A 52,113-nucleotide genomic window follows, 5' to 3' on the forward strand; every position below is an offset into this window, starting at 1 on the left:
CTCCCTATGGACGGGAGAGAAACGCCGGTCCGGCGACGCGCCGCCTGTCCAGGGACGGGGGTCGCCGTCCCGGATGGAGCCGGCCCCCGCCCGCGTTCCACGACCCGAGGAACGCGCCCTTGCATCGGCGGGAGCGAGGGAGAGATAGGAATATTTTCAGGATGTGTCAAGGGGCCGACGGTGGGGAGATTCGCCTTCTGACCCAAAGGGGACGTTCGCGGAAGCTGGGCGACTTTGGACCGAAGCTGTGTTCTTTCGCACGTATCTTTTGCACGACCCAACCCGTTGAAAATTTGGGTGTGCGGCGACCGTGCAAAAGTCTTGATTTCTACGACAGGCGAAGAGCAGCTTCGAGCCATAGCGGAAATCCGCGTCAGGAACGCGGATTGCTAAAGCAGTCGCTCAAACGCGCGCTTCATTGGCAAGACTCGGAAGAGCAACCAGCTCGGCAAGCTTGGCCGCGACGTTTGCCATCGACTCTTCTTCAGTGCTCAAGCCGCTTCGCGAGCCGAGCAGCGGGCTGACGTCACGGAGAGCCTCATACGTCGTGTTGTGCACGATGGGAACGAGCAGGTCGCGCGCTAGGAGTGCCGAAAGCTCTTTGTCGGCGATGCCCTCTCCTTGTACGCGGCGCAATAGCGCAGGAGTTACCAGCACGATCCCGACCCGCGACTTCGCCAGTCCCTTGTCGATTTCGCGGAGCAATGGCGCGCCGAGGAGAACGTCCTTCTCGCTGAACCAAACCGAGACACCGCGCGACTCAAGTAGATCGTGCAGCTCCTTGGCGGCACCTCCTCGGTCGTCCCACGCGTGGCAGAGAAAGACGTCCCGAAGGTCAGGCAGGGACGCTCGCTTTTCGACGCTTTCGCGGATCGGTGTAAGCGCCCGCACCTCGGCAGGCGTGTATGCCACGGACGAACCAGCTCGGGACCATCTCGGCCTTACGCTGCTGCCAGACCCGCCGCCGCTGCTCCGGCCGCCTCCGATGCTCGCCGACGAGGAGTATGACGGGAGCGAGTACGACGACCCGTAGCCGCTGTAGCGGCCAAAGCCGCCACGGCATGCAGGGCAGTTCGCTGCAGCACTTGCTGAGCGATGGCCCTCTACTGGTGCTGTGCATCTAGCCAAGTGATCTCCTTTCATCTGACTTCGCCAATATGAAAACTGCCGCTCGATGAGCCGGCCAATTCAGACGGCTTTAGCGCCGCTCACCGCTTGCGCCACTTATCGGGGCTGCCGTTCTTCGTCTCGCGCACGCGCTCGACCAGCGGCGTCGCCTTCGGGTTCAATTCTTTGGCCCGCTGAATCGCTTTCGCCTGCGTCGGTTCAACCGCGCTCGCGCGCTGTGAGTTCGGCTTACGCACCGCGTAATCGCCCTCGGGTCTCCGCTCAACGAAAAGCTGATTTTTGTCGACCATATCCATCTCCACGAAGAGGGTCGCCACTACTAATGGAACGCAAGAGGCGGCATTGCCGCGATATGTGGGAGGCCAAGCTCCACCTTCAAGATGTGGCCGGCAAGAAAACTATGACGTGAGACGACGTTTTCGCTGCATCTGCGAAACCGTCGAGAAGGAAAGTGATCTTGCAGTCGCATAACCCGCCACTAGGGAACCGCGCGCGCGAATACCCCCTTCTGGCGCCTCTCAAATTTCTAAATCGCAGCGCCGCCGTCGCGCGGGCGCGCATTGTCCCCTATAATTCGCCCCCATGCGGATCATCCCCGTCATCGACCTCAAAGGCGGCCATGTCGTGCGCGCCTTTCGCGGCGAGCGCGCCGCCTATGCGCCGATCGTCACGCCGCTCGCCGCCGGCAGCGCGCCGGAGGCGATCGTCGCCGGCTTTCTGCGGCTCTTTGCTTTCGACACGATCTATATTGCCGATCTCGACGCCATAGAGCGATGCGGCGATCATGGCGCGGCGATCGAGGCGCTGGCGCGGCGCTTTCCGCAAATCTGTTTCTGGGTCGATAATGGCGCCGAAAGCGAGCCTGAAGGCTCGCGATCCGATGCGGCCCGTGGACCGCGAGCCTTCGGGCTCGCCAATCTTTATCCCGTCATCGGCAGCGAGAGTCTCGCGCAGGATCGCGCCCCGGATCTCTCGCGGGAGGCGCGCGCCATTCTCTCGCTCGATTTTCGCGGCGACGGCTTTCTCGGGCCGCGCGCGCTCCTCGACAATCCGCAATTCTGGCCGCCGCGCGTCATCGTCATGACTCTGGCGCGCGTCGGCGCCTTCGCCGGACCGGACCTCGCGCTTTTGTCGTCGCTGGCGCGCCGCGCGCAGGGCAGGGAGATCTACGCCGCCGGCGGATTGCGCGACGCGCGCGATCTCGAGGCGCTAGCGCGCATCGGCGTCGCCGGCGTGCTCGTCGCCTCGGCGCTGCATGACGGGCGGCTGTCGGCGCAGGAGCTGCGTCGCGCCATGTAAGGTGTTTTCGTCCGATCGCTCGCGCGGCGTCGCGGCTTCCCTCTCCCCGCTCGCGGCTATTCGAATGCCACATCCTCGTCTCCCCACGGCGTCCTGGCCGGGCTTGTCCCGGCCATCCACGCCAGCGCGCGCCGAGGCGTCGTAGAAGTTTGGCGTGACGCCGAAGCTCCGGCGGCGTCCGACATGGGATAGAGTCCGTCGATGGCGGGCGCTTTCCTTTGGTTTCTCAGCTGCTTGGCGTGGATGGCCGGGACAAGCCCGGCCATGACGGCCGCAGGGTTTCGCGCCATGTGAAGCCGATAGCCGCTCGCGGGGAGAGGGGGAGCGCGCCGAGCCGAACAACGGGAACCGTATGAAGGCGCCGTGCGGAAATGAGCGCCGCCAAAAAAGAAAGAGGAGCCGCGGCGGCGGCTCCTCTTTGCAGCCGGGAAACGATCCGCGCCTTACTCGGCGGCGGCGAAGGGGTGCTTGGCGGTCACGCGCTCGGAGAGCACGCGGGAGGCGCTCGGATCGCCCTTCAGCGCGCGGGCGATCGCTTCCTTCGTGGCGCGATAGTTGAAGTCCTGGATCTTCTGATCGTCATTGGCTTCCCAATGAATGAACACGCCGACCGAGATGAAGAGGTCGTCGGCCTGCTCGATCGGGATGATCCCTTCGGCGACGCTGTCGGCGACCGCCTTGGCGACGCCATATTGCGCCGGGCCGAACATCTGCACGGCCTGCTTGGCGTTCTTGATCGTCACCTTGTTGAACAGGATCGTGTAGGGCTTCACCAGGAGATTCGGCGCGACGACGGCGAGCAGGGTGGTGAAGCCGTCCTTGTTGTTGACGAGCGCATTGGCGAAAGCCGTCTCGGCGGAGCTGCCGCGCGGGCCCATCAGCAGGTCGATATGCGCGACCTCATTGCCCTCGCCGACGAGCGACTCGCCGACCAGCAGCTTCGGCGTCGAGCCGCCGACGCCGGCCTTCGGAAAGAGAGCGCCCAAGATCTTATCGATTATCGAAGCCATGTTCGATTTCCTTTCGGTCTGTTCGTCACGCCTTGGCGGCGTTGTTCTCGGCCTGCGCGAGGCCCCCCCAATCTCGCTGCAACTTCCGTCAGGAAGCCGACTGGTGACGCGCCGACCGCGGATCGATTCGCTTCAATTCGAGTCGACGAAGAGGAGCCGCGGGCGGCTCCTCGAAAATCGCGGCGGCGGGCGCCGCATCGCAGCGAAGCGGCGGCGCGCGAGATGCGCGCCGTCGCTCGCCGGCCGACCGATGAGCTCAGTTGGCGCCGAAAGGATGCTTGACGTCGTTGCGCTTGGCGACGACCTCGGCGGCCTTCGGCTCGCCCTTGACGGCGCGCGCGATGGCTTCCTTCGTGGCCTGATAGTTGTACTCCTGGATCTTCTTGTCGTCGTTGGCTTCCCAGTGGATGAACACGCCGACCGAGATGAAGAGGTCATCGGCCTCGGCGAGCGGGATCACGCCTTCGGCGACCGAATCGGCGACGGCCTTGGCGACGCCGGCCTGGGCCGGTCCGAACATCTGAACGGCCTGCTTGGCGTTCTTGATGGTGACCTTGTTGAAGAGGATCGTGTTCGGCTTGGCCAGCAGATTCGGCGCAACGACGGCGAGCAGCGTGGTGAAGCCGTCCTTGTTGTTGACGAGCGCATTGGCGAAGGCGGTCTCGGCCGCGCTGCCGCGCGGTCCGATCAGGAGGTCGATGTGAGCGACTTCATTGCCTTCGCCGACGAGCGACTCGCCGACCAGGAGCTTGTTGATCAGGGCCATGTTTCTTCCTTTCGATAAACTCGACTTGTCGCCCACGCGGCTGCCAGCGCGGGCGCCTCCCTCTGTCTCTCCGGCGTCAGGCCGAAATGCGGCCGAGCCGGTCGAGCCGGTCGCGAGACCATCTCGCGCGGCGCGAACTCAACCATTTTTGTGGACGTTCGGCAAGATGGCGAGCAGATAATCGACAAAAAGCGCGGCGACCGTCAGGTCCGCGCAGGCCCCCGGATTATAGCCGCTTTTCTTCAGAGAGCGATCCAGTTCCAGGGCGATCCGGAACATGGAGTCTCTCTCGTCGACGGCGTCGAGAAGTGAAGCCGCTTCTCGAAAATCCGTCAAGGCGTCGAGAGCGACTTTTTCGCCGAATTTCCGCTGGATATGCGTATCGGGAAATTGTCGCGCATAACTCATGAAGAGCTGGAGCGTCGTCATCTCCCTGTCGTGGCCGCGCGCGCTCGAACGCAGCATCGCCGCGCGGCCGGCGCCGAAAACGTCCGCAAAACCATTCGCATATTGCCTCGCGACGAGATCGCGATCGGCGGCGAGCGCCATGGCTTCGAGCAGAGAGATTCGCGCGGGCTCGGCCACGTCGTGCTGCGGCGCGGCGCCGAGGCCGGCGGGCGAGGCCCGCAGAATCGCGCGAAAGGCGAGATCGGCGTCGGTCGAATCGAGCGCGCCCAGCGTCGTCGCGAGCTTTTCGGCGAGTCCGCCGGGCCCCTCCTGCATCGCCGCATGAGCGAGCGGCGCGCAGAGCAGCACGATGCCGAGATTGGTGTTGCAGCCGACGCGCGTCCAGGTCGCCTCCACCGCGCCCAGAATGCGCTCGCCGACGCGCGCGCCCGGCGCCGCGAGAAAAGGCGCGGCGGCATTGGCGCTGGCGACGAAATCCGCCGCCTCCATGCCATGGCCCGGCGCATATATATGGACATTGCCCGGCTTGGGGGCGGCGAGCTCGTCCTCGCAGGCGGCGACGAAGGCGCGAGCGATTTTTTCGGCGAGGGAATCAGCCATGGGCGCGGCGCGCGGCGCCGATCGCCGCCAAAATGTCGCCGGCGACGCGCTCGGCGATCTGGAAAGGGGTGACGCTCTGCAGCCCGCTCCAGCCGGCCATGCTGTTGACCTCGAGCACCATGGGCAGGCCGTCGGCGCCGCTGATGACATCGACGCCGGCGAAATCGGCGCCGAGGGCGGCGGTCGCGCGCAAGGCCAATTCGCGCTCGCGCGCGGTCGGCTCGCAGGGCGTCGGCCGCGCCCCCTGGCGCACATTGGTGATCCAGCGCCGCGAGCGCCGCCGCATCGCGCCGACGATCTCGCCATGCGAGACGAGCAAGCGCATATCCTCGTATTCCGGGCCCTTGGGCGCGACGAAGCGTTGCAGATAGAAGACGCCGCGCGCCTCCTCCTCCGTCGGCAGGTCTTCCTCGCGGCGGATGAGCTTCAACCCCCAGCCCTGCGCGCCGAACAGCGGCTTCAGCACCAGCGGCCCCGATCCGCATTCGCTGCGGATGATGCGCAGCGCCTCGGCGCGCGAGCCGGTCACGAAAGTCGCGGGCGTCGGAATGCGCGCGGCCGCGAGCAGGAAGCTCGCCGCGGATTTGTCGGTGCAGCGCTCGATCGCGCGCGCGCTGTTGACGAGCGGCACGCCGAGCGCGCCGAGCGCATGCAGCACGCCGAGCCGCAGCGTGATCGTCTCCAGCGAGCCGTCGCCGATCGCGCGCACGACGCAGGCGTCCGGCAGCGCGCCGTGAAAGCCCGGAATGGCGAGCGCCTGCGGTCGCGTCGTGTCGATCTTGCAGGCCGACAGGCGCACGGGGACGGCCCGCGCGCCGTGACGCGCGAAGCCTTTGATGAGCCGCTCGACATGCCAGTCGAGCTCGTCGGTGAAGATCGCAATGCGCGGCGCCCCCTCGCGGGGGCGCGCGGGCTCAGCCGAAAGAGGCGTCGAGCAGTTTTTCGTCGATGGCTCCGCCACGGAATGTCTCGCCGGTCTCGACCGCCGTCACGATCGCCTCGGCGGGCGAAAACAGGCTCGGGTCGATCTTGTAGAAGTCGCCCTTATACGCTTTGAAAATTTCCGCGAAAGGCCGTCCGTAGTCGCGCGAGGTCGAGCTCGGCAGTTTCTCGGCGAGCTCCTTGGCCGCCGAAGCCGGCCCGCGCACGAAGAGATGGGCGCGGCCCGAGTAGATGATCGCGTCATTGGTGCGGCCCATGGCCGTGACGAAATCGGGATGCGGCGGCGACAGCGGCGCGGTGGCGATGCCGTCGACAATGTGCTCGAGCGGGAATTTCAGCTCATGCGCCTTGTGCAGCGCCACCTCGAGCACGCGGCCGACGACCTGCACGCTGCCGGCCAGACTCTGCGTCGGCGCATAAATGAAGGCGAGCTTCTCCGGCGACACGCCGCAGTCATTGGCGACCTTGGCGACGACCGCCTCCGGCGGCGGCGCGCCGGCCTCCAGCACGATGGTCGCGCGATCGGCCGAGTCCTTATAGGGAAGCTCCGTGAACAGGGCTTCCTTGCGCGCCAGCGAGCGGCCGGGGCCGGAGCCGAGCGCGAAGAATTTCTCATGGGAGAGGCTCCAGCCGGCATATTGGCTGGCGAGACAGGCGACGACCGGGTCGTTGCTGGAGACGGTGAGCCAGAACGGCCAGTTCTTCTGGCCCGACGCCGGCGAGAGCGTGACCTTGCCGAGGCCCCCGAGGCAGATCTCGGTGAGAAGCAGGCCGGCGTCTATGCCGCCTGCGACCTTTGCGCCCGAGTCGATCAACAGCTCGCCCAGGCTTCCCCGCGAAACGGCGAGACGATAGCGCTCCGCCCCCGCGACGAGCCTGTCGACGATCTCGCCCGCCAGCGCATTGACGCTCGCCGTGGCGCGCCCGCTCGTATCCGATGTCCCTGTCACGTCTTTCGTCCTCGACTTTGGCCCGGCTCCGCGCGCCGGCCGGAATGCGGGCGGGACTTTACTAAGCTTTCGTCCCCGGCGAAAGCCACGCCGGGCGAAAGGGCCGCGCGCGGGCTGTCACTCCCCCGTCAAGAGACTCTCACGAGAGCATTACACGTCCCTGCTAGAGGAGCGGGCGTGATGCGGTGTCGAGGGCGATTCCTTTTCGAGGAGAAGCGCAAATGGCCGACAATATCGCGGAGAAGACCGGCGAGGCCGGCAAGAAAGACAAGGACACGGGCAAGCTGATCGCCGGCGGCGTCGCGGCGGTCATCGGCGCCGTGGTGGGCTATGGCCTCATGGGCGGCCCGGCCATCATCGCGAGCGCGGTGGTTTTCGGTTTGATCGGAGCGGCGCTGGGCTCCGTTTTCGATTGAACGCGTGGGTGGCGTGTGGCGTTGCGAGTCGCCGCTTCTCGGCGGCGGAGCGGAATTTATAGGGCGTAGTGATTGACCTGTCCCGTCGCGGCCCCGCTTTGCGGGGCCGCTTTTTTTCAGGCTGCCGCCAGCTCGGCGATCTCGCGCCGCGCCGCGGCCAGCGCCTCGTTTTTCTGCGCCTCGCCGAGGCCGACGCCCTCGGCGCGGACGAAGGCGAAATCGGTGACGCCGAGATTGCCGAAGGTCGTGCGCAGATAGGCCTCCTGATGGTCCTGCGCCGATCGCGCGGCGTCCCCGGCGTAGAAATTGCCGCGCGTCGAGACGACGATGACGCGCTTGCCGGAAACGAGCCCCTGAACGCCCGCCGGCGTGTAGGCGAAGGTCTTGCCGGGAACCACCAGATGGTCGATCCAGCCGCGCAATTGCGTGGGAACCGAGAAATTATACATGGGCGCGCCGATGACGATGATATCGGCCGCCAGAAATTCGTCGAGCAGCTCGCGGCCGCGGGCGAGATCGGCGCTGAGGGCCGAGTCTTCGGGCTCGGCGCCGCCGGCGCGGGCGAAGAACAAGGGGCCGGAGAGGATCGGCGGCGCCTCTGCGGCCACGTCGCGATAGGCGACCTCGAGGCCGGGAATGTCGGCCTGCAGCTTTTCGACGAGCTCGGCGGTGAGGCGCCGGCTCAGCGATTTGTCGCCGAGAATGCTCGAATCGACTTGCAATAGGCGGGTCATGCGGCTCGCTCCTGGTATAAAGTGGTAACCTAGGCTAGGATGCTCCCTGCCATCGGCGCGCGCAAGGAGGCACATTTTTGGAACGGGGTCACATGCATGTTCCCGCCCAATGCGGGCGCATTGCGGCGATACTGTCGCGGATCGGCGACAAATGGACCGTCCTCGTCGTCGAATCTCTCGGCTCCGGGCCCTTGCGATTCAACGAGCTGCGGCGGCGCATCGGCGGAATCTCGCAACGTATGCTGACGCTGACGCTACGCGCGGCGGAGCGCGACGGCTTCGTCACGCGCACCGTCTATCCGACCATTCCGCCTCGCGTCGATTATGAGCTCACGCCGCTCGGCCGCTCGCTGCGCGAGCCTCTGCATCGGCTCGGCGACTGGGCGCTCGAGAATGTCGAGACGATAGAGGAGTCACGACGCCGCTTCGACGCCGAGGCCGAAAAGCAGGCCGCCGGGCCCCGGCCGCAGCGCGCCGTCGGCGCCTGAACCCGACGTCATTTGCGCAGATTGCGAAATCATGCGCAATGCGGCGCGATCGAGATTCGTCGGAGTGAGACGCAAGTGAGCGAGCGACGGCAATTATCCCAGTCCTATGGCGCGGCGGCGCTCGTCTTCTTGGCTGCTTCCGTCATCCTCGCTTTTCCTTGGGCGTCGGGCCGGGTCACCGTCCCCTGGGACGCCAAGGCGCATTTCCAGCCGCAATTCGCTTTCCTCGCCCATGCGCTGCATTCCGGCCAGTCGCCCTTCTGGACTCCCAATGTCTTCGCCGGCTCGCCGCAGCTGGCCGATCCGCAATCGCTGATCTTCTCGCCCTTCTTCCTTCTCGCCGCCTGGCTTTTTCCCGAGCCCTCCTTCGCGCTCGAGGACGGAATCGTCTTCGCCATGCTGGCGATGGGCGGCCTCGCCTTCATCGCCTATTTCCGCGACCGCAAATTCTCGGCGGAAGGCGCGCTCCTTTGCGCGCTCGCTTTCGCCTTCGGCGGCTCGGCCGCTTGGCGCATCCAGCATACGGGCCAGGTGATGAGCCTCGCCTGGTTTCCCGTGACGCTCTTCCTGCTCGCCCGCGCGCTCGATCGCCGTTCGGCCCTCTGGGGCGCCTATGCGGGCGTTTCGGCCGCCTTTCTCGTGCTCGGGCGCGATCAGGTCGCCTTTCTCGAAGTCTTCGTGCTCTCGGCCTATGCGATCTTCCGCGTTTTTTCCGACGACGCCAAAATTTCGACCGCGGTCGCGCCGCTGCTAGCGGGCGCGGTCTGCGGGCTGGCCATCGTCGCCGCGCCGCTGGCTTTGACGATGGAGCTCGCGGCGCAATCCAACCGGCCGGCCATCGATCTCGAAGGCGCATTGCGCGGCTCGCTGCATCCGGCCTCGCTGCTCACTCTGGTTTCCGCCAATCTCTTCGGGACGGATGGGCCGCTGAAGGATTTCTGGGGACCGCCCGCGGCGAGCTTCGGCTCGCCTGATCTCTTCCTCGCCCGCAACATGTGCGACATCTATATGGGCGCGCTGCCGCTCGTCTCGCTCATCGCTCTGGCGCGGCATGGTCTGCCGTCGACGCGGGAGATCGCCTTCTTCTCGGCGGCGGCGGCGGTTCTGCTGCTTTATGCGCTCGGCCGTTTCACCCCGGCCTTCGCGCTGATGTTCCATGTTCCGGGCGTCGATCTCTTCCGCCGACCGGCCGACGCCACTTTCCCGCTCGGCGCGATCCTCTCCATTCTCGCAGGCTTCGGCCTTCATATCGCCGCCCATGCGCCGACGAGGCCGCCGCTGCGTTTTCTCGCCGCGGCGCTCTTCGCGCTCTTCGCGCTCGCCGCGCTCGTCGCCTGGAGCAAGGATCATCTCACCGCCGCGCTCTTGCCGCTCGCAGAGAGCGCCGGTTTCGCGGCGCTGGCCTTTCTCCTCTTCGCCTTTGCGCCTCGGCTCGCGGCGCGCCGCTATGCGCTCATCGCCGCCGTCGGCGCGACGATGACGCTCGATCTCGCCTTCAACAATGGCCCGAACGAATCGACCGCGCTGCCGCCGGAGCAATTCGACGTGCTGCGCGCCGACACGCAAAACGACACGATCGCTCTGCTGCGGGCGCGGCTCGCCGCGACCGCGGCGCCGGATCGGCGCGACCGCGTCGAGCTCGCCGGCATAGATTTCCATTGGCCGAACGCTTCGCTCATCCACGGCTTCGATCAGGAGTTCGGCTATAATCCGGTGCGGCTGCGCCTGCTGGAAGAAGCGACGGGCGCCGGCGATCATCTCGCTCTGCCCGAGCAGCGCGTCTTCTCCAAGCTCTATCCCTCCTATCGCTCCACTCTCGCCGATCTCTTAGGGCTGCGCTTCATCGCGACAGGCGTTCCGATCGAGGAGATCGACAAGAATTTGAAGCCCGGCGACGTGGAATTCATCGCGCGCACCAAGGACGCTTATGTCTATGAGAACAAGCGGGCGCTGCCGCGCGTGCTGCTCGCCACCTGCGCCTCGCGCGTCGATTTCGCGCAGATGATCGAGGACGGCGTCTGGCCGGATCTCGACTATCGCGCCAGCGTGCTGCTGGAGGAGCCGCCCGTCTGCCGCCATTCGCATCCCGAGCCGGACGCAGCGAGCGGCGCGCGCATCCGCTCCTATACGAATACGGAAGTGGTGATCGACGCCGATGTTCCGCGGGGCGGCGGCTATGTGGTGCTGAACGACGTCTTCCATCCGTCCTGGACGGCGGAGGTGGACGGCGAGCGGGCGGAAATTCTGCCCGCCAATGTGATGTTCCGCGCCGTCGCCGCGCCGCAGGGCAGGCATGAGGTGCGCTTCGTCTATCGGCCGTTCGAGGGGCTGTGGCGGCGGGTGACGGGGCGGTAGGGCATTAGGGAATGGGCAGTCGGCAGTGGGCATTAGGCACTAGCGCATTGCCTACTGCCTACCGCCGACTGCCCATCCCGACAATTCCCGCCGCGCGATCGTCTCGAGCGCGCGCAGCCCGTCCTCGCTGTCATTGAGACAATCGAGCCGCGCGAATTTCTCGCCGCCGCTCGTGAGAAAGGAATGGCGCAGCTCGACGCCGATCTCCTCCAATGTCTCGAGGCAATCGGCGACGAAGCCCGGCGTCAGCACGGCGACGCGCTTTGCGCCGCTCTGCGCCAGCTCTCGCAGCACAGTCGCCGTATAGGGGCCGGTCCATTGCGTGCGGCCGAAGCGCGATTGAAAGGCGAGGCGCAAACGCTCCGCCGGCATGTCGAGCGCCACGCGCAAAAGGTCGAGCGTCGCCTCGCAATGGCGGCGATAGGGATCGCCGCGATCGATCTGCGCTTGCGGCAGTCCATGAAAGGAGGCGATCAAAACCTCTGGCTCGAAATCCAGCGCCGCGAGCTGCGCGCGCGTCGAAGCGGCGAGCGCGTCTATATAGGCGGGATCGTCATAAAAAGGCGGGACGAAGCGCAATGTCGGCTGCACGCGCAGCCGCGCGAGGGCGCGCGCGGCCTCGTCGACGACGGAGGCGGTGGTCGATGCGGCATATTGCGGATAGAGCGGAAACAGCAGAATGCGCTCGCAGCCCTTCGCGCCGAGCGCGTCGATCTTCTCGCCGATCGAAGGCCCGGCGTAGCGCATGGCGAAATCGACGATGACGCCGTCGGCGGAAAAGCGCGGCGCGAGCCGCTCCGCCTGCGCGCGCGTGATCGTCTTCAGCGGGCCTTCGTCGCGCTCGACATTCCACACCGAGCGGTAGGCGCGGGCCGAGCGGCGCGGGCGAAAGGTGAGCACGAAGCTCTCGAGAATGGGACGCCACAGCAGCGGCGGAAGATCGACGACGCGGCGATCCGACAGAAACTCGCGCAGATAACGCCGCACCGACCGATAATCGGCGCCGCTCGGCGTGCCCAGATTGACGAGCAGAAAGCCGATGGGCGAAGCGCTCATGCGATGGTTTTCTCGAAGGCCGCGAGCTCCGCCGACTCCATGGAGAAGCCATTCTCCTCGGCCGGGAAGCGCCCCTCACGCACATCGCGCGCATAAGCCGCCACCGCGTCGCGCAGCGCCGCGCCGAGCTCCACATAGCGGCGATTGTGCTTGAAGTCGCGCGTTCCCAATGCGGCGAGATCATGCACGACGAGCACTTGCGCGTCGCAGGCGGCGCCCGCGCCTATGCCGATCGTCGGCGCGCGCAGGCGCTTGGTGATCTCGGCGGCGAGCTCGCGCGGGATGAGCTCGAGAACGATGAAATCCATTCCTGCGGCGTCCAGCGCCAGCGCGTCGGCGAGGAGCGCCGCCGCCGCTTCGGCCGTCCGGCCCTGGCGGCGCTTGCCTTGCTGATGCTGCGATTCGAGGCCGATGTGGCAGCACACGTCATAGCCTTCGCGCTTCAGCGCGGCGACGATCTGCGGCCGCGCACCCTCGAATTTCACGCAATCGGCGCCGGCGCGCGCGAGCCGCGCGGCGCTTTCCAGCGCTTGCGCTTCGGTCTCATAGGTCGCATAGGGAAGATCGCCGATGATATAGACGCTCGCCGCGCCGCGGCGCACGGCGGCGATGTGATGCGCCATATCGTCCAGCGTCACCTCGCGCTCGCTGGCGTAGCCCAGCACATTGGTGCCGACGCTGTCGCCGACCATGACGATATCGACGCCGGCCTCGACCTCGAGCCGCGCGGTCGGCGCGTCATAGGCGGTCAGCACGACGAATTTCTCGCCGCGCTTTTTCATGTTCGAAAATTCGGCCGCACGCGACGACATTGGCTCACCCAGGTCTCTCTTCGTGTTCTTCGTGTCCTTGTGGTGAAAAGAACCACAAGGACACGAAGAACACGAAGACGGTCCGCCTATACCCCAAACAGCCGCTCAGCGCGAGCAGGCGTGCGGCAGGGGAAGGCGGATGTCCTGGATGTCATGGCTGCATTTGTCGCAGCCGGCGAGCAGCGCATAGGCGAAGACGAGGCCCGCCAGAATCCCGAATTTGCGCATGACCGTCTTCCTCGAAACTCTGACGAACAACGATAAGGACACGGAGTTAATAGCTCGAGAAGAGCCGCGCTGTCATTTCAGCACCACCACGCGGGTCCCGACCTTGACCCTGTCGTAGAGGTCGACGACGTCGCGATTGGTCATGCGGATGCAGCCGGAGGAGACGGCCTCGCCGATCGTGTCGCCCTCATTGGAGCCATGGATGCGATAATCGCTGGAGCCGAGATAGAGCGCGCGGGCGCCCAGGGGATTGTCCTGGCCGCCCTCCATATGGCGGGGCAGGTCCGGCCGGCGCTTGAGCATGGCCGCCGGCGGGCGCCAGTCCGGCCATTCCTTCTTCGCGGTGATGGTCTTCACGCCCGACCAGGTGAAGCCCTCGCGGCCGACGCCGACGCCATATTCGATCGCTCGGGTAGGCCCCAGCACATAATAGAGCCGCCGCTCTTTCGTCGAGACGACGATCGTGCCCTTCTTATATTCGGGATGGCGCCAGGCGACGGTCTGGCTCTGGATGGACTGAAGGCGGAAATTGTTGACGAAATCCGCGACCGGGCCGCGATCCAGGAAATTGGCCGCCTGCGCCCCTCCCGCGAGGACGAGGCCGAAAAAGAGAGCTAGAGCCGAATACGCCTTGGTCCGAACCATTCCTTTCGGCCTCCCTGCCGTTTACGTCCGAGTCGTTTGTCGGGAGGAAATGCGGCCGAAATGGGAAGGCGCGCCGTCCGCCGTAACGGGTCGCGGACGCTCGGCCGACGAATCTCACGGGCGCGATAAATCGAGACTCGACGAATTCGCGGGAGTCGTGGTTTAATTTTACATTCGACTACCGTCTTCGCGGGCGCGAAGGACGAGAGTTGCGAGGAGGCCGCTTCGAAGCGCCCCTCGAAGATTGTTTGCAAGGGCGCTGATCCGAGACGAAATCGATAATGAGGCGACAACGCCCAGAATGCGAGGCGCGCCATGGATGTGAAGAAGATCGCGGCCTCCGCCGCTCCCGCCGCGCTCGGCGAATATCTCGCGCGCGAGGCGGCGAAGACGCCCCATCATGTGCATGGCGCCGGCGACCATGGCGTGGAGACCGTCCGCGAGCAGGTCCATGATGGGCACAAAATCGTGATCCGCACGCGCTATGAGATCGAGGTGGACGGCAAGCCGCTGGCCGCGCCGATCGGCGTCGACGACCAAGGCCAGGTCCATTGCCATTCGCTGCCGAATTATCAGACGCTCTCGGCGGTCGATATGGTGAAGGCGCTCATCGACAATTTCCCCGATGATTTTCCCAAACGGGCGCCGCGGACCAAATCCGGCGCCGCGAAAAAACCGGCCGCAACGTCGAAGAAATCGTCCACGCCCAAGCATCATCACTGATTTTCATCGACGCGGGAGAGCCCGATGGCCGTCACGCGAAAGAATATTCTGACCGATCACGCTGTCCGCGACAAATTCATCCAGGGCGTTCTGGCGCTGAAACAGGAGCCTTCCGGACGCACGACCGCCGATTTCGGCATTCCCGGGCGCGCGCAATCGGTCAACACTTACGATCTGTTTGTCGTCTGGCACCACACCGCGATGATGCGATTGACGCCCGCGGGCAACGCCGCGGGCCGCAACGCCGCGCATAGGGGGCCGATCTTCTGCCCGTGGCATCGCGTCATGCTCCTCTTGCTCGAGCAGAATTTCCAGCGCGTGCTCGGCGACGCGACATTCGGCCTTCCCTATTGGGACTGGGGCAAGGACGGCGACCTTCCTGCCGCGCGTCAGATCGCGGCGGATGTTTGGAAGGCGGATTGTCTCGGCGGGCAGGGGAGTCCGGTGGCGACGGGCCCTTTCGCCTATAAGGCCAGCGACCCCAAATCCTTTCGCGTCCGTGTCGTCGCCAATGTGTCCGGCGCGCTGACCGCGGTGAGTCGCGGTTTGAGGCGCCGCTTTGCGAGCTCCGACGCGCCGCTGCTGCCGACGAGCGTCCAGGTCGCCAACGCCCTCGCGCTCCCGACTTTCGACGCGCCGAGCTGGGACCCGTCGTCAGCGGGCTTCCGCAACCGGCTCGAGGGCTGGTCGGCCGACGCCGGCGCGCGATCGCCCTGGCTCCACAATCGCGTTCATGTCTGGGTCGGCGGCGACATGTCGCCCTCCACCTCGCCCAATGATCCGGTCTTCTACCTCAACCATTGCAATGTGGATCGCCTCTGGGAGGCTTGGCTCGCCCATTACGGCCGCGCCTATGTTCCGGACCAGACGGCGCCCGCCTCGCTCGAGGGCCACCGCATCGACGATCCCATCGCCTCGCCGCTCGGCGCCAGCATGACGCCCCGCCAAGTGCTCGACCTTCGCGCGATCTATATCTACGACCGGCTCCCGCAGCCGGCCGGAACGGTGTGAGCCCGACTTGCATCCTGCGCCCACGCCGCTATAAAGCGCGCTTCGCGACGCTTCCGGCCGGGGGCTGAACGGAAGGCCTCCTCACAGAGGCGAGGGCTCGCCCGTCTTCCCGTGTCTCCGCCTTCGAACTCCCTGTTCGAGCCTTTCCCAAGAGGCTCGGAGGGCTCTGCGCCGAGAGCGGCTCGCGTGAACAGGAAAGGCAAGAGAATGGCTCTCTACGAGCATATCTATCTTGCGCGTCAGGACGTCTCGCCCCAGCAGGTGGAAGCGCTGACGACGCAGTTCAAGGGCATCATCACCTCGCTCGGCGGCAAGGTGTCCAAGACCGAATATTGGGGCGTCAAGTCCCTCGCCTATCGGATCAAGAAGAACCGCAAGGCGCATTTCACCCTGCTCAACATCGACGCCCCGCCGGCGGCCATCGCCGAGGTCGAGCGTCAGGAAGGCCTGAGCGAGGATATTCTGCGCTTCCTCACCCTGCGCGTCGACGCGCTGGAGGAGGGCCCCTCCGCGCAGCTTCGCAAGCGCGACGACGATGATCGCGGCGACCGCCGCGGCCCCGGCGGCCCGCGCCCCGACCGTGGCGATAGAGGCGACAGGGGCGACCGCCGCCCGCGCCGTGACGAAGCCCGCGCCGAAGGAGAGACTTTCTAAATGAGCGCCGCAGCCCGCCGCCCCTTTTTCCGCCGCCGCAAGTCCTGCCCCTTCTCCGGAGCCAACGCTCCGAAGATCGACTATAAGGACACGCGCCTGCTCTCGCGCTACATCTCCGAGCGCGGCAAGATCGTGCCTTCGCGCATCACGGCCGTCTCGGCCAAGAAGCAGCGCGAGCTGGCCCAGGCCATCAAGCGCGCCCGCTTCCTCGGCCTTCTGCCCTATGTGATCCGCTGATCCCTCGTCTCGGACGAGGGGGTTTCGAACGGCCGCGCCTCGCGCGGCCGTTTTTATTTGTTGCCTTCATTGTCGGGCAAAGCTCCCGGCCGCGCCGAGGAGAATCGCCGAAGCTGTTTCGCGCGCCTTGGAATTAGAGCGTTTCCAGCGGAAGCGGACTTCAATTCGGCGTTGGAAACGCGTCAAAACAAAAGCCGAGAGTCTTTCCATGTTTCAATGAAACAGGGAAAGACTCTAGCGTCTCCGCCGCCATGACAATAAGGAGACGAAGGGTGGAAATTCTTCTCATCGGCGCTGCGGCCTGCATCGTCGCTCTCATCGCCAGCGCATGGCTCATGACGCTCGCGAAATGGTTTCCGATCGGCGCCGTCGACGCATTCGTCATCGACTACAAGACGCTCATTCGCGCGCATATCGACTATGCGCTGATGGCCGCCCTCGCCGTCGCCTTCTACGGCTCCGGAGTCGAGCTGCCGATCGGCGCCTGCTGGTGCGTGGCGATCGGCGGCTTCACCAATCCGACCGTCTTCACCGTCGCCGCTTTCGATCCGACCTTCTGGGAGAAGGCGATCTGGAAAATCTACACGGCCCTCACTTTCGTCGCGACGTCCGTCGGCTTTCTCTGGATCGCCTACGCCTTTGTTCTTCACGCGCTGGCGCGCTGGCCCGGCGCGGCCTAGAGCGCATTCGAACAAATCATGTCCGAATGCGCTCTAGAGTTATTTGGATTCGCATGTTCTTTTCCGAAAACCGCTTCGCACTTTTCGGGAACATGCTCTAAAGCGCTTTCCGATCGAACGGAATCGTTCGAGCGATCAGAATTCGCTCCAAGCAAAAAAGCGAGACCGGAGTCCGGTCCAGTCGGATCGGATTTCAATCTCGCGGCTCAGCGCGTCGCGACGCGATCGACCGATCCGGAGGGGCAGCCGATGCGGGTCGTCGGGGCGGCGGCGATCAGCTCGGCGAGAGAGGGCGTGTCGCCGATCTCGCCGACGAGGCCGATCGTCATCTCCACGATCGCGCGGCGCGAGCCCCGACACGACACTTGCACACGATCTCCGGCGCCGACGCCGAAGCTCTCGTCGAAGGCCTGCTTGATCTGTTCGGCGGTGATCGTGCCGCCGATATTTTCCGCGAACAGATCGCGCACGCGCGACGCGTTCAATTGCGAGACCAGCGCGACCGCACGCGCAAAATAGGCCTCCTGCGTCTGCGCGCCCCGGAAACAGCTTCCATGCCTGACCCATTCATGGCGCTCGAGATGGGACATGGTTCCGGGCATCACGCGGGAGAGAGAGGCGAGCGTCGCCGCGGAGAGGGCGACCGGCGGCAGCCGATCCCATTCGCCGTTCTTGTCGAGCTCGATGTAGGAGGACGCCACATTGCAATATTCCACGCGCCGCGGCTGCGGCCAGAGCCCATGCAAGGTGAGATTCGTGGCGTCGAAGCGGTTCGGCGTCTGCGACGCGCATTCCGTCTTGCTCTGATGTTCCTCGCAGAAGGCCGGCTGCCAGCTCACCGCCAGCAGATTGAACGCGTCGCGCAGCGAGGACCGGCTTTTGCCGTCCGTCGTCCCCGCTCCGTCGATCGAGCCGCAATCGGCGGCGATCCAGCGACGCAGCGGGTCCGCCCCCTCGACCTCGATCAGATAATGAGTCGCCTCCGGCTTGTTCTTGCCGACCAGCGTATAGGATTTGCCCGGCGCGACTGCGGCGTCATCGGCGCTCGGCCCGCCGTGGATCGATCTCGTGGCCGCGCAGGCCTCTCGCGCGAGAAAGGTTCCGCTCGCCGGCGTCTGCGCCAGCGCGCTGGAGGCGGCGATGAGGGAAAACAAAGTCGAGGCGGCAAAAGCTGCATAATTCATTTCGTGCTCTCCATTCGACGAACGAATGTCGCCGAGACTATCGAATGACGATGACAGAATATCATTGCTCGGATCGCGGCGTTCCCGCCGCCGTTCCGGCTGATCCGCAGAAGCCGTTTTCGAATCTCCGACGGCCGATCGCTCTGGAGTCGCCTGGCGTCGACAAGAATAGTACAGGGAGAGCAAAATTCGGATAAATTTGAATCTAAATGTCATATATAGCTCCCAGATATTGGTTGGCCGGCCGAAGTTTGGCTGGAAATCGAGCGGGCGCTCCGAGATTCTTCTTTACCTCGGCGGGGGCTCGGGTCAGTATCGCGGGGGGAGACTGTGTCCGGCGAGACGAAAGCTCGGCAATGCGCGCGGAGCAACCGCGCTGCGGCCGGACGCCATTCGAGGAGGGAGAATGTCGGAGGCCGCGACGGCCGACGATTGGCGTCGACTCGTGTTCGATGAAACAGTCGCGGGACTGCTGCTCATCGACCGGCTCGGCCAGATCCTCGGCGCCAACGCCCGCGCGCGCGGCATGTTCGGCTTCGTCGAGGCGGAGATCGTCGGCCAGCCCCTTTCCCGTCTCTTGCCCGAGGTCTCGCCGCCTCTGGGAGCCGCCGCCGCCTTCGGCCTCAGAGCGGTGCGGCGCGACGGCGCGCAATTCCGCGTCGAGGCGCGCTTCACCTCTATCGAGCGAGACGGCGAGTCGATCACTCTGGCCACGATCCTCGACCTTTCCGAAATGCGCCCCGACGAGGCCGAGCTCTTTGCTCGCGCGGACGAGCTCGAGCGCGTCAACGAGCGCCTCGCGCGGTTTGCTTTCGTCGCTTCGCAGGATCTTCAGGAGCCGCTGCGCAAGATCGCCCTCTTCGGCGATCTGATGGAGGAGGCGATCTCGCGCGGAAACGACGCCGAGATCGTTCTCGCGAACACGGTCATGCGCTCGTCCGCGCTGCGCGCCCGCGCCTTGGTGAATGATCTTCTGTCCTTTTCGCGCATCGTCAATGACGAGCTCGAGCTCGCGGCGCTCGATTTGCGTGAAGCCATAGAGCTCTCGCTGGCCGCCCTCTCGTCGACCATCGCCGAGACGCGCACGCAGGTGAAGATCGATCTGCCGGTGGTCGCGATCGAGGCCGACGCCACGCAGTTCCAGCGGCTCTTGCAGAATATTCTCGCCAACGCCATCAAATACAGAAAGCCTGACCGGCCGGCGATGATCGACATAAAGGGCTTTCGCGACGAGACGTCGCTCTGCCTCGCCATCGCCGATGAGGGCATAGGCTTCGAAGCGCAATATGCGCAGAAGATATTCGAGCCGCTGAAGCAATTGCACAGCAAGGTCGATTATCCGGGCTCGGGCGTCGGCCTCGCCATCTGCAAGGCGATCGCCGATCGCCATGGCTGGCGCCTCACTGTCGAAGCGCAGCCCGGCGTCGGCGCGACCTTCTTCATCGTGCTGCCGATCCGCGAAGCGGGCGCGTAGCGGTTCGGAAATCTCTCATACGGTTTCCGTGAGCGTCGTCATCGCGAGGAGCGAAGCGACGACGCGATCCAGGGGCCGCCCTACGGCTCTGGATCGCTTCGCTCCGCTCGCGATGACGGCCGTGGCCGACGTCGTTTCCGGGCGCGAATCCTGTCAGCCGTCGAGCCGCTTGCCGAGCCTGCCCGCGAGGTCCTGGACATATTGCCAGGCCACTCGCCCCGACCGCGCGCCGCGCGTGATGGACCATTCGAGCGCCTCGCGCTCGATCGTCTCCTTCGGCGCGTCGAGCCCGTGATGGCGCGCATAGCCGAACACCATGGCGAGATAGTCGTCCTGCGCGCAATTGTGGAAGCCGAGCCAGAGGCCGAAGCGGTCGGACAGCGAGACCTTCTCCTCCACCGCCTCGCCGGGATTTATGGCGGAGGAGCGCTCGTTCTCCATCATGTCGCGCGGCAGCAGATGGCGGCGGTTGGAGGTGGCGTAGAAGAGCACATTGCGCGGCCGTCCCTCGACGCCGCCCTCGAGCACGGACTTCAAGGACTTGTAGCTCGTCTCCGCGGCGTCGAAGGAGAGGTCGTCGCAAAAGAGCAGAAAGCCGAAAGCCTTGTCGCGCAGCGTCGAGAGCAGGCCCGGCAGGCTCTCAATGTCCTCGCGATGGATTTCGACGAGCTTCAGCGGCCGCTCGTTCTGCGCCTCGCGCGCGACCGCCGCATGGACGGCCTTGACGAGCGCGGATTTGCCCATGCCGCGCGCGCCCCACAGCAGCGCATTATTGGCCGGCAGGCCGCGCGCGAAGCGGCGCGTGTTGGCGAGCAGCTGATCGCGCTGCCGGCCGATCCCCTCGAGCAGAGCGAGATCGACGCGATTGACGTCGACGACGGGCGAGAATTCGCCGCGCGCGCGCCAGACGAAGGCCTCGGCGCCGGCGAAGTCCGGCGCGCGCGGCGGCGGCGGGGCGAGCCGCTCGAGCGCGGCGGCGATGCGCTCGAGCAGAGCCTCATGATTCTTGTCCGACATCTGGGGCTCCTCGGCCGAGCGGGAAGGGCGGAGCGCTTATAGCAGAAACGGCGCTCTCGCAGACGAAAGCGCCTCGCGCTTGCGGCGCGAGGCGCCGAATTTCGCGTGGCTGTCGTCGCGGACCCGCGCTCTTTTAGAGTCTTTCCGTGTTTATTGAACCACGGAAAGACTCTAAGCTTTTGTTTTGACGCGTTTTTATCGCCGAGCCGGCGTCCGCTTCGGCTGGAAACGCTCTAGCGTTTCCGTGTGATCGCTTCGCTCGAAGAAGCGATGGCCGCCCCGTCCGTCATTGCGAGCGAAGCGAAGCAATCCAGAGCCGCCCCACGGCTCTGGATTGCTTCGTCGCTTTCGCTCCTCGCAATGACGACCATGCGGAATGCGAGGCATTCACATGGAAACCGTGTCATATCAGAGCGCGGAGACCTTCGCCTTGCCGGCCGGCTTCGTCTCCGGCTTGGCGGGGATTTTGGCGTTCTCCCAGCCGCCGGGCGGCGGCGGCGCGTCATTGGCGGCGCTGTCCGGCTGCTTGGGATGAAAGGCGTCGACGAGCGCTTTTGCGGCGGCGAGGTCCTTCGAGTCGAGGCGGGCGCGCACTTCCTCGCGTTTTTTGCTGGCGTCCTCGTCGCCCTGCGCGGCGGCGGCCGAGAACCACAGATAGGACTGCGTCATATTCTGCGGAACGCCGAGCCCGCGCGCGTAGAGAATGGCCAGATTGAACTGGCTGTCGCGCACGCCATATTCCGCCGCCTTGCGGAACCATTGCGCCGCCTGCTCATAGTCCGGCTTGCCGTCGCCGCCGCCGGCGTAGAGCACGGCGAGATTATGCATGGCGCGGGCGTTGCCCGCATCCGCGGCGCGCCTGTACCAGGAGTGCGCCTGCCCATAGTCGCGCTCGACGCCCATCCCTTTCTCATAGATGGAGCCGAGCCGATATTGGGCCGGAGCAGAGCCTTTGTTGGCCGCCTTCTCGAACCATTGGAAAGCGGTCTTCGGGTCGCGCGGCGCGCCGCCGCGGCCTTCGGCGTAGCGCGAGCCGAGCTCATATTGCGCGTTGACGTCGCCGGCGGCGGCGATCTCCTTGATCGTCGCGAGAACGTCCTGCCGCGCCGCGGCGGGAGCGTTCGCCGCGGGCGTTCCGATCGCGCCGACGGGCATGGGATCGACCGATTGGACGCCGAAACGTCCAGGGGCCGGCGGCTGCGCATTGGGAAAGAAAGCGCCGACGCCGGAGGCGCCGGGGGCCAGCGTCGGAGCGCCGAGCGGTTTCGGCGCGGCGGCCGGGACAGGGGCTCCGGCCGCGGGCTCCGCGGCGGGGGCGGGCGCGGCCGCGCTCTGGTCGGCGGGGGCCGCGTCCTTGGCGGCCGGCCCGGCGGCGTTGGCGGAAGTATCCGTCGCCGGCTTGTCCGCGGAGGCGGAAGCCTCGCTCGGCTCGGTCTGGACTGCGGAGGCCTGCGGCGCCGGAGAGTCGAGCGTGACGCGGGCGATCTGATAGGCGCCATAGAGCAGGACCAGCACGCCGACGCCGAGCAGCAGCGGCCGGCGACGCGATTGCAGAGCCGCTCCGACGGCGGCGACGCCGCCGCCGGTCGCGACGGCGCGTTCCGGCTCCGGCTTTTTCGCCCGTTCGGCGGTCCTTTTCGCCGCCTTGCCCTGCGCTGCGGCGGTCTCGGCGTCGACCGCGGCCTGCTGGGCGGCGCGGCGGGCGGCGGCGATGAAATCCGCCTGCACCGAGCCCGCGCGATCGTCCTCGCGGGAGATCGTCGGCTCGCGGCGCGGGCGGCGGTCGCCCGGCTCGAGCAGAATATCCTCGACGTCGCCGACCGGCGTCGCCGGTTTGACGCGCGCGGCGCGGCGCGGCTCGGCGCCATTCACATGTTGCGGCTCGGCGATCGGCTTTGCGGCGGCCGGCTTGGCCTTGCGCAGATCGGTGAGCTCGTCCTCGAACATGGACAGGCGCTCGACGACGCGCTGCAGCGTCTCATGGACGGCGGCGAGCGTCTGATTGGTGCGATGGCCCGCCGCGTCCTGGAAGCTGCGAAGCTCGGCGAGCTCCTTCTCCAGCGCGTCCTGCAGGCCGTCATGCGCCGCCGCGTCGCGCACCGCCTCCTGCGCCGCCTCGCGGGCGGCGATTTCCGCGACGCGGACCGTCGAGCTGCGGGTCTCCTCGACCTTCGTCGCCAGCGCGCCCAGAGCGCGTTCTATGGCGGTGAAGGAATCGGCGTTCATGTCGGAGCGGTCGAGCCGCTCGGCGAGCCGGCCGATCTGCTGCTCGAGCGCGGCGAAGGCCGCGCGATCGGCTTCCGGATCGAGCGCGGCGTCCATCTTCCGCGCGAGCTGTCCGACGAGTTCCGCCAATTGCAGATTGGCGTCGTCGGAGCGCCGGCGCGCGCTCGCCTCTATGCGCGAGGCGAGCTCGGCGTGGACATGGTCGATGCGCTGGGCGAGATCGCGCAATTGTTCCGAGCCCGCCGATTTCTGCGCGCTCGCCGCGACCGGCTGGAGCCGCTGCTCCAGCTTCTCGATCTTGCGGCCGAGCTCGTCGAAGCCGGGATGGACGGTTTTCGCGTCCGTCGCCGCGTCGATCTTCCTGGCGAGCGAGGCGAAGAGCCCCTCGAACTGGTTCGAGTCGGCGCCGGCGCCGCCGCGCTCCTTGCCCGCGAACTCCGAACGCAGCGCGTCCATGCTCTCGGCGATCTCGCGCAGCTGCTCGGAATCGGCGGATTTCAGCGCATTGGCGGCGGGCTGGAGCCGCTGCTCGAGCTTTTCGATCTTGCGTCCGAGCTCGCCGACGGGATCGACGATCTTGGATTGCGCGGCGGCGTCGATCTTCTTGGCGAGGGAGGCGAAGAGCTGCTTCACCTGATCGACGTCGACGCCCGCGCCGCTGCGGTCGATGCGTGCGGCGAGCGATTTATGGACCTGCTCGATGCGCTCGTGAATCTCGTCGAAACGCTTGGCGCCGCCGGATTTGGTCGAGACGGAGTCGAGCTTGGCGGCGAATTCCTCCAGCCGGCGCTCGAGCGCGGCGAAAGAGCCGCCGATCTCGGACGAGACGATCGAGCGGACGCTATGGACGAGCTCGCTCACGTCTTTCGCCGTGGCGACATTCGCGCCGGCGGCGCTCAGCTCGTCGACTTGCGTCGTCAGAGCGGCGAGGCCGGCCTCGAGCTTCTCGATCGGCAGCGGACGCCGGGCGACCGCCTTCAACAGCTCGTGAATCTCGCGCGTCTCGCCGGCGATCTCGTCGAGCGCGGCGCGATCCGCGCCGCCTTCGCCGTGATGCTGCGAGAGCTTGTCGCCGAGCGCGCGCACCTCATCATAGAGTGTGGCGACGATGCGGCTCGGATCGAGATCGCGCAGGATCGAGCGCAGATCGGCGGCGAGCCGCTCGACCGGCGCCAGCACCCTGTCCTCGACGCCATAGAGACGCTGCGTCTCGACGCGCTCGGAAAGCTCGCGCAGCGCCGTCTCGACGGCGGCGACCGAGGCGCGCGGGGCGAGATCGGCGAGCGCGCGGGAGAGCGCTTCGAGGTCGCAGCGCAAGCGGTCGATGTGGGCGACGACCGCCGCCTGCCGCTCGCCGTGGATGTTCTGCTCGGCGCGGGACTCCGCGATCTGTCGCGAGAGCGATTCGATCGATTCCGCCAGTCCGTCGAAGGTCGCCGGTCTCGCCTCGAACGCCGGTCTCGCTTCGAACGTCTTGGCGGCGCCGAATTCGCCGTCGCGGCCGCTGGCCTGCTCCTCCAGCGCGCGCTGGCGCTCGGTGATCTCCGCCACCGCGTCGGCGAGCGGCCGCCGCGCCACGGTCCGGCGCTCTCGCTCCGGCTGTGCTTCGCGTTCCTGTCGCCCCCGCGACCCTGCGGCGCGACGCTCTTCGGCCTCTTCGTCCAGCCGCGCCGCGAGATCGGCGAGCCGCTGGTCGAGCGCGCCGAGCGCAGTCTCGAACTCATAGGGGCGATCGTCGCTCGACAGGCCGTCGATGCGCGCCTCGAGCCGCGCCAGCGCATTGCGGATCGGCCGCGCGCTCTCCTCGGGGCGGCGCGCGATTCGCTCCTCGATCCGGCCGAGCCGCTCCATGACGGCGCCGAGACCGTCGCCGAGGCGGGCCCGGCTCGAATGATTGCGATCGATCAGCTCGGCGAGGCCGGAGAGCGCACTCGCGGTCTTGCGCTCGCTCGCGGCGGCGCGCCTCTCGAAGAGGGCGACGGCGTCGTCGACGATGGATTTGGCGTCGCCGTCGACGCGGCCGCGCGTGGTCGCGAGGCGGTAATCGTCATCCGCCTCCTCGTCGCGAAAGTCGCGCCTCGGCGAGGCGTCGCGGCGCAGACGGCCGCGGTCGGCGCGCCCATAGAGACGCGAGCGCATGGCGCGCCGACGCGCCGAGGCGGCAGGCTCCTCCTCGTCATCGGCGGGGCGGCGGTCGGTATTGGCTTTTTCTTGGATCACATCGTCGAGCCAAGCGGAAAGGCTCTTGCCCGACCGTCTCGCCGCGGCGCGCGCGACATCGCGGGTCTCGTGATGTATACCTTTGAAACTAAATGGAAATGCCTCTGTCATCGGATATCCGGCGGGCTCGCCCCTGCGGGCGTGAGGAAACTGGACGAGCGACGACGCAAAGGCGCGCGAATCGCGCCGGAACGCTTGGATGGCGAGGGGGCCGCCGCCGGGCACTTTCCGTCGAACGAAGTTAATAACGGGTAAATCCTTGCGTGGAGCCGACCGGCGCGGGGGCTATTGCGCGAGAGCGGCCGGCTCTCTACCTATTGCTGCGCAGAGCGCGTTCTCCGAACTGTGATTCATACGTCGAATGAAGGATTTGCCCATGACGCCGGAATTCGGCCGGGTTGCGATTTCGTAACCACGAAAGCGCATAGTCCTCGTCCCGTCGGCCGTCGAAGGGGAAAACGCCTATATCGAAAGAATACCTAGATGGCTGCGTCGGCTCATTTAGAAGGAGTGTCATTCCCGACGCTCGCGTGAGCCGAGCGATAGGAAATCCAGAGCAGCAGGCAAAGGTGTCGTGTCGTTGGTCTGGTTCCCGATTGGCCTGCCGGGAATGACAACGGCTTTTCAGTTCAGGTGACGCAGCCCTTTAAGAGCGTTTCCAACCGAAGTGGACGCCGGTTCGGCTGGGAGCGCATCAAAACAAAAGCCGTGAGTCTTTCCATGTTTCGATGAAACATGGAAAGACTCACGCAGACACAGACGATCCGCGCAGGGAGAGCCGCTCATGCCGATCTACAAAGCCCCTGTGGACGACACATTGTTTCTGTTGAACGACGTTTTGCATCTGGAACGTTATGGCAATCTGCCCGGCTTCGCCGAGGTCGCGCCGGACGTGCTGGCGCAGATCGTCGGCGAGGCGGGGAAAATCTGCGAGGAGCGGCTGCAGCCGCTGAACCGCAAGGGCGACGAGGAAGGGTGCCGCCGCGACGAGGCGGGCGATGTCGCGACTCCCGCGGGCTTCAAGGCGGCCTATGACGAATTCGTCGCCGGCGGCTGGGTCGGGCTGGCGGTCCCGCCGGAATATGACGGGCAGGGCCTGCCCTATACGCTCGCCGTGGTGATGAATGAGTTCGCCTCGGCGGCCAATATGGCTTTCGCCATGTATCCGGGGCTGACGCAGGGCGCGCTGGCCGCGCTGCTGCGCCACGGGAGCGAGGAGCAGAAGCGCCTCTTCGCCCCGCCCATGGCCGCTGGCCGCTGGACCGGCACGATGAATCTCACAGAGCCGCAATGCGGCACCGACCTCGGTCTTCTCACCACGAAGGCCGTCCCGCGCGAGGACGGCTCGTACGCTATTACCGGACAGAAGATTTTCATTTCCGCCGGCGAGCACGATCTCGCCGAGAACATCATTCATCTCGTGCTCGCGCGCATAGAGGGCGCGCCGGCGGGGGTGAAGGGCATATCGCTTTTCATCGTGCCGAAATTCGAGGTGGAGCCGGACGGCTCGCTCGGCGCGCGCAATGGGGTGCGCTGCGGCGCGCTCGAGCATAAGATGGGCATTCACGGCAACGCCACATGCGTGATGAATTTCGACGGCGCCAGGGGCTTTCTGGTCGGCGAGCCCAACCGGGGCCTCAATGCGATGTTCGTGATGATGAACGAGGCGCGGCTCGGCGTCGCCGTGCAGGGCCTCGCGCAATCCGAGGTCGCCTATCAGAACGCGCTTTCCTACGCCAAGGAGCGGCTGCAGGGCCGCGCGCTCTCCGGCGCCGTGAATGCGCGCGGCGCGGCCGATCCGATCATCGTTCATCCCGACGTGCGGCGGGCGCTGATGGAGATGAAGGCATTCAACGAAGCGGCGCGCGGCCTCGCCCTCGCCACGGCGCTCGACAGCGACATCGCCCATCGCTCGGAGGACGCGAAGGCGCGCCAGGCCGCCGAGGATCGCCTCGGCCTGCTGACGCCGGTGCTGAAGGGCGCGCTCACCGATCTCGGCTTCGAGAATGCGGTGAAGGCGCAGCAAATCTGGGGCGGCCACGGCTATATCGACGAGAATGGCGCCGAGCAATTCGTGCGCGACGCGCGCATCACCATGATCTATGAGGGCGCGAACGGCATTCAGGCGCTCGATCTCGTCGGCCGCAAGCTGCCCAAGGACAATGGCCGCGCCGCCATGGCCTATTTCGCCGAGGTGAATGAATTTGCGAGCCGCGAGAGCGCCGAGGAGATGAAGCCCTATGTGGAGCCGCTGAAAGCCGCGCTCGGCGATCTGCAAAAGGCGACGGTCTGGCTGATGCAGAATGCGCTCGCCAAGCCCGACAACGGCGCCGGAGTCTCTTACGACTATATGCATCTCTTCGGCCGCGTCGCGCTCGGCTATATGTGGGCGCGCATCGCCCGCGCGGCGCTCGACAAGAAGAGGGAGCTTTCCGGCGACGGCGCCTGGCTCGACGCCAAGCTGACGACGGGGAAGTTCTATATGGAGAAGATGCTGCCCGAGACGGGCTTTCGTCTCGCGCGGATCGCGGCGGGCGCCGATACGATGATGGGCCTGCCGGCGGAGATGTTTTGAAAAAGCGTGAGGTAGTGAGTGGTGAGTAGCGCGCTCACCACTCACCACTCACCACTCACTCACCACGAGCGGAGCGACCAATGCCCGAAGCCTATATCTACGACGCCGTGCGCACGCCGCGCGGCCGCGGCAAGCCGGACGGCTCGCTGCATGAGGTGTCGAGCCTCGGCCTCGCCGTCACCGCTCTCGCCGCGCTGAAGGAGAGGAACGGGCTCGACGGCGCCGGAGTCGACGATGTGATCCTCGGCTGCGTCGATCCCGTCGGCGAGGCGGGCGGCGACATCGCCCGCGCCGCGGCGATCTCCGCCGGCTACGGCTACGAGGTGCCCGGCGTGCAGATCAATCGCTTCTGCGCCTCCGGCCTCGACTCGGTGAATTTCGCCGCCGCGCAGATCATGTCCGGCCAGCATGAGCTCACCATCGGCGGCGGCGTCGAGAGCATGAGCCGCGTCGGCATCGGCGCCTCGGGGGGCGCCTGGCCGGTCGATCCGGCCATCGCCATTCCCTCCTATTTCATGCCGCAGGGCGTCTCCGCCGATCTCATCGCGACGAAATACGGCTTCTCGCGCGACGATGTCGACGCCTATGCCGTGCAGTCGCAGCAGCGCGCCGCCCGCGCCTGGGAGGAGAAGCGCTTTGCAAAATCCATCGTGCCGGTGAAGGACGTCAACGGCCTCACTATTCTCGATCGCGACGAGCATATGCGGCCTTCGACCGACATGCAGTCGCTCGCCGCGCTCAAGCCCTCCTTCGCCTTTCTCGCGGAGCAGGCGGGTTTCGACGCGGTCGCGATACAGGCGCATCCGGATGTCGAGAAATTGAGCCATGTGCATCACGCCGGCAATTCGTCGGGCATCGTCGACGGCGCCGCCGCCGTGCTGCTCGGCTCGAGGGAAGTGGGCGAGCGCCACGGCCTGAAGCCGCGCGCCCGCGTGCGGGCTTTCGCCAATATCGGCTCCGAGCCGGCGCTGATGCTGACCGGGCCGGTCGATGTGACGAAGAAGCTGCTGACGAAAGCCGGCATGAGCCTCTCGGACATCGATCTCATCGAGGTGAACGAAGCCTTCGCCGCCGTGGTGCTGCGCTTCATGCAGGCTTTCGGCATCGACGATGGACGCGTGAATGTGAATGGCGGCGCCATTGCGCTCGGCCATCCGCTCGGCGCGACCGGCGCGATGCTGATCGGAACGGCGATCGACGAATTGGAGCGCAGCGGGAAGGCGACCGCGCTGGTGACGCTCTGCATCGGCGCCGGAATGGGAACCGCGACGATCATCGAGCGCGTGTGATCATGCAAAGCCGCGCCGTCATTGCGAGCGAAGCGAAGCAATCCAGGAGCCGCCCCGCTGCTCTGGATTGCTTCGTCGCTTCGCTCCTCGCAATGACGGGGCTCGTCTAGAGCGTTTCCAGCCGAAGTGGACGCCGGTTCGGCGTCCGGAAACGCGTCAAAACAAAAGCCTAGGGTCTTTCCGTGTTTCAATGAAACGCGGAAAGACCCTAGATTTCAGGGAGCCACCCATGAACCTCGTCAATTTCCGTTTCGAGACCGGCGCCGACGGCGTCGCTCTGCTCACCTGGGACATGCCCGACCGCTCGATGAATGTCATCACCTTCGAGGTGATGGACGAGCTGGAGAAAGTCATCGACGAGGTCGCGCGCAATCCCGAGATCAAGGGCTGCGTGATCGCATCGGGCAAGGCCGCTTTCTCGGGCGGCGCCGATCTCTCCATGCTGCAGAAGAGCGCGGTGGAATATGCCAAAGCCGTGCGCGAGCAGGGCGAGGAGGCTGCGATGAAGCAGTTCTTCGAAGGCGCGCGCAAGCTGTCGCTGCTCTATCGCAAGCTCGAGACCAACGGCAAGCCCTTCGCCATCGCCATTCGCGGAACTTGTCTCGGCGGCGCTTTCGAGCTCGCGCTCGCCTGCCATTATCGCGTGCTCGCCGATACGGAGAAGACGAAGGTCGGTCTGCCGGAGATCAAAGTGGGGCTCTTCCCCGGCGCCGGCGGCACGCAGCGCGTCGCGCGGCTGATGCAGACGGGCGAGGCGCTGCAATTGCTGTTCAAGGGCGAGCAGCTGAAGCCCGCGAAAGCGAAGTCCGCCGGCCTCGTGCACGAGCTCGCGCCGGAGAATGAGATCGTCGATCGCGCGCGCGCGTTCATCGTCAATGGCGGCAAGGGCAAGGCGCCTTGGGATGTCGAAGGCTTCAAGCCGCCGTCGGGCCGCGTCTATTCGCCGGGCGGCATGATGGTGTGGCCGGCCGCCAACGCCATTTATCGCCGCGAGACCTTCGACAATTATCCCGCCGCCAAGGCCATATTGCACAGCGTGTTCGAGGGGCTGCAATTGCCCTTCGATCTCGGCCTGCGCGTCGAGGCGCGCTGGTTCGCGCATATTCTGCGCTCCCGCCAGGCGGCGGCGATGATCCGCTCGCTGTTCCTCTCCAAGAACGAGCTGGAGAAGGGCGCGCATCGGCCCAAGGAGATTCCGCCGGCGAAATTCGCCAAGATCGGCGTGCTCGGCGCCGGCTTCATGGGCGCGGGCGTCGCTTATGTGAGCGCGCTCGCCGGGATCGAGGTGGTGCTCATCGATCGCGATCAGGAGAGCGCCGACAAAGGCAAGGCCGTCATCGACAAGCTCGTCTCCGGCCAAGTGTCGCGCGGTCGCGCCACCGCCGCCGATAAGGAGGCGCTGCTCGCGCGCGTCACCGCGACCGCCGATTACGACAAGCTCGCCGGCGCCGATCTCATCGTCGAAGCCGTGTTCGAGGAGCGCGGCGTGAAGGCGGAGGTGACGAAGAAAGCGCAAGAAGTCGTCGGGCCCGATGTGATCTTCGCGTCCAACACCTCGACGCTGCCCATCACCTCGCTCGCCGAGACCTCGCTGAAGCCCGAAAATTTCGTCGGCATTCATTTCTTCTCGCCGGTGGAGAAAATGCTGCTGGTCGAAGTGATCCGCGGCAAGAAGACGAGCGACCGCGCCGTGGCGACGGCGCTGGATTTCGTGCGCGTGTTGAAGAAAACGCCGATCGTCGTCAACGACACGCGCGGCTTCTACGCCAATCGCTGCGTGCTCAATTTCGTGCGCGAGGGGCATATCATGCTGACCGAAGGCGTGCCGCCGGCGATGATCGAGACGGCCGCGCGCATGGCCGGAATGCCGGTCGGCCCGCTCTCTCTCAATGACGAGATCGCGCTCGATCTCGCCTGGAAGATCCATCTCGCGACGAAGAAGGATCTCGGCGAAGCCGCCGTCGATCCGACGCAGGAGCGCGTGCTGCATTTCATGGTGGAGCAGGAAGGGCGGCTCGGCCGCAAGAACGGCAAGGGCTTCTATGATTATCCGGCGACCGGCAAGAAGAGCTTGTGGCCGGGGCTCTCCGCTCTCGCCGACAAGACGCTCGATCCGGACGAGATCGACGTCGAGGAGCTGAAGCAGCGCTTCCTCGTCGTGCAGGCGGCGGAGGCGGCGCGCACTTTGTTCGAGGGCGTCGTCACCGATCCGCGCGAGGCGGATGTCGGCTCCATTCTCGGCTTCGGCTTCGCGCCCTTCACCGGCGGCACGCTCTCCTATATCGACGGGATCGGAACCGCGGCCTTTGTCGCGATTTGCGACGCGCTCGCGCAGAAATATGGCGAGCGCTTCGCCGCGCCGGCGCAATTGCGCGAGATGGCGAAGAAGGGCGAGAGCTTCTACGGCAGATATGGCGCGCAGGCGAAGGCGGCGTGATTTCGCTCGCGCTTCGAGACGCGCGCAGCCTTCAAGTCCCCTCGTCCCGAGCAGGCGGCGCAGCCGCCGTCTCGAAGGGCGAGGGGCCGCCCGGCCCTCGACGTTCTTTCTTTCCGCGCGGCGCGGCGAGCGGCGTCGGCGTCGCCGAGCGATTTGGTTTCGCCCCCTACGATCGCTGACCGTGATCGCGCCTTCGCCTGCGTCGCCGCCATTCGCCGCGGTAGAGCTGGGGCTCGCGCGCCGTTCGAGGCGAAATGATGCGGTCATGACAGACGCGCCATCGCGCGCTAAGCTCGCGGCCTCTCGCTGCAACCGTGAGTCGCCATGCCTATTCTCGCGCTTCCCTTTCCGGTGATCGACCCGGTTCTCGTCGAGATCGGGCCGCTGCCCATCCGCTGGTATGCGCTCGCCTATATCGCCGGGCTCGCGCTCGGCTGGCTCTATGCGCGTCGTCTGGCGTCCCGCGACTATTTGTGGGGAAAGACTCCGCATCCCTCGCGAGAGAGTCTCGACGATCTGCTCGTCTATGTCGCGCTCGGCGTCATCATCGGCGGCAGGCTCGGCCATGTGCTCTTTTATGAGCGCGCCTTCTATTTCGCCCATCCGGAAGAGATCGTGAAGACCTGGAAGGGCGGCATGGCCTTTCACGGCGGGCTCATCGGCGCCATTGTCGGCATGACCTTCTTCGCCTGGCGTGAGAAAATCCTCGCGCTCACCATCAGCGACATTTGCGCGAGTGTCGCGCCGATCGGCATTTTCTTCGGCCGCCTCGCCAATTTCATCAAGCCGGAGATGTGGGGCCGCGAGAGCGACGTCCCCTGGGCCATGGTGTTTCCCGGCGCCGGCGACGCGCCGCGCCATCCGAGCCAGCTCTATGAGGCGGGCCTCGAGGGTCTCGCGCTCTATATTCTGCTGGCCATCGCCGTGCAGCGCGGCGCGCTGAAGCGTCCGGGCCTCGCCACCGGCCTCTTCGGCGCGGGCTATGGCGTCGCGCGCATCGTCAGCGAATTCTTCCGCGAGCCCGATCATTCGGAGGCGCTGGACAATGGCCTCACAATGGGCATGGCGCTGTCGGCGCCCATGGTCCTCGTCGGCGCGGCGCTGATCCTCTACGCGCTGCGTCCGCAGAGAGTCGAAGCATGAGCGCATTGCGCGAAGATATCGCCGAGCTCGTCGCGCAGGAGGGGCCGATCACGCTCGAGCGTTACATGACGCTCGCCCTGTCGCATCCGACCAAGGGCTATTACATGACGCGCGATCCCTTCGGCGCAAGCGGCGATTTCATCACCGCGCCGGAGATCAGCCAGATGTTCGGCGAGCTCGTCGGCCTGTGGGCGCAGGAGGCCTGGCGCGCGGCCGGCTCGCCGGCGCCGCTGCGCCTCGTCGAGCTCGGGCCGGGGCGCGGCACGCTGATGTCCGACGCTCTGCGCGTCGCGCGCATCGCGCCGGATTTTCTCAGCGCCTTGGACGTGCATCTCGTGGAGACGAGTCCGCTGCTCGAGGCGCGGCAGCGACAAACGCTCGCCGCGGCCGAGGCGCCCGTCTCCTGGAGCGCGAATGTCTCACAGGTTCCGGACGGGCCGGCGATCGTCATCGCCAATGAATTTTTCGACGCGCTGCCAGTGCGGCATTTCGTGCAGACAGAGCGCGGCTGGAGCGAGCGGCTCGTCGGCCTGGACGAGAGCGGCGCTCTCGCCTTCGGCGTCGGCGAGCGCATAGAGGCCGATCTCACCGTGGCGGCGCCGGAAGGCTCGATCATCGAGATCGGCGCGATCGGCGCGCGGATCATGCGCGACATCGCCGCGCGTCTCGTCGCGCAGGGCGGGGCGATGCTCGTCGTCGATTACGGCTACACGCAGACGGCGCTGGGCGAGACATTGCAGGCCGTCGCGCATCACGCCTATGTCGATCCGCTGGAGGCGCCGGGAGAAGCCGATCTTACCTCCCATGTCGATTTCGCCGCGCTCGCGCGCGCGGCGACGGCGGCCGGCGCGAAAGTGTTGGGGCCAACGACGCAAGGCGATTTCTTGAAGCAGCTCGGCGTTATCGAGCGCGCCGATGCTTTGAAGAAACGCGCGACGCCGGAGCAGCGCGGCGAGATCGACGTCGCGCTCGAGCGCTTGACCGGCGCCGGCGATCCAAAGCGCAATATGGGCGAATTGTTCAAGGTCATCGCCGTGACTCATCCCGACATGCCGCCGCTTCCGGGTTTTTTCCAATGACCGACGCGCTCGTCGCGCTCGCCGCCGGCAATCTCGCTCTGCCCGGCGTGCGTCACGCATTCTTCACGCGCGCTGGCGGTGTGTCGGAGGGCGTCTACGCCTCGCTCAATGGCGGCGTCGGCTCCAGCGACGAGTCCGCGCGCGTCGCCGAGAATCGCGCCCGCATGGCGCGGAGCCTCGGCGCGGAGATGCATCGGCTGCTCGTTCCCTATCAGATCCATTCGCGCGACGCGCTCTATGTCGCCGCGCCTTGGGGCGAGGCCGAGCGGCCGCGCTGCGACGGGCTCGTCACCGATGTCGAAGGGCTCGCGCTCGGCGTCACCGGCGCCGATTGCGGCATGCTGCTCTTTGCCGACGCAAGCGCCGGGGTTGTCGGCGCCTGCCACGCGGGATGGAAGGGCGCGCTCTTTGGCATGGTCGAGGCGACGGTTGAGGTCATGGAGGCGCGCGGCGCGCGGCGCGCGGATATTCATGTCGCGCTGGGGCCGGCGATCGGGCGTGAGAGCTACGAGGTAGGCGGAGAGTTCGTCGAGCGATTCCTCACGGAGGACGCCGGTTTCGCGCCTTTCTTCGCGCCCTCGACGCGCGAGGGTCATTCCATGTTCGATCTGCCGGGCTTCATCGCGCGGCGCGTCGAAGCGGCAAATGTCGCCTCTTTCGAGAATTTGCGCATCGACACTTATGTGGATGAGACGCGCTGCTTCAGCTATCGCCGCAGCGTGCATCGCAGGGAGCAAGATTACGGGCGGCTGGTGTCGGCGATCGCGCTGGGGTGAGGCGGGTGACCGCGAGCTTGACGGCGATAAGATCGAATGCTTGCATGTTAACACGTTTCGTGTACACAATTGAGCATCATCGAAATGGAATTCGAGTGGGACGAGTCCAAACGTCAGTCGAACATTCGCAAGCATGGCGTGGATTTTCTGGACGTCGCCGCGATTTTCGCGAATGACACGTTCGAAATCATGGACGATAGCGAGGACTATGGCGAGGAACGCTGGATCGCGATCGGACATGCCGACGGCGCCGTCTATCGAGTGGTCTACACGATGCGTGTCGATGTGATCCGCATCATCAGCGCGCAGAAAGCTAGCCGCCGTGACAGGGAACGCTTCTATCAAGAGATTCTCTCTCGCCGAGATTGAGGCCGCGCGGGCGAAAGGCTTGTCGAAAACGAGAGCCGACGCGCCCGAGGCCGGCGAGCTCGGCGAGGAGTTCTGGGCGCGCGCGACGCGCGTGCGGCCTCGGGAGCGCAAGGCGTCGGTGCATTTGCGCATCGACGCCGACGTGCTCGACTGGTTCAAGGCGCAGGGAGCCGGTCATCTGACCCGCATGAATGCGGTGCTGCGCGCCTATTACGAGGCGATGTCGCGCAAGGAGAAATGAGGCGCGCGGCTCACGCCCGCGCCTTCTCCATCATGTCGACGAAGCGCGCGAAGAGATAATGGCTGTCCTGCGGGCCGGGCGATGCCTCCGGGTGGTGCTGCACCGAGAAGGCCGGGCGGTCGGCCAGGGCAATGCCGCAATTGGAGCCGTCGAACAGTGAGCGATGCGTCTCCGTGACATTGGCCGGCAGGCTGTCGCGATCCACGGCGAAGCCATGGTTCATCGAGACGATCTCCACCTTTCCGGTAGTGAAATCCTTCACCGGATGATTGGCGCCGTGATGGCCCTGCGGCATTTTCGTCGTCCTCGCGCCGACGGCGAGCGCCATCATCTGATGGCCGAGACAGATGCCGAAAGTGGGGACCTTGCGCTCCAAGAGCTCGCGGATCGTCGGCACGGCGTATTTGCCGGTCTCGGCCGGATCGCCGGGACCATTGGAGAGGAACACGCCATCCGGCGAAAGGGCGAGAATGTCCTTCGCGCTCGTCGTCGCCGGCACGACGATCACCTCGCAGCCGGCCTCCGCCAGCAGCCGCAGAATATTGCGCTTGACGCCATAATCCACGGCGACGACGCGGAATTTGGCCCCGTCGCGCTTGCCATAGCCCGCGGCCTGCCGCCAGACGGTCTCATCCCACTCATAGCGCGCCGGCGCGGTGACGGAGGGCACGAGGTCCATGCCGTCTATGCCCGGCCAGGCGGCGGCCTCGGCGCGCAGCGCCGCGAGATCGAAGACGCCGTCCGGCGCGTGGGCGATGACGGCGTTCTGCATTCCCTTCTCGCGGATCAGCGTCGTCAGCGCGCGCGTGTCTATGCCGCTGAGCCCGATGATCCCGCGCGCGGCGAGCCATTCGCCGAGCGGGCGCAGCGCGCGATAATTGGACGGATCGCCAGAGGGCGCGGCCACGATGACGCCGCGCACACCCGAGCGGCTCTCGAGATCGACGGTCTCGACATCCTCGTCATTGACGCCGACATTGCCGATATGCGGAAAAGTGAAGGTGACGATCTGCCCGGCATAGGAGGGATCGGTGAGAATCTCCTGATAGCCGGTCATGGCCGTGTTGAAGCAGACCTCGCCGACGGCCGCGCCCGTCGCGCCGAAGCCGAAGCCGGAAATCGCCTCGCCGCTCGCAAGAACCAGAACCCCCGTGTGGACCGGAACCGTCCAACCCGTCGCTTCGTCTTGATCCGGGCTCATCCGCGCTCTATGCCTCACCCTCATCCGCCGGCGCGCCGCCATCGGGCGCCCGCCATCCCTCGAAAAATCTAGACCGCCGCGATCCCTTCGGATCGCAAGCACGTCTAGAACATTTCACTGCGAAGTGGAAATACAATGCGCGAACGTTTCACGGCCGACCTCAAGGCGGCGATGAAGAGCGGCGAGAAGCAGAAGGTCGAGACGATCCGCATGATCACCGCGGGGCTCAAGGATCGCGACATAGAGGCGCGCGCCACCGGCAAGACGCTGACCGACGACGATATTCTCGCTCTGCTGCAGAAAATGGTGAAGAGCCGCCAGGAATCGGCGGAAATCTACGAGAAGGGCGGCCGTCCCGAGCTCGCCGAGAAGGAGCGCGCCGAGATCGCCGTGATCTCGGACTACCTGCCCCAGCAGCTTTCCGAGGCCGAGGTCGCCGAGGCGATAAAGGCGGCCATCGCCGAGACCGGCGCCGCCTCGATCAAGGATATGGGCAAGGTCGTCGCCGCGCTCAAGGCGAAATATACGGGCCGCATCGACTTCGGCAAGGCGAGCGCGGCCGTCAAGGCGGCGCTCGGCGGCTGACGCGCCGTTCGAGCCTCGCGCCCGGCGCCCGAGCGGCGTTCCGATAACTCTTCAACAGCGCCGCCATTTTCTCTTTTTTCGGGGAGAGGCGGGCGCTGTTTTTGCAACAAATATCTTTCATTATATTCAAATTCGGTATTTAGTTCACAATCGACATATTGTGATTTATCGTAAATTGATGAGCGAGCGACGCGCATGGATCGCAAGAGCGCAGCAATCGAAGAAATAAGGATTCTTCAAAGCATCATCGCGAGGCATGAGAATCTGGCGTTTCGTGTAAAGGGATTTTTCGGAGCGGTCGTTGCAGGTTCCGCCGCCGCAATCTACTCTCGATTCGTGACCGTCGACCGAGTCGAATTCGTCGTGCTCGCGATTATAGTCTATGCCGCCTTTATGATTTGGCTGCTCTACCACAGGGCGGTGGTTGTGAAGGCCGCCAAGCGGGTGGCGGCCATAGAGGCGAGCTTGGCGGCGACGGCGCGCGAGGATCCAGAATCGCATGAGTGGAAACTCTATGATTCACTGGGCTCGGTACAACTCGAAGATTTCTGGCCGGCGCTCGATTTTCAGGCCGCGGTTCCGCTTCTCGTCGGCCTCGTCGTTCTTCTCGTGCTCGTCGCCGTCGCGCCTGTGAGACCGCCTTCGGGCAACAACCCCCCGATCGAAAATCTTCGACGCCCCTCTGTCGAATGCATTCAGCGGACCTCGCCGCTCTCCGGCGACCCTTATGATTTCGACGCATCCTTCGCGCTGACGCTCGTATCGATTTTGTCGGGAAGCATCCTCATCGGATTGCGCAGAGGCGTCGCGCCGACGACCGCCGGCTTTGCGCTATTCGTGATGGCGGGCGGCATTCAGGCGGCGGTCGTGAAAAATTTGAAGGTCGATAGTTTTCTGAAGGCGAACTTCGAAAACCTCATCAAAGCGCAATTCGAATCGCGCGGCGCCGTCGAGGCGAAGGCGGGAGATCGCTTCGTCTCCATTCGGCTCGGCGCGGTCGCGAATTTCAAAAAAGGTCGCGCGTCACTCGATTTCGAAGGCTTCGACGAGGACGCGTTACGCGCCGCCGAACGCGAGCTGGCGAGCATCTGTGAGCGATGGCGAAACGCCACGCCGCAGGATGGGGCGGGGATCGTTTTGATTGTCGGCGCGACCGACCGACTTCCTCTGTCGGGGGAGACGAAAGCGCGTTACGAAGCCAATACGGGCCTCGCGCGGGCGCGTGTGGAGGCCGTGAAATCGCGTCTCGACGGCGATTGTTGGAAGAAGGGCGAAAAGGCTCCCGATCAAAGCAATGTTATTCCACTGGTCTCCGGTCCCCGTGTCACGCCGCCGCTCGGGGACGTCGCGCAAGCGACGCGGCGACTCGGGGCTCCTTCCGATCGCCGCGTCGATGTCTGGCTCATGACGAGCGCGCCCAGCGCCCGCGAGAACTCGGACAAAGGCGGGGGCTTCGATTTCTGATCGAAGCTTCAGCCTCGCCTCACTCCGCCGGCTCGGCGACGCGCGTCTCGTAATTGAGCACGGGCGCGAGCCAGCGCTCGATCTCGGCGACGGAGACGCCCTTGCGGGCGGCGTAATCCTCGACCTGATCGCGCTCCACTTTGGCGACGCCGAAATAATGCGCCGATGGATGCGCGAAATAGAGCCCGCTGACCGATGAGGCCGGCGTCATGGCGTAGCTCTCCGTCAGCGCGACGCCGGTGCGCTTCGTCGCCTCCAGCAGGCCGAAGATCGTTTCCTTCTCCGTATGGTCGGGCTGCGCCGGATAGCCCGGCGCCGGGCGAATGCCGCGGTATTCCTCGGCGATGATCTGCTCCGGCGTGAGCGTCTCATCCGCAGCATAGCCCCAGAATTCGCGGCGCACGCGCTCATGCATGCGCTCGGCGAAGGCCTCCGCCACACGATCGGCCAGCGCCTTCACCATGATCGCCCCATAATCGTCATTGGCGCGGGCGAAGCGCTCGGCGATCTTCGCCTCCTGCGCGCCGGCGGTGACGACGAAGGCGCCGATGTAATCCGCCTTGCCCGAGCCCTCCGGAGCCACGAAATCGGAGAGCGCGACATTGGGCTTGCCGTCTCGGCGCGTCAGCTGCTGACGCAGCGTGTGCAGCGTCGCGAGCCTTTCGACGCGGCCCTCGCCCGTATAGAGCGCGATATCGTCGCCGACGGCGTTCGCCGGCCAGAAGCCGATGACGGCCTTGGGATTGAACCAACGCTCCTCCACGATGCGCGCGAGCATCGCCTGCGCATCGTCGAGCAATTGCCGCGCCGCCGCGCCGCGCTCGGGATCGACGAGCAGCGCCGGATAGCGGCCCTTGAACTCCCAGGTCTGGAAGAAGGGCGTCCAATCGATATAGGGAACGAGCTCCGCCACATCATAGGACGCGAAGACGCGCGCGCCGAGGAAGCCGGGCTTTGCCGGCTCATAGGCGCCCCAGTCGATCTTCGGCGCATTGGCGCGCGCGGCGGCGAGCGAGACGCGCTGCTTGTCGGCCTGCGCGCGCGCATGGGCCTCGGCGACCTTCACATATTCCTCGCGCGTCTTGGCGACATAATCGGCGCGAGAAGACTGCGACATCAGCGCCTGCGCGACGCCCACGGCGCGCGAGGCGTCGGTCACATACACCGCTTGGCCCTTGCTGTAATTCGGGCTGATCTTCACCGCCGTATGCACGCGGCTCGTCGTCGCGCCGCCGATGAGCAGCGGCGCCGAAAAACCTTCGCGCTCGAGCTCTGATGCGACGAAGCACATTTCGTCGAGCGAGGGCGTGATGAGGCCCGAGAGGCCGATGATGTCGACATTCTCGGCCTTCGCGGTCTCCAGAATCTTGGCGGTCGGAACCATCACGCCGAGATCGATGATCTCGAAATTATTGCAGCCGAGCACCACGCCGACGATATTCTTGCCGATGTCGTGAACGTCGCCCTTCACCGTCGCCAGCAATATCTTGCCGGCGGTGGAGCGGCTCTCCTTGTTCGCCTCCATATACGGCAGAAGATGCGCGACCGCCTGCTTCATCACGCGCGCGGATTTGACCACCTGCGGCAGAAACATTTTTCCTTGGCCGAAGAGATCGCCGACGACATTCATGCCGGCCATCAGCGGGCCTTCGATGACGTCGAGCGGCCGCGCGCTCGCGAGCCGGGCCTCCTCGACATCCTGCTCCACATAATCGGCGACGCCATTGACGAGCGCATATTCGAGCCGCTTCTCGACGCTCGCCTCGCGCCAGGCGGCGTCCTTCTCCGCCGCTTTCGCGCCCGCGCCTTTGAAGCGCTCGGCGATCTCGACGAGGCGCTCGGTCGCGTCCGGCCGGCGGTTCAGCACCACATCTTCGCAGGCTTCGCGCAGCTCGGGATCGATCTTCTCATAGACAGCGAGCTGGCCGGCGTTGACGATGCCCATATCCATCCCCGCCGCAATGGCGTGATAGAGGAAGACGGAATGCATCGCCTCGCGCACCGGCTCATTGCCGCGGAAGGAAAAGGAGAGGTTGGACACGCCGCCCGACACATGCGCGTGCGGCAGCGTCGTCTTGATCGCGCGCGCCGCGTCGATGAAGTCGACGCCATAATTGGCGTGCTCTTCTATGCCGGTCGCCACGGCGAAAATGTTGGGGTCGAAGATGATGTCCTGCGGCGGGAAGCCGACTTCCTCGACGAGAATCTCATAGGCGCGGCCGGAGATTTCCACCTTGCGCGCGAAAGTGTCGGCCTGTCCCGCCTCGTCGAAGGCCATCACGACGACGGCGGCGCCATAGCGCCTCACCTTGGTCGCCGCCTCGATGAATTTCTCCTCGCCTTCCTTCAGCGAGATGGAGTTGACGACGCCCTTGCCCTGCAGACATTGTAGCCCCGCCTCGATCACCTCGAATTTCGACGAATCGACCATCACCGGCACGCGGGCGATGTCGGGCTCGGCGGCGAGCAGATTCAAGAATTCGACCATCGCCTTTTTCGAATCGAGCAGGCCCTCGTCCATATTGATGTCGATGACCTGCGCGCCATTGGCGACCTGGTCGCGCGCCACATCCAGCGCCGCGGCGTAATCGCCGGCGGTGATGAGCTTGCGGAACTTGGCCGAGCCCGTGACATTGGTGCGCTCGCCGACATTGACGAAGGGAATATCCTTGGTCAGCGTGAAAGGCTCGAGGCCGGAGAGGCGCAGCAGCGGGGGAACCTGCGGAATGACGCGCGGCGCGACGCCCTTCATGGCGCCGGCGATGGCGGCGATATGCGGCGGCGTCGTGCCGCAGCAGCCGCCGACCACATTGACGAGGCCGGCCTTGGCGAATTCGCCGACGAGCTCGGCCATATATTCGGGGCTCTCGTCATAGAGGCCGAATTCATTGGGGAGGCCCGCATTGGGGAAGGCGCAGACGCGCGTGTCGGCGATGCGCGCGACCTCGGCGATATGCTGGCGCATCTCGCGCGCGCCGAGCGCGCAATTGAAGCCGATCGAGAAGGGTTTTGCGTGCGCGATCGAGTTCCAGAAGGCGGCCGCCGTCTGGCCGGAGAGCGTGCGGCCGGAAAGATCGGTGATCGTTCCCGAGATCATGACGGGGAAGCGTGTGCCGAGCTTCTCGAAAGCGTCCTCCACCGCATAGATCGCGGCTTTGGCGTTCAGCGTGTCGAAGATCGTCTCGATGAGCAGAATATCGGCGCCGCCCTCCAATAGGCCGAGCGCGGCCTCGTGATAGGCGGCGCGCAAATCGTCGAAAGTGACGGCGCGAAAGCCTGGATTGGAGACGTCCGGCGAGATCGACGCGGTGCGATTGGTCGGGCCTATGGAGCCGGCGACGAAACGCGGAACGCCCGTCTCGCGCGCGACTTCGTCCGATGCCGCGCGCGCGAGGCGCGCGCCCTCCAGATTGAGCTCATAGACGATATGCTCGAGGCCGTAATCGGCCTGGGCGATGGAGGTGCAAGAAAAAGTGTTGGTCTCGATGATGTCGGCGCCGGCCTCGAGATAGGCGCGATGGATGGCCTTGATCGCGTCCGGCTGCGTCAGCGTCAGCAGATCATTGTCGCCGCGCAGATCTTTCGGATGATCCTCGAAGCGCGCGCCGCGGAAATCTTCTTCCGTGAATTTGTGGCGTTGGATCATCGTGCCCATGGCGCCGTCGAGGACGAGAATGCGCTCGCTCGCCGCTTTTTCCAGCGCTGCGAGAATCTTCGGTCCGTGGTTCTTGTCGAAGCTCATGCTGCGGCTTTCTCGGTGACGGGGCGCACGCCCAGAAGATGGCAGATCGCGAAGACGAGGTCGGCGCGATTATTGGTGTAGAAGTGGAATTCCTTCACGCCATTCTCGGCGAGACCGAGCACCTGCTCCGCCGCGACGGCGGCGGCGATGAGACGGCGCGTGACCGGATCGTCGTCCAATCCTTCGAAGCGATGGGCGAGCCAGTCGGGCACGCTCGCGCCCGCCTTGCGCGCGAAGTTCGCCGTCTGCTTGAAATTCTGCACCGGCATGATGCCGGGCACGATCGGAATCGTAATGCCCCGCGCGCGCGCTTTGTCGAGAAAGCGGAAATAGACGTCGTTCTCGAAGAAGAACTGCGTGATCGCGCGCGTCGCGCCGGCGTCGATCTTCGATTGCAGCGCGTCGAGATCGTCGTCGATCGTGCGGCTCTCGGGATGGCCTTCCGGATAGGTGGAGACGGATATCTCGAAATCGCCGATCGCGCGAATGCCGCGCACGAGCTCGGTGGAGCTGCGATAGCCTCGAGGATGCGGCTCGAATCTCGTGCCGACGCCGGTCGGCGGATCGCCGCGCAGCGCGACGATGTGGCGCACGCCGGCGTCCCGATAGCCGCGCACGATCTCGTCGATCTCTTCGCGCGAGGCGGAGACGCAGGTCAGATGCGCGGCGGGGAGAATGTCGGTCTCGGCGGCGAGACGCGCGACGATATTATGCGTGCGCTCGCGCGTTGAGCCGCCCGCGCCATAGGTGACGGAGACGAATTTGGGCTTCAAGGGCGCGAGGCGCGCGATCGAATCCCAGAGCTGGACCTCCATCTCCGGCGTCTTCGGCGGGAAGAACTCGTAGGAGATATCGAAATGGCCCGGCGGCCACAGGCTGCGATTGTCGGACATCAGGCGGTCTCGTAGCTCGCTCGGGGAAGGGGATCGGCGATGACGCGCGGATCGCGCGCCAACCACAGGGATACGGTGAGTTTCGCGGCGTCGTCTGCGCCGGGCGCGAGGTCGCGATGCTGCAAGGCCTCTAGGCCCGCCTGCTCGAGCAGAGAGACGATCTCCTGCTCCGAAAAGCCGAGGCGTCGATGCGCATGTTCGTCGCGCAGCGTCTCCTCGCGATGCGGCGCGAAATCGACGACGAGCAATCGGCCGCCAGGGGCGAGCGTGCGCGCCGCCTCGCGCAGCGCGCGGCCGGGATCGTCGAGATAATGCAGAACCTGATGCACGATGACGAGATCGCAGCTGTTGCGCTCTATGGGGAGCGCATACATGTCGCCCTGGCGCAGCTGCACATTGCGCGCGCCGGCTTTCTCCAGCCGGCCGCGCGCGACGGCGAGCATGGCGGAGGAGAGATCGACGCCCACGGCCTGTTCCGCCTGCGGCGCGAAGAGCTCCAGCATCCGGCCCGTGCCGGCGCCGAGATCGAGCAGGCGGCGTAGCGGCGCCTCGCCCACCGCCTCGCGAATGGCGGCCTCGACCTGCGCCTCGGGCACATGGAGCGAGCGGATCGCGTCCCATTCGCGCGCATGTTCGGAGAAATAGCGGGCGGCGTTCTCGGCGCGCGCCTGCCGCACCTCGGCGAGACGGGCGCGATCCCCGGCGACGCGCGCGTCGAGCGGGTCGAGCCAGGAGACGACGCTGCGGGCGATCTCGCCCTGCACATCGGCCGAGGCGAGGCGGAAGAAGGCCCAGGCGCCCTCGCGGCGCCGCTCGACGAGGCCGGCCTCGACGAGCAGCTTCAAATGGCGGGAGACGCGCGGTTGCGACTGGCCGAGAATGGCGACCGCCTCGCTCACGGTGAGCTCGGTCTCGGCGAGCAGGCCGAGCAGGCGCAGCCGCGTCTCCTCCCCCGCCGCATTGAGAGCGGCGAGAGCGGGTTCGAGGGGAAGGGGGTGTCGCACGTCGGTCATTTCGCGTCGGTCATGGGCTTCGCAGATTAGATATAAAGATATCTATATGCGTCGTCTTCGGAGAAATCAAGACGGCGCCGCGTCAGTCCGCCGAAACTGGACGCCACTCGACGATGTCGGCGGCGTTCATGGGCGTCGCCTTCTCGGACGAGCCGCCGCCGCCCTCCGGCGCGAATGACATGTGAGCGCGGAAAAGGGGCGCCGAAAGGCTCGGCGCCAACCGCCGCGCCCGCATGCGTCATGCGGCAATTTCCGGCAATGCGCCGCGCTTTCCGGCGCATGTGATTGACAGGCCTGCGAGCGCATAAGCTAATCGCCCGTCGCCCCCTTGCGGGCGTCGCTCCGGCGAGGCGAAGAGCTCCGTGTCGATCAAGGTCGCGCTCCACCATCTCACGCATTACAAATACGATCGGCCGGTGGCGCTCGGGCCGCAGGTGATAAGGTTGCGGCCGGCGGCCCATTGCCGCACCCGCGTGCCGAGCTATTCGCTCAAGATCGCGCCGCCGAACCATTTCATCAATTGGCAGCAGGACCCGCACGGCAATTGGCTGGCGCGCCTCGTCTTCCCGGAGAAGGCGAAGGAATTCCGCGTCGAGGTCGATCTCCATGCGGAGATCGCCGTCTATAATCCATTCGATTTTTTCGTCGAGCCCTATGCGGAGAAATTCCCCTTCGCCTATCCAGAGGAGCTGCGGACAGAGCTCGCCTCCTGCCTCGAGGCGGAGGAGCTGGGGCCGCTGACGAAAGCCTTCATCGGCAGCGCGCGTCCGCGCGAGGAGGTGGGAATCGTCCCCTTCCTCGTCGAGCTCAACGCGCGTCTGCAGCGCGACATTCGCTATGTGATCCGCATGGAGCCCGGCGTGCAGACGCCGGACGGGACGCTCGCCGCCGGCGCCGGCTCCTGCCGCGATTCGGCCTGGCTGCTCGTGCAGATATTGCGCAGCCTCGGGCTCGCGGCGCGTTTCGTCTCCGGCTATCTCATCCAATTGAAGGCCGACGTCGATCCGATCGAGGGGCCGAAGGGAACCGATCACGACTTCACCGATCTGCACGCCTGGGCCGAGGTCTACATCCCCGGCGCCGGCTGGATCGGGCTCGACGCGACGTCGGGACTCTTTTGCGGCGAGGGCCATCTGCCCTTGTGCAGCGCGCCGCATTATCGCTCGGCGGCGCCGCTCTCCGGCCTCGTCGAGCCGGCGGAGGTGGAGTTCGGCTTCGAGATGCGCGTCGAGCGCATTCGCGAGGCGCCGCGCATCACCGCGCCTTTTTCGGACGAGTCCTGGGCGCGGCTCGACGCGCTCGGCGAGACGGTCGACGCGGATTTGCAGGCGCAGGACGTGCGCCTCACCATGGGCGGCGAGCCGACCTTCGTCTCCATCGACGATTTCCAATCGCCGGAATGGAACACCGCCGCCGTCGGCCCCACCAAGCGCGCCCGCGCCGACGATCTCGTGCGGCGTCTGCACGAGCGTTTCGCCACAGGCGGCTTTTTGCACTACGGGCAGGGCAAATGGTATCCGGGCGAGAGCCTGCCGCGCTGGGCTTTCGCGATCTATTGGCGCAAGGACGGCAGGCCGGTCTGGCGCGATCCCGAGCTCGTCTCGCGCATCGGCGCGGCGAAAATCCCGACGGCGCAGCAGAGCGAGGAATTCGTCGTCGATCTCTCCGAGCGTCTGGGGCTCGGGCGGCGCTATGTGGTCCCGGCCTATGAGGACCCCGCCCACTGGCTGCTGAAGGAGGGCTCGCTCCCCGTCAATGTCGATCCGCTCGATTCGAAGATCGACGACGCCGAGGAGCGCGCCCGCATGTTGCGCGCCTTCGAGCGCGGACTCGCCAATCCCGTAGGCTATGTGCTGCCCGTGCAGCGCTGGAACGCCCGCGCCGAGCGGCGCTGGGTCTCCGAGCGCTGGCCGCTGCGGCGCGGACGGCTGTTCCTCGCGCCGGGCGATTCGCCGATCGGCCTGCGCCTGCCGATCAGCTCGCTGCCCTGGATTCCGCCGAGCGCCTATCCCTATTCCTGTCCGCAGGACCCGACCGAGCCGCGCGGCCCGCTGCCGGACCCCGCCAATCTCCTGCAAATCTATGAGAGCCGCGCGCTCGACGACCGCCAGGAGTTGAGCGGGCAATTCATCGTCGAGGGCGCGGTGCGCACGGCGCTCGCCGTCGAGCCGCGCGACGACGCGCTCTGCGTCTTCATGCCGCCGGTCGAAACGCTCGAAGATTATCTCGAGCTGCTGACCGCGGTGGAGGCGACGGCCAAGGAGATGGCGCTCCCCATTCATATCGAGGGTTATCCGCCGCCGGTCGATCCGCGCCTCGACGTCATCAAGGTGACGCCGGACCCCGGCGTCATCGAGGTGAACATCCATCCGGGCGACACATGGCGCGACGCCGTGGCCACGACCACCGGCCTCTATGAGGACGCGCGGCAGGCGCGGCTCACCGCCGACAAATTCCTGATCGACGGCCGCCAGACCGGCTCGGGCGGCGGCAATCATGTCGTGCTCGGCGGCAGGACGCCTTTCGATTCGCCCTTCCTGCGCCGGCCCGATCTATTGAAGAGCCTCGTGCTCTATTGGCAGCGCCATCCGGCGCTCTCCTATCTCTTCTCGGGCCTCTTCATCGGCCCGACCAGCCAGGCGCCGCGCGTCGACGAGGCGCGCCACGATGCGCTCTATGAGCTCGAGATCGCCCTCGCCAATACGCCCGAGGCGGGCGAGACCGGCTTTCCGCCCTGGCTCGTCGACCGGCTGTTCCGCAATCTGCTCGTCGACGTCACCGGCAACACGCATCGCGCCGAAATCTGCATCGACAAGCTCTATTCGCCGGACGGGCCGACCGGCCGCCTCGGCCTCGTCGAATTCCGCAGCTTCGAGATGCCGCCCGACGCGCGCATGAGCCTCGCGCAGCAATTGCTGCTGCGCGCGCTCGTCGCCTGGTTCTGGCGCGAGCCGCAGAGGGGCGGCCTGGTGCGATGGGGGACGGCGCTGCACGACCGCTTCATGCTGCCGCATTTCATCTGGCGCGATTTCCTCGACGTGCTCGCCGATCTTCGGGGCGCGGGCTACGCCTTCGAGCCGGAATGGTTCGAGGCGCAGAAGGAATTCCGCTGCCCGCTCGCCGGCCGCGTCGAGCATGGCGGGGTGGAGCTCGAAATCCGTCAGGCGCTGGAGCCCTGGCATGTGCTGGGCGAGGAAGGTTTCGCCGGCGGCACGGCGCGTTTCGTCGATTCGTCCGTGGAGCGGGTGGAGGTGAAGGCCAAGGGTTTCGTTCCCGGCCGGCATGTCATCGCCTGCAACGGCCGCCGCGCGCCCATGACCAGCGCCGGCGCCTCGGGGGAGGCGGTCGCGGGCGTGCGCTTCAAGGCCTGGCGGCCTGCGTCGGGCCTCCACCCGACCATCCCCGATCACTCGCCGCTGACCTTCGACGTCATAGACAGTTGGAGCGAGCGTTCGTTAGGGGGCTGCGTCTATCACACGGCGCATCCGGGCGGTCGCAACTACGATTCCTTTCCGGTAAACTCGCATGAGGCGGAGGCTCGCAGGCTGGCGCGGTTCCAGGATCACGGCCATACGCCCGGCAGGGTGAGGCCGCCGCGCGAGGAGCCGGCGGGAGAATTCCCGCTGACTTTGGACCTGCGGAGGAGCTGTGCCGGCTGAGCGGATGATCGACGCGAGCACGGGAGAGGCGAGGCGCCGCGTCGCCGCCTGGATCGCCCGCTATGCGCCGCCGCAAGGCGTGCCGGACGAGCTCGTCGGGCCGGACGGACGTATGCGCGCCCATTGGGCGACGCTGCTCGACACGCTCGGGGGTCTGAGCCGCGAGGACATAGACGATCGCTTCGCCGCCGCCGGCCGTCGTATCAGGGACATGGGCGTCTCCTATCGCGTGCTCGGCGAGAACAAGGAGCGCACCTGGCCCCTGAGCCGGCTGCCATTGCTGCTGCCGCAGGCCGAGTGGCGGGAGATCGCCGCAGGCGTCGCCCAGCGCGCCGAGCTGCTCGACATGGTGCTGCGCGACGCCTATGGCGAGCAGCGTCTCGTGAAGGAAGGCGCGCTGCCGGCGGCGGTCATCGCCGGCTCGCCCGACTATATCCGTCCCATGAGCGGCGCGACGCCGCCGGGCGGTCGCTGGCTGCGCTTCTACGCCGCCGAGATCGGCCGCGGCCCGGACGGGCGCTGGTGGGTGCTGGGCGACCGCGCCCAGGCGCCTTCGGGCGCCGGCTACGCTCTCGAGAATCGGCTGGTGATGGCCCGCACCTTCCCGCGCCTCTATCGCGACATGAAGGTCGAGCGGCTCGCGCCCTTCTTCCGTGATTTCCGCGCCGCCCTCGCCAAGGCGGCGCAGCAGAAGGATCCGCGCATCTGCCTGCTGACGCCGGGCCCCTTCAGCGAAACCTATTCCGAGCAGGTCAGCCTCGCGCGCTATCTCGGCTTTCTGCTCGTCGAGGGCGCCGATCTCGTCACCAGCGAACGTAAGCTGCATGTGCGCACCATCGCCGGGCTGAAGCGCGTCGACGTCGTCTGGCGGCGCGTCGACGCCGATTGGTGCGACCCGCTGGAATTGAACGCCGCCTCCCAGCTCGGCGTGCCCGGCCTGCTCGACGCGATCCGCGAGGGCAATGTCACCATCGCCAATTTGCCCGGCGCGGGCCTCATCGAATCGCGCGCGCTGCTCTCCTTCCTGCCGGCCATCGCGCGGCGGCTGCTCGGCGAGGATCTGCGCCTCGCCAATATCGCCACCTGGTGGTGCGGCCAGGACGAGGCCCGCGACGCCGTGCTCGCCTCGCTCGAGGATCGCGCCGTCGCCCCGGCCTTCGGCGAGCAGCTCGCGGGCTTTCCCGGCCGCCGCGTGGCGCTGGGCGCCGAATTCGACGCGGGCGAACGCGCCCGGCTCGGCGAGGCGATGCGCGCGCGCGGCATGGATTATGTCGGCCAGGAGGTCGTGCAGCTCTCGACGACGCCGGTCTGGCAGGATGGCGCGCTGGTCCCGCGCCCTTTTGCGCTGCGCGTCTTCGCCGCCGCCACGGCGGATGGATGGCGGGTGATGCCGGGCGGCTTCTGCCGCGTGTCGGATCGGCTCGACGTGCGCGCCATCTCCATGGGCGCGGGCGCGCAATCGGCCGATGTCTGGGTCCTCGGCGATCGGCCGACCGACAATTCGACGCTGCTGCCGACGAGCGACGACATAGAGATCGTCCGCATGGTCGGCGACCTGCCGAGCCGCGCCGCCGACAATCTCTTCTGGATGGGCCGCTATTTCGAGCGCGCCGAGGCGACATTGCGGCTCGTGCGCTCGCTCTGCAATCGCCTCACCGAGGCGGACGCGCCCAATTACAGCGGCCGCCAGCCGATCGAGCGGCTGGAGCGGCTGCTGCTCGCCTGGGGCGCCGCGCCGATGCGCGACCCGCGCCTTTCGGCGGCCGAGCTCGCTCTCGCCGCCGCCGGCGGAACCGAGACGGCGGGCTCCGCCCTCTCCATCGCACGCGCGGCGAAACACGCCGCCTCGATCGTGCGCGAGCGTCTGTCGCAGGACATATGGCATCTCGTCCGCCTGCTGGAGGCGCGCCTCGACGATTTCTCCTCCGGCCAAGCCTCGGAGCCCGAGATTCTCGAGGGGGTCGAGCAGTCGCTGCATGTCTTGGCGGCGCTCTCCGGCCTCATCGACGAGAATTTCAACCGCGTCGCCGGCTGGCGCCTCCTCGATCTCGGCAAGCGCGTCGAGCGGGCGATCAACGCCTGCCGCTTCGCCCGCCAATTCGCCGACGAGGGCGCGACGATCGACAGTCTCGACACTCTGCTCGAGCTCATCGATTCGCAGATCGCCTATCGCTCGCGCTATCTCGCCGGCGCGGCGCTGGCGCCGGTCCTCGATATGGCGGCGCTCGATCCCTACAATCCCCGCTCCGTCGGCTTTCAAGTGGCGAAGATCGAGGAGCATCTCTCCGCTCTGCCGACTTTGCGTCACGACGGCCTGCTGGAGGCGCCGCGACGCCTCGCGGTGAAATTGCGCGCCGAGATCGAGGTGGCGGACGCCGCCGAGCTCGACGCGACGAAAATCTTCGCCATAGAGCAGCGGCTCATGAGCCTTGCGGATGCGCTCGCCGCCCGCTACTTCCTGCAGGGCTCGAACGCGGCGCATTTCGAAGAGCCGATCCGGTTAGCGTGATCTACGACATCACCCATGTGACGACCTATAGCTACGAGGCGCCCGTCGCCGCGGCGCGCTGCGCTCTGCGCCTGTTGCCGCGCGACGACGCCGGCCAGCGCGTCGTCTTCGGCCGCATCGACGTCACGCCGGGCCCGCGCGACTGGCGCGAGCGCGTCGATTTCTACGGCAATCGCGTCGCCGAGGCGCAGCTCGACGCGCCGCATGTGAAGCTCGGCATAGCGATGCGCGCGCGTGTGCGCGTCGAGCGCGCGAACCCGCCCGAAGAGGCGCTGACCCCGCCTTGGGAGATCGTGCGGACGCAAGCTCTGGAGACGCCCTCGCTCGGCCCCGACGCGCCGGCGCATTTCGTCTTTCCGAGCCGCCTCGCGCCGCTCTACGAGCCGGTGACGGCCTATGCGCGCGAGAGCTTTCCGCCGGGCCGTCCCATGCTCGCCGGCGCGGCCGAGCTGATGCGGCGCATCCACCGCGATTTCATCTACGATCCCAACGCCACCCATGTCGCCATGCCGCTGGCGCGCGCCTTCGACAAGCGCAGCGGCGTCTGCCAGGATTTCACCCATATCATGATCGCCGCCCTGCGCGGCCTCGGCCTGCCGGCGGCCTATGTCAGCGGCTATATCCGCACCATTCCGCCGCCGGGCGCCGCCAAGCTCGAAGGCGCCGACGCCTCCCACGCCTGGATTTCCGTCTGGTGCGGGCGCGCGTTCGGCTGGCTCGGCGTCGATCCGACCAACGCCATTCTGGCTATGAACGATCATGTCGTGATCGCGCGAGGGCGCGACTATGCCGATGTCTCGCCGATCGACGGCGTGATCTTCGCCGCCGGAAAACAGAAGCTCGATGTGAGCGTCAGCGTCACGCCGATAGAAGAGGCCGCCTGAGGCGCCGGTCGAGTGTCGTCAGCTCCGAATGATGCAGCAGCAGCACCTCATTGGAGGCGGCGAGCCGCACGGCGCTCGGCGTATAGCCTTTCGGCGCGACGACGATCCCCCGCTCGGCGTCCTCATGGGCGATGGCCGCGACGATCTCCTGCACGGCCCTGTTGCCGACCGGCTTCGAATATTTCTTGCACTGGACGACGATCCGTCGGCCGCGCTTTTCCGCGACGATATCGACGCCCTGATCGCCGCTCGCCCGCGTGACGCGGGCGCTCCATCTCGCCTCGCGCAGCAGGGCGGCGCAGAAATGCTCATAGTCTTCCGGGCTCATCGCCTCGCTATATTGCGGCCAGGCGATCTCCTCATAGGCGAGCACGGCGAGATGCAGCACGCCGACAAAAGCGAGCGCCATCGCCCCGGCGCCGGCGACATGCGGCCAGAGGAGGCCCGCGGCGGCGGCGAAGACGATGATAAAGGCGAGGCATCGTCTCGTTCTGCTGCGCGTCATCGCTTCGAGATCGCCTTTCGTCCGGCCGAAAGGGGCGGCGCAAGGATGCAAGGGGACAAAGGTTAATTTGCTGCGAATCCACCTCCCCCTCGAGGGGGAGGTCGATCGCCGAAGGCGAGCGGGAGGGGGTGATACGGTTTCCGTGTGAATGCTTCGCATTCCGCATGGTCGTCATTGCGAGGAGCGGAGCGACGAAGCAATCCAGAGCCGCCCCACGGCACTGGATTGCTTCGCTTCGCTCGCAATGACGGACGGGGCGGTCATCGCTTCTTCGAGCGGATATGACGCCCCGAGTCTCGGGCATTCACCCCACCCCGTCCGGCTTCGCCGGCCGCCCCTCTCCCTGAAGGGGAGGGTGATGCTCGCGCGCTTCCTGCGACCCTCTCCAGGGCGATCGGACTGATGCTTTCCTCATCCTGATGGGTGGACGGCCCCCGACGGCATCATTGTGCCAAGCTGGCCGGTGATGATTCGAACCAGGCTGGG

Annotated in this window: 43 protein-coding genes; 23 read left to right on the forward strand and 20 right to left on the reverse strand. The window is 66.3% G+C overall.

All coding sequences use genetic code 11. The features are described from left to right. Positions 1–402: 402 nt before the first annotated feature. Positions 403–1,128: a toll/interleukin-1 receptor domain-containing protein gene (locus Mspo_RS14310; RefSeq protein ID WP_159730860.1), complete on the reverse strand. Its 726-nt coding sequence runs from the start codon at positions 1,126–1,128 to the stop codon at positions 403–405. 80 nt (positions 1,129–1,208) lie between these two features. Further along, positions 1,209–1,418 (reverse strand): DUF2188 domain-containing protein, encoded by a 210-nt coding sequence (locus Mspo_RS14315; RefSeq protein WP_159730862.1) that lies wholly within the window; start codon positions 1,416–1,418, stop codon positions 1,209–1,211. 292 nt (positions 1,419–1,710) lie between these two features. Here Mspo_RS14315 and Mspo_RS14320 point away from each other — a divergent pair, with 292 nt between their 5' ends. Continuing rightward, on the forward strand, positions 1,711–2,427 hold the full coding sequence (locus tag Mspo_RS14320) for a HisA/HisF-related TIM barrel protein (protein WP_159730864.1): 717 nt from the start codon (positions 1,711–1,713) through the stop codon (positions 2,425–2,427). A 443-nt stretch (positions 2,428–2,870) separates the two neighbouring features. Here Mspo_RS14320 and fae (Mspo_RS14325) read toward each other — a convergent pair whose 3' ends face one another. From fae (Mspo_RS14325) to mch, 5 genes are all read right to left on the reverse strand, one after another. Beyond that, positions 2,871–3,437, reverse strand: coding sequence for a formaldehyde-activating enzyme (gene fae, locus Mspo_RS14325; protein WP_159730866.1), 567 nt, complete (start codon positions 3,435–3,437; stop codon positions 2,871–2,873). Between the two features lie 256 nt (positions 3,438–3,693). Next, the gene (gene fae / locus Mspo_RS14330) at positions 3,694–4,203 is read right to left on the reverse strand and encodes a formaldehyde-activating enzyme (protein WP_018266692.1); all 510 of its coding nucleotides are present in this window, start codon (positions 4,201–4,203) and stop codon (positions 3,694–3,696) included. Positions 4,204–4,341: 138 nt separating this feature from the next. Then, a complete protein-coding gene (locus Mspo_RS14335; protein ID WP_159730868.1) occupies positions 4,342–5,211 on the reverse strand; it encodes a triphosphoribosyl-dephospho-CoA synthase in 870 nt (289 codons plus the stop codon). Continuing rightward, positions 5,204–6,172 (reverse strand): RimK family alpha-L-glutamate ligase, encoded by a 969-nt coding sequence (locus Mspo_RS14340; RefSeq protein WP_159730870.1) that lies wholly within the window; start codon positions 6,170–6,172, stop codon positions 5,204–5,206. The genes Mspo_RS14335 and Mspo_RS14340 overlap by 8 nt, the downstream gene beginning before the upstream one ends. Continuing rightward, positions 6,126–7,103: a methenyltetrahydromethanopterin cyclohydrolase gene (gene mch, locus Mspo_RS14345; RefSeq protein WP_159730872.1), complete on the reverse strand. Its 978-nt coding sequence runs from the start codon at positions 7,101–7,103 to the stop codon at positions 6,126–6,128. Before mch ends, Mspo_RS14340 begins: the two co-directional genes overlap by 47 nt. 221 nt (positions 7,104–7,324) lie before the next feature. On the opposite strand from mch, the gene Mspo_RS14350 reads away from it, so the two are divergent. Then, positions 7,325–7,519, forward strand: coding sequence for a hypothetical protein (locus tag Mspo_RS14350; RefSeq protein WP_159730874.1), 195 nt, complete (start codon positions 7,325–7,327; stop codon positions 7,517–7,519). Positions 7,520–7,635: 116 nt separating this feature from the next. Here the strand turns inward: Mspo_RS14350 and Mspo_RS14355 are convergent, their stop codons facing one another. Further along, on the reverse strand, positions 7,636–8,253 hold the full coding sequence (locus tag Mspo_RS14355; protein ID WP_159730876.1) for an FMN-dependent NADH-azoreductase: 618 nt from the start codon (positions 8,251–8,253) through the stop codon (positions 7,636–7,638). Between the two features lie 92 nt (positions 8,254–8,345). Between Mspo_RS14355 and Mspo_RS14360 the strand changes: the two genes are divergently transcribed. Further along, positions 8,346–8,741, forward strand: coding sequence for a helix-turn-helix domain-containing protein (locus Mspo_RS14360; protein WP_244613456.1), 396 nt, complete (start codon positions 8,346–8,348; stop codon positions 8,739–8,741). A 75-nt stretch (positions 8,742–8,816) separates the two neighbouring features. Then, positions 8,817–11,096, forward strand: coding sequence for a hypothetical protein (locus Mspo_RS14365; RefSeq protein ID WP_159730880.1), 2,280 nt, complete (start codon positions 8,817–8,819; stop codon positions 11,094–11,096). A gap of 51 nt (positions 11,097–11,147) precedes the next feature. On the opposite strand, the gene hemH is transcribed toward Mspo_RS14365, so the two are convergent. From hemH to Mspo_RS14380, 4 genes are all read right to left on the reverse strand, one after another. Next, positions 11,148–12,152: a ferrochelatase gene (gene hemH, locus Mspo_RS14370; protein WP_159730882.1), complete on the reverse strand. Its 1,005-nt coding sequence runs from the start codon at positions 12,150–12,152 to the stop codon at positions 11,148–11,150. Next, positions 12,149–12,964, reverse strand: coding sequence for a 3-methyl-2-oxobutanoate hydroxymethyltransferase (gene panB / locus Mspo_RS14375; protein ID WP_256366359.1), 816 nt, complete (start codon positions 12,962–12,964; stop codon positions 12,149–12,151). The genes hemH and panB overlap by 4 nt, the downstream gene beginning before the upstream one ends. 105 nt (positions 12,965–13,069) lie before the next feature. Then, positions 13,070–13,192 (reverse strand): hypothetical protein, encoded by a 123-nt coding sequence (locus Mspo_RS20100; RefSeq protein ID WP_256366360.1) that lies wholly within the window; start codon positions 13,190–13,192, stop codon positions 13,070–13,072. A 72-nt stretch (positions 13,193–13,264) separates the two neighbouring features. After that, positions 13,265–13,837 carry a L,D-transpeptidase gene (locus tag Mspo_RS14380; RefSeq protein WP_159730886.1) on the reverse strand — a complete coding sequence of 191 codons (573 nt, stop codon included), beginning with the start codon at positions 13,835–13,837 and terminating at the stop codon, positions 13,265–13,267. A gap of 315 nt (positions 13,838–14,152) precedes the next feature. On the opposite strand from Mspo_RS14380, the gene Mspo_RS14385 reads away from it, so the two are divergent. The 5 genes from Mspo_RS14385 (at position 14,153) to Mspo_RS14405 (ending at position 17,142) form a co-directional block, all read left to right on the forward strand. Further along, the gene (locus Mspo_RS14385) at positions 14,153–14,560 is read left to right on the forward strand and encodes a hypothetical protein (protein ID WP_159730888.1); all 408 of its coding nucleotides are present in this window, start codon (positions 14,153–14,155) and stop codon (positions 14,558–14,560) included. A gap of 24 nt (positions 14,561–14,584) precedes the next feature. Then, positions 14,585–15,571 carry a tyrosinase family protein gene (locus tag Mspo_RS14390; protein ID WP_159730890.1) on the forward strand — a complete coding sequence of 329 codons (987 nt, stop codon included), beginning with the start codon at positions 14,585–14,587 and terminating at the stop codon, positions 15,569–15,571. A gap of 207 nt (positions 15,572–15,778) precedes the next feature. After that, positions 15,779–16,225, forward strand: coding sequence for a 30S ribosomal protein S6 (gene rpsF / locus Mspo_RS14395; RefSeq protein WP_159730892.1), 447 nt, complete (start codon positions 15,779–15,781; stop codon positions 16,223–16,225). Continuing rightward, the gene (gene rpsR, locus Mspo_RS14400) at positions 16,226–16,462 is read left to right on the forward strand and encodes a 30S ribosomal protein S18 (protein ID WP_018266677.1); all 237 of its coding nucleotides are present in this window, start codon (positions 16,226–16,228) and stop codon (positions 16,460–16,462) included. 272 nt (positions 16,463–16,734) lie between these two features. After that, entirely contained in the window at positions 16,735–17,142 is a 408-nt protein-coding gene (locus Mspo_RS14405) for a hypothetical protein (RefSeq protein ID WP_159730894.1), read from the forward strand. 206 nt (positions 17,143–17,348) lie between these two features. On the opposite strand, the gene Mspo_RS14410 is transcribed toward Mspo_RS14405, so the two are convergent. Beyond that, on the reverse strand, positions 17,349–18,326 hold the full coding sequence (locus Mspo_RS14410) for a ribonuclease T (protein ID WP_159730896.1): 978 nt from the start codon (positions 18,324–18,326) through the stop codon (positions 17,349–17,351). Between the two features lie 406 nt (positions 18,327–18,732). Between Mspo_RS14410 and Mspo_RS14415 the strand changes: the two genes are divergently transcribed. Then, a complete protein-coding gene (locus Mspo_RS14415; RefSeq protein ID WP_159730898.1) occupies positions 18,733–19,800 on the forward strand; it encodes an ATP-binding protein in 1,068 nt (355 codons plus the stop codon). A gap of 153 nt (positions 19,801–19,953) precedes the next feature. On the opposite strand, the gene Mspo_RS14420 is transcribed toward Mspo_RS14415, so the two are convergent. Both Mspo_RS14420 and Mspo_RS14425 read right to left on the reverse strand, forming a co-directional pair. After that, positions 19,954–20,817 carry an ATP-binding protein gene (locus tag Mspo_RS14420; protein WP_159730900.1) on the reverse strand — a complete coding sequence of 288 codons (864 nt, stop codon included), beginning with the start codon at positions 20,815–20,817 and terminating at the stop codon, positions 19,954–19,956. Positions 20,818–21,225: 408 nt separating this feature from the next. Continuing rightward, positions 21,226–25,374, reverse strand: coding sequence for an SEL1-like repeat protein (locus Mspo_RS14425; RefSeq protein WP_159730902.1), 4,149 nt, complete (start codon positions 25,372–25,374; stop codon positions 21,226–21,228). Positions 25,375–26,047: 673 nt separating this feature from the next. Here Mspo_RS14425 and Mspo_RS14430 point away from each other — a divergent pair. The 8 genes from Mspo_RS14430 (at position 26,048) to Mspo_RS14465 (ending at position 35,172) form a co-directional block, all read left to right on the forward strand. Continuing rightward, complete coding sequence (locus Mspo_RS14430; RefSeq protein ID WP_159730904.1) at positions 26,048–27,838, forward strand: acyl-CoA dehydrogenase C-terminal domain-containing protein; 1,791 nt, start codon at positions 26,048–26,050, stop codon at positions 27,836–27,838. Between the two features lie 80 nt (positions 27,839–27,918). Next, complete coding sequence (locus Mspo_RS14435; protein WP_159730906.1) at positions 27,919–29,127, forward strand: acetyl-CoA C-acetyltransferase; 1,209 nt, start codon at positions 27,919–27,921, stop codon at positions 29,125–29,127. Between the two features lie 229 nt (positions 29,128–29,356). Next, positions 29,357–31,564, forward strand: coding sequence for a 3-hydroxyacyl-CoA dehydrogenase NAD-binding domain-containing protein (locus Mspo_RS14440; RefSeq protein ID WP_159730907.1), 2,208 nt, complete (start codon positions 29,357–29,359; stop codon positions 31,562–31,564). Between the two features lie 324 nt (positions 31,565–31,888). Beyond that, on the forward strand, positions 31,889–32,707 hold the full coding sequence (gene lgt, locus Mspo_RS14445) for a prolipoprotein diacylglyceryl transferase (protein WP_159730909.1): 819 nt from the start codon (positions 31,889–31,891) through the stop codon (positions 32,705–32,707). Beyond that, positions 32,704–33,786 (forward strand): class I SAM-dependent methyltransferase, encoded by a 1,083-nt coding sequence (locus tag Mspo_RS14450; RefSeq protein WP_159730911.1) that lies wholly within the window; start codon positions 32,704–32,706, stop codon positions 33,784–33,786. Before lgt ends, Mspo_RS14450 begins: the two co-directional genes overlap by 4 nt. Continuing rightward, positions 33,783–34,562, forward strand: a complete 780-nt coding sequence (locus Mspo_RS14455; protein WP_159730913.1) for a polyphenol oxidase family protein — start codon at positions 33,783–33,785, stop codon at positions 34,560–34,562. Before Mspo_RS14450 ends, Mspo_RS14455 begins: the two co-directional genes overlap by 4 nt. Before the next feature lie 69 nt (positions 34,563–34,631). Beyond that, positions 34,632–34,931 (forward strand): BrnT family toxin, encoded by a 300-nt coding sequence (locus Mspo_RS14460; protein ID WP_244613457.1) that lies wholly within the window; start codon positions 34,632–34,634, stop codon positions 34,929–34,931. A 19-nt stretch (positions 34,932–34,950) separates the two neighbouring features. Beyond that, entirely contained in the window at positions 34,951–35,172 is a 222-nt protein-coding gene (locus Mspo_RS14465) for a BrnA antitoxin family protein (protein ID WP_244613458.1), read from the forward strand. Between the two features lie 10 nt (positions 35,173–35,182). Here Mspo_RS14465 and carA read toward each other — a convergent pair whose 3' ends face one another. After that, positions 35,183–36,373 carry a glutamine-hydrolyzing carbamoyl-phosphate synthase small subunit gene (carA, locus tag Mspo_RS14470; protein WP_159730917.1) on the reverse strand — a complete coding sequence of 397 codons (1,191 nt, stop codon included), beginning with the start codon at positions 36,371–36,373 and terminating at the stop codon, positions 35,183–35,185. Between the two features lie 135 nt (positions 36,374–36,508). On the opposite strand from carA, the gene Mspo_RS14475 reads away from it, so the two are divergent. Together Mspo_RS14475 and Mspo_RS14480 are read left to right on the forward strand one after the other, a co-directional pair. Beyond that, the gene (locus tag Mspo_RS14475) at positions 36,509–36,958 is read left to right on the forward strand and encodes a GatB/YqeY domain-containing protein (RefSeq protein WP_159730919.1); all 450 of its coding nucleotides are present in this window, start codon (positions 36,509–36,511) and stop codon (positions 36,956–36,958) included. A gap of 363 nt (positions 36,959–37,321) precedes the next feature. Then, positions 37,322–38,422: a hypothetical protein gene (locus tag Mspo_RS14480; RefSeq protein WP_159730921.1), complete on the forward strand. Its 1,101-nt coding sequence runs from the start codon at positions 37,322–37,324 to the stop codon at positions 38,420–38,422. Between the two features lie 19 nt (positions 38,423–38,441). Here Mspo_RS14480 and metH read toward each other — a convergent pair whose 3' ends face one another. The 3 genes from metH to Mspo_RS14495 are packed head-to-tail and all read right to left on the reverse strand — an operon-like array spanning position 38,442 to position 44,070. Next, the gene (gene metH, locus Mspo_RS14485; RefSeq protein ID WP_159730923.1) at positions 38,442–42,164 is read right to left on the reverse strand and encodes a methionine synthase; all 3,723 of its coding nucleotides are present in this window, start codon (positions 42,162–42,164) and stop codon (positions 38,442–38,444) included. Continuing rightward, positions 42,161–43,057 (reverse strand): methylenetetrahydrofolate reductase [NAD(P)H], encoded by an 897-nt coding sequence (gene metF / locus Mspo_RS14490; protein ID WP_159730925.1) that lies wholly within the window; start codon positions 43,055–43,057, stop codon positions 42,161–42,163. The genes metH and metF overlap by 4 nt, the downstream gene beginning before the upstream one ends. Continuing rightward, positions 43,057–44,070, reverse strand: a complete 1,014-nt coding sequence (locus Mspo_RS14495; protein WP_159730927.1) for a metalloregulator ArsR/SmtB family transcription factor — start codon at positions 44,068–44,070, stop codon at positions 43,057–43,059. The genes metF and Mspo_RS14495 overlap by 1 nt, the downstream gene beginning before the upstream one ends. 362 nt (positions 44,071–44,432) lie before the next feature. On the opposite strand from Mspo_RS14495, the gene Mspo_RS14500 reads away from it, so the two are divergent. Genes Mspo_RS14500 through Mspo_RS14510 form a run of 3 tightly spaced genes read left to right on the forward strand, consistent with a single transcriptional unit; the run spans position 44,433 to position 51,122 of the window. Beyond that, on the forward strand, positions 44,433–47,729 hold the full coding sequence (locus Mspo_RS14500; protein WP_159730929.1) for a DUF2126 domain-containing protein: 3,297 nt from the start codon (positions 44,433–44,435) through the stop codon (positions 47,727–47,729). Between the two features lie 4 nt (positions 47,730–47,733). Then, entirely contained in the window at positions 47,734–50,238 is a 2,505-nt protein-coding gene (locus Mspo_RS14505; protein WP_244613459.1) for a circularly permuted type 2 ATP-grasp protein, read from the forward strand. Beyond that, a complete protein-coding gene (locus tag Mspo_RS14510) occupies positions 50,235–51,122 on the forward strand; it encodes a transglutaminase family protein (RefSeq protein ID WP_159730933.1) in 888 nt (295 codons plus the stop codon). The genes Mspo_RS14505 and Mspo_RS14510 overlap by 4 nt, the downstream gene beginning before the upstream one ends. On the opposite strand, the gene Mspo_RS14515 is transcribed toward Mspo_RS14510, so the two are convergent. Further along, a complete protein-coding gene (locus Mspo_RS14515; protein WP_159730935.1) occupies positions 51,097–51,627 on the reverse strand; it encodes a restriction endonuclease in 531 nt (176 codons plus the stop codon). The two genes, Mspo_RS14510 and Mspo_RS14515, sit on opposite strands and share 26 nt — an antisense overlap. Positions 51,628–52,113 lie beyond the last annotated feature (486 nt).

It is taken from the genome of Methylosinus sp. Ce-a6 (assembly GCF_009811655.1).
Classification (GTDB): domain Bacteria; phylum Pseudomonadota; class Alphaproteobacteria; order Rhizobiales; family Beijerinckiaceae; genus Methylosinus.

What these genes read in the sequence shown, in the direction of transcription:
- Mspo_RS20100 (WP_256366360.1), bottom strand. Translation starts at nt 13,192, where the DNA reads ATGCGCAAATTCGGGATTCTGGCGGGCCTCGTCTTCGCCTATGCGCTG.
- panB (WP_256366359.1), bottom strand. Translation starts at nt 12,964, where the DNA reads ATGTCGTCGCGTGCGGCCGAATTTTCGAACATGAAAAAGCGCGGCGAG.
- Mspo_RS14515 (WP_159730935.1), bottom strand. Translation starts at nt 51,627, where the DNA reads ATGACGCGCAGCAGAACGAGACGATGCCTCGCCTTTATCATCGTCTTC.
- Mspo_RS14505 (WP_244613459.1), top strand. Translation starts at nt 47,734, where the DNA reads ATGATCGACGCGAGCACGGGAGAGGCGAGGCGCCGCGTCGCCGCCTGG.
- rpsR (WP_018266677.1), top strand. Translation starts at nt 16,226, where the DNA reads ATGAGCGCCGCAGCCCGCCGCCCCTTTTTCCGCCGCCGCAAGTCCTGC.
- Mspo_RS14350 (WP_159730874.1), top strand. Translation starts at nt 7,325, where the DNA reads ATGGCCGACAATATCGCGGAGAAGACCGGCGAGGCCGGCAAGAAAGAC.
- Mspo_RS14355 (WP_159730876.1), bottom strand. Translation starts at nt 8,253, where the DNA reads ATGACCCGCCTATTGCAAGTCGATTCGAGCATTCTCGGCGACAAATCG.
- Mspo_RS14385 (WP_159730888.1), top strand. Translation starts at nt 14,153, where the DNA reads ATGGATGTGAAGAAGATCGCGGCCTCCGCCGCTCCCGCCGCGCTCGGC.
- Mspo_RS14450 (WP_159730911.1), top strand. Translation starts at nt 32,704, where the DNA reads ATGAGCGCATTGCGCGAAGATATCGCCGAGCTCGTCGCGCAGGAGGGG.
- Mspo_RS14380 (WP_159730886.1), bottom strand. Translation starts at nt 13,837, where the DNA reads ATGGTTCGGACCAAGGCGTATTCGGCTCTAGCTCTCTTTTTCGGCCTC.
- lgt (WP_159730909.1), top strand. Translation starts at nt 31,889, where the DNA reads ATGCCTATTCTCGCGCTTCCCTTTCCGGTGATCGACCCGGTTCTCGTC.
- Mspo_RS14430 (WP_159730904.1), top strand. Translation starts at nt 26,048, where the DNA reads ATGCCGATCTACAAAGCCCCTGTGGACGACACATTGTTTCTGTTGAAC.
- Mspo_RS14320 (WP_159730864.1), top strand. Translation starts at nt 1,711, where the DNA reads ATGCGGATCATCCCCGTCATCGACCTCAAAGGCGGCCATGTCGTGCGC.
- Mspo_RS14435 (WP_159730906.1), top strand. Translation starts at nt 27,919, where the DNA reads ATGCCCGAAGCCTATATCTACGACGCCGTGCGCACGCCGCGCGGCCGC.
- rpsF (WP_159730892.1), top strand. Translation starts at nt 15,779, where the DNA reads ATGGCTCTCTACGAGCATATCTATCTTGCGCGTCAGGACGTCTCGCCC.
- fae (WP_159730866.1), bottom strand. Translation starts at nt 3,437, where the DNA reads ATGGCTTCGATAATCGATAAGATCTTGGGCGCTCTCTTTCCGAAGGCC.
- metH (WP_159730923.1), bottom strand. Translation starts at nt 42,164, where the DNA reads ATGAGCTTCGACAAGAACCACGGACCGAAGATTCTCGCAGCGCTGGAA.
- Mspo_RS14455 (WP_159730913.1), top strand. Translation starts at nt 33,783, where the DNA reads ATGACCGACGCGCTCGTCGCGCTCGCCGCCGGCAATCTCGCTCTGCCC.
- metF (WP_159730925.1), bottom strand. Translation starts at nt 43,057, where the DNA reads ATGTCCGACAATCGCAGCCTGTGGCCGCCGGGCCATTTCGATATCTCC.
- hemH (WP_159730882.1), bottom strand. Translation starts at nt 12,152, where the DNA reads ATGAGCGCTTCGCCCATCGGCTTTCTGCTCGTCAATCTGGGCACGCCG.
- Mspo_RS14495 (WP_159730927.1), bottom strand. Translation starts at nt 44,070, where the DNA reads ATGACCGACGTGCGACACCCCCTTCCCCTCGAACCCGCTCTCGCCGCT.
- fae (WP_018266692.1), bottom strand. Translation starts at nt 4,203, where the DNA reads ATGGCCCTGATCAACAAGCTCCTGGTCGGCGAGTCGCTCGTCGGCGAA.
- Mspo_RS14440 (WP_159730907.1), top strand. Translation starts at nt 29,357, where the DNA reads ATGAACCTCGTCAATTTCCGTTTCGAGACCGGCGCCGACGGCGTCGCT.
- Mspo_RS14475 (WP_159730919.1), top strand. Translation starts at nt 36,509, where the DNA reads ATGCGCGAACGTTTCACGGCCGACCTCAAGGCGGCGATGAAGAGCGGC.
- Mspo_RS14335 (WP_159730868.1), bottom strand. Translation starts at nt 5,211, where the DNA reads ATGGCTGATTCCCTCGCCGAAAAAATCGCTCGCGCCTTCGTCGCCGCC.
- Mspo_RS14420 (WP_159730900.1), bottom strand. Translation starts at nt 20,817, where the DNA reads ATGTCGGACAAGAATCATGAGGCTCTGCTCGAGCGCATCGCCGCCGCG.
- carA (WP_159730917.1), bottom strand. Translation starts at nt 36,373, where the DNA reads ATGAGCCCGGATCAAGACGAAGCGACGGGTTGGACGGTTCCGGTCCAC.
- Mspo_RS14315 (WP_159730862.1), bottom strand. Translation starts at nt 1,418, where the DNA reads ATGGTCGACAAAAATCAGCTTTTCGTTGAGCGGAGACCCGAGGGCGAT.
- Mspo_RS14360 (WP_244613456.1), top strand. Translation starts at nt 8,346, where the DNA reads ATGCATGTTCCCGCCCAATGCGGGCGCATTGCGGCGATACTGTCGCGG.
- Mspo_RS14425 (WP_159730902.1), bottom strand. Translation starts at nt 25,374, where the DNA reads ATGACAGAGGCATTTCCATTTAGTTTCAAAGGTATACATCACGAGACC.
- Mspo_RS14415 (WP_159730898.1), top strand. Translation starts at nt 18,733, where the DNA reads ATGTCGGAGGCCGCGACGGCCGACGATTGGCGTCGACTCGTGTTCGAT.
- Mspo_RS14410 (WP_159730896.1), bottom strand. Translation starts at nt 18,326, where the DNA reads ATGAATTATGCAGCTTTTGCCGCCTCGACTTTGTTTTCCCTCATCGCC.
- Mspo_RS14390 (WP_159730890.1), top strand. Translation starts at nt 14,585, where the DNA reads ATGGCCGTCACGCGAAAGAATATTCTGACCGATCACGCTGTCCGCGAC.